Annotated in this window: 52 protein-coding genes (2 of these 52 running past the window's edge); 24 read left to right on the top strand and 28 right to left on the bottom strand. The window is 56.2% G+C overall.

The features are described 5' to 3' along the window. The 5 genes from MWU64_RS06375 to MWU64_RS06355 all read right to left on the bottom strand — a co-directional run. Positions 1–1,850, bottom strand: the 5' portion of a protein-coding gene (locus MWU64_RS06375) for a TonB-dependent receptor (RefSeq protein WP_247062647.1). It extends 121 nt beyond the left edge of the window; the window shows 1,850 of its 1,971 coding nt (coding positions 1–1,850); the start codon lies at positions 1,848–1,850; its stop codon lies off the left edge, out of view. A 122-nt stretch (positions 1,851–1,972) separates the two neighbouring features. Next, on the bottom strand, positions 1,973–2,677 hold the full coding sequence (locus MWU64_RS06370; protein ID WP_247062646.1) for a response regulator transcription factor: 705 nt from the start codon (positions 2,675–2,677) through the stop codon (positions 1,973–1,975). Between the two features lie 70 nt (positions 2,678–2,747). Further along, a complete protein-coding gene (locus MWU64_RS06365; protein WP_247062645.1) occupies positions 2,748–3,362 on the bottom strand; it encodes a DUF4202 domain-containing protein in 615 nt (204 codons plus the stop codon). Between the two features lie 39 nt (positions 3,363–3,401). Further along, positions 3,402–4,019 (bottom strand): glutathione S-transferase family protein, encoded by a 618-nt coding sequence (locus MWU64_RS06360; protein WP_199005834.1) that lies wholly within the window; start codon positions 4,017–4,019, stop codon positions 3,402–3,404. An 18-nt stretch (positions 4,020–4,037) separates the two neighbouring features. Then, complete coding sequence (locus MWU64_RS06355) at positions 4,038–5,015, bottom strand: META domain-containing protein (protein WP_199005833.1); 978 nt, start codon at positions 5,013–5,015, stop codon at positions 4,038–4,040. Positions 5,016–5,188: 173 nt separating this feature from the next. On the opposite strand from MWU64_RS06355, the gene MWU64_RS06350 reads away from it, so the two are divergent. The 6 genes from MWU64_RS06350 to modC all read left to right on the top strand — a co-directional run bounded on the left by MWU64_RS06350 (position 5,189) and on the right by modC (position 10,419). Beyond that, positions 5,189–5,926: a glutathione S-transferase family protein gene (locus tag MWU64_RS06350; protein WP_247062644.1), complete on the top strand. Its 738-nt coding sequence runs from the start codon at positions 5,189–5,191 to the stop codon at positions 5,924–5,926. Between the two features lie 108 nt (positions 5,927–6,034). Then, entirely contained in the window at positions 6,035–7,009 is a 975-nt protein-coding gene (locus MWU64_RS06345; protein WP_247062642.1) for a sterol desaturase family protein, read from the top strand. After that, positions 6,975–7,907, top strand: coding sequence for an alpha/beta hydrolase (locus tag MWU64_RS06340; RefSeq protein WP_247062640.1), 933 nt, complete (start codon positions 6,975–6,977; stop codon positions 7,905–7,907). The genes MWU64_RS06345 and MWU64_RS06340 overlap by 35 nt, the downstream gene beginning before the upstream one ends. Continuing rightward, the gene (modA, locus tag MWU64_RS06335; protein WP_247062636.1) at positions 7,841–8,647 is read left to right on the top strand and encodes a molybdate ABC transporter substrate-binding protein; all 807 of its coding nucleotides are present in this window, start codon (positions 7,841–7,843) and stop codon (positions 8,645–8,647) included. The genes MWU64_RS06340 and modA overlap by 67 nt, the downstream gene beginning before the upstream one ends. 15 nt (positions 8,648–8,662) lie before the next feature. Further along, the gene (gene modB, locus MWU64_RS06330) at positions 8,663–9,340 is read left to right on the top strand and encodes a molybdate ABC transporter permease subunit (protein ID WP_247062635.1); all 678 of its coding nucleotides are present in this window, start codon (positions 8,663–8,665) and stop codon (positions 9,338–9,340) included. Next, complete coding sequence (gene modC, locus MWU64_RS06325; protein WP_247062631.1) at positions 9,337–10,419, top strand: molybdenum ABC transporter ATP-binding protein; 1,083 nt, start codon at positions 9,337–9,339, stop codon at positions 10,417–10,419. The genes modB and modC overlap by 4 nt, the downstream gene beginning before the upstream one ends. Positions 10,420–10,474: 55 nt before the next feature. On the opposite strand, the gene crp is transcribed toward modC, so the two are convergent. Then, positions 10,475–11,116 carry a cAMP-activated global transcriptional regulator CRP gene (crp, locus tag MWU64_RS06320; RefSeq protein WP_114335439.1) on the bottom strand — a complete coding sequence of 214 codons (642 nt, stop codon included), beginning with the start codon at positions 11,114–11,116 and terminating at the stop codon, positions 10,475–10,477. 207 nt (positions 11,117–11,323) lie between these two features. Between crp and MWU64_RS06315 the strand changes: the two genes are divergently transcribed. Both MWU64_RS06315 and speD read left to right on the top strand, forming a co-directional pair. Next, positions 11,324–11,746 (top strand): OsmC family protein, encoded by a 423-nt coding sequence (locus tag MWU64_RS06315; RefSeq protein ID WP_247062629.1) that lies wholly within the window; start codon positions 11,324–11,326, stop codon positions 11,744–11,746. A gap of 35 nt (positions 11,747–11,781) precedes the next feature. Further along, entirely contained in the window at positions 11,782–12,573 is a 792-nt protein-coding gene (speD, locus tag MWU64_RS06310; protein ID WP_247062627.1) for an adenosylmethionine decarboxylase, read from the top strand. A 33-nt stretch (positions 12,574–12,606) separates the two neighbouring features. Here the strand turns inward: speD and MWU64_RS06305 are convergent, their stop codons facing one another. After that, positions 12,607–13,473, bottom strand: a complete 867-nt coding sequence (locus MWU64_RS06305) for a phosphoribulokinase (RefSeq protein ID WP_247062625.1) — start codon at positions 13,471–13,473, stop codon at positions 12,607–12,609. A gap of 21 nt (positions 13,474–13,494) precedes the next feature. Next, positions 13,495–17,235: a DUF1631 family protein gene (locus MWU64_RS06300; RefSeq protein ID WP_247062623.1), complete on the bottom strand. Its 3,741-nt coding sequence runs from the start codon at positions 17,233–17,235 to the stop codon at positions 13,495–13,497. 256 nt (positions 17,236–17,491) lie between these two features. Here MWU64_RS06300 and MWU64_RS06295 point away from each other — a divergent pair, with 256 nt between their 5' ends. Beyond that, the gene (locus MWU64_RS06295; protein ID WP_348645549.1) at positions 17,492–18,496 is read left to right on the top strand and encodes an aminopeptidase; all 1,005 of its coding nucleotides are present in this window, start codon (positions 17,492–17,494) and stop codon (positions 18,494–18,496) included. Here the strand turns inward: MWU64_RS06295 and argA are convergent. The 7 genes from argA to coaBC form a co-directional block, all read right to left on the bottom strand. Further along, positions 18,470–19,777, bottom strand: a complete 1,308-nt coding sequence (gene argA / locus MWU64_RS06290) for an amino-acid N-acetyltransferase (protein WP_247062621.1) — start codon at positions 19,775–19,777, stop codon at positions 18,470–18,472. The genes MWU64_RS06295 and argA overlap by 27 nt on opposite strands. A 49-nt stretch (positions 19,778–19,826) precedes the next feature. After that, a complete protein-coding gene (argE, locus tag MWU64_RS06285) occupies positions 19,827–20,999 on the bottom strand; it encodes an acetylornithine deacetylase (RefSeq protein WP_247062620.1) in 1,173 nt (390 codons plus the stop codon). A 20-nt stretch (positions 21,000–21,019) separates the two neighbouring features. Beyond that, positions 21,020–22,264, bottom strand: a complete 1,245-nt coding sequence (locus MWU64_RS06280) for an acetylornithine deacetylase (protein ID WP_247062619.1) — start codon at positions 22,262–22,264, stop codon at positions 21,020–21,022. A 23-nt stretch (positions 22,265–22,287) separates the two neighbouring features. Beyond that, entirely contained in the window at positions 22,288–23,184 is an 897-nt protein-coding gene (argB, locus tag MWU64_RS06275) for an acetylglutamate kinase (RefSeq protein ID WP_199005820.1), read from the bottom strand. A 39-nt stretch (positions 23,185–23,223) separates the two neighbouring features. Continuing rightward, positions 23,224–25,857 carry a phosphomannomutase/phosphoglucomutase gene (locus MWU64_RS15415; protein WP_281496269.1) on the bottom strand — a complete coding sequence of 878 codons (2,634 nt, stop codon included), beginning with the start codon at positions 25,855–25,857 and terminating at the stop codon, positions 23,224–23,226. Positions 25,858–25,955: 98 nt separating this feature from the next. After that, entirely contained in the window at positions 25,956–26,417 is a 462-nt protein-coding gene (gene dut / locus MWU64_RS06265) for a dUTP diphosphatase (RefSeq protein WP_247062617.1), read from the bottom strand. Continuing rightward, positions 26,417–27,628 carry a bifunctional phosphopantothenoylcysteine decarboxylase/phosphopantothenate--cysteine ligase CoaBC gene (gene coaBC / locus MWU64_RS06260; RefSeq protein ID WP_247062616.1) on the bottom strand — a complete coding sequence of 404 codons (1,212 nt, stop codon included), beginning with the start codon at positions 27,626–27,628 and terminating at the stop codon, positions 26,417–26,419. Before coaBC ends, dut begins: the two co-directional genes overlap by 1 nt. Positions 27,629–27,803: 175 nt before the next feature. Between coaBC and radC the strand changes: the two genes are divergently transcribed. The 3 genes from radC (at position 27,804) to rpmG (ending at position 29,100) form a co-directional block, all read left to right on the top strand. Then, the gene (radC, locus tag MWU64_RS06255; RefSeq protein WP_247062615.1) at positions 27,804–28,478 is read left to right on the top strand and encodes a DNA repair protein RadC; all 675 of its coding nucleotides are present in this window, start codon (positions 27,804–27,806) and stop codon (positions 28,476–28,478) included. A gap of 218 nt (positions 28,479–28,696) precedes the next feature. Then, a complete protein-coding gene (rpmB, locus tag MWU64_RS06250; protein WP_114335425.1) occupies positions 28,697–28,933 on the top strand; it encodes a 50S ribosomal protein L28 in 237 nt (78 codons plus the stop codon). An 11-nt stretch (positions 28,934–28,944) separates the two neighbouring features. After that, entirely contained in the window at positions 28,945–29,100 is a 156-nt protein-coding gene (gene rpmG, locus MWU64_RS06245; protein WP_114335424.1) for a 50S ribosomal protein L33, read from the top strand. Positions 29,101–29,169: 69 nt separating this feature from the next. Here rpmG and MWU64_RS06240 read toward each other — a convergent pair whose 3' ends face one another. From MWU64_RS06240 to MWU64_RS06215, 6 genes are all read right to left on the bottom strand, one after another. Beyond that, positions 29,170–30,216, bottom strand: a complete 1,047-nt coding sequence (locus tag MWU64_RS06240) for a betaine/proline/choline family ABC transporter ATP-binding protein (RefSeq protein WP_247062614.1) — start codon at positions 30,214–30,216, stop codon at positions 29,170–29,172. Between the two features lie 9 nt (positions 30,217–30,225). After that, complete coding sequence (locus tag MWU64_RS06235; RefSeq protein ID WP_247062613.1) at positions 30,226–31,260, bottom strand: ABC transporter permease subunit; 1,035 nt, start codon at positions 31,258–31,260, stop codon at positions 30,226–30,228. Positions 31,261–31,357: 97 nt separating this feature from the next. Then, entirely contained in the window at positions 31,358–32,326 is a 969-nt protein-coding gene (locus MWU64_RS06230; RefSeq protein ID WP_247062612.1) for an ABC transporter substrate-binding protein, read from the bottom strand. Between the two features lie 241 nt (positions 32,327–32,567). Continuing rightward, positions 32,568–33,431, bottom strand: a complete 864-nt coding sequence (locus MWU64_RS06225; RefSeq protein ID WP_247062610.1) for an endonuclease/exonuclease/phosphatase family protein — start codon at positions 33,429–33,431, stop codon at positions 32,568–32,570. A 56-nt stretch (positions 33,432–33,487) separates the two neighbouring features. Further along, the gene (locus tag MWU64_RS06220) at positions 33,488–34,123 is read right to left on the bottom strand and encodes a thiol:disulfide interchange protein DsbA/DsbL (RefSeq protein ID WP_247062606.1); all 636 of its coding nucleotides are present in this window, start codon (positions 34,121–34,123) and stop codon (positions 33,488–33,490) included. Between the two features lie 183 nt (positions 34,124–34,306). Continuing rightward, a complete protein-coding gene (locus tag MWU64_RS06215) occupies positions 34,307–34,921 on the bottom strand; it encodes a c-type cytochrome (protein WP_247062604.1) in 615 nt (204 codons plus the stop codon). 179 nt (positions 34,922–35,100) lie between these two features. Here MWU64_RS06215 and yihA point away from each other — a divergent pair, with 179 nt between their 5' ends. After that, entirely contained in the window at positions 35,101–35,739 is a 639-nt protein-coding gene (yihA, locus tag MWU64_RS06210; RefSeq protein ID WP_247062602.1) for a ribosome biogenesis GTP-binding protein YihA/YsxC, read from the top strand. Between the two features lie 178 nt (positions 35,740–35,917). On the opposite strand, the gene MWU64_RS06205 is transcribed toward yihA, so the two are convergent. Next, positions 35,918–36,589 carry a TetR/AcrR family transcriptional regulator gene (locus MWU64_RS06205; protein WP_247062599.1) on the bottom strand — a complete coding sequence of 224 codons (672 nt, stop codon included), beginning with the start codon at positions 36,587–36,589 and terminating at the stop codon, positions 35,918–35,920. A 175-nt stretch (positions 36,590–36,764) separates the two neighbouring features. On the opposite strand from MWU64_RS06205, the gene MWU64_RS06200 reads away from it, so the two are divergent. The 4 genes from MWU64_RS06200 to coaD all read left to right on the top strand — a co-directional run bounded on the left by MWU64_RS06200 (position 36,765) and on the right by coaD (position 41,322). Next, positions 36,765–38,210: a coniferyl aldehyde dehydrogenase gene (locus MWU64_RS06200; RefSeq protein WP_247062597.1), complete on the top strand. Its 1,446-nt coding sequence runs from the start codon at positions 36,765–36,767 to the stop codon at positions 38,208–38,210. A gap of 100 nt (positions 38,211–38,310) precedes the next feature. After that, positions 38,311–38,943: a hypothetical protein gene (locus MWU64_RS06195; protein WP_247062596.1), complete on the top strand. Its 633-nt coding sequence runs from the start codon at positions 38,311–38,313 to the stop codon at positions 38,941–38,943. 24 nt (positions 38,944–38,967) lie between these two features. Then, entirely contained in the window at positions 38,968–40,566 is a 1,599-nt protein-coding gene (locus tag MWU64_RS06190) for a GMC family oxidoreductase (RefSeq protein ID WP_247062595.1), read from the top strand. 273 nt (positions 40,567–40,839) lie between these two features. Beyond that, entirely contained in the window at positions 40,840–41,322 is a 483-nt protein-coding gene (coaD, locus tag MWU64_RS06185; RefSeq protein WP_247062594.1) for a pantetheine-phosphate adenylyltransferase, read from the top strand. A 57-nt stretch (positions 41,323–41,379) separates the two neighbouring features. Here the strand turns inward: coaD and MWU64_RS06180 are convergent, their stop codons facing one another. From MWU64_RS06180 to MWU64_RS06165, 4 genes are all read right to left on the bottom strand, one after another. Then, a complete protein-coding gene (locus tag MWU64_RS06180) occupies positions 41,380–42,672 on the bottom strand; it encodes a DUF945 family protein (RefSeq protein WP_247062593.1) in 1,293 nt (430 codons plus the stop codon). A gap of 55 nt (positions 42,673–42,727) precedes the next feature. Continuing rightward, entirely contained in the window at positions 42,728–44,878 is a 2,151-nt protein-coding gene (gene ppk1 / locus MWU64_RS06175) for a polyphosphate kinase 1 (RefSeq protein ID WP_247062592.1), read from the bottom strand. Positions 44,879–44,921: 43 nt separating this feature from the next. Beyond that, entirely contained in the window at positions 44,922–45,971 is a 1,050-nt protein-coding gene (gene hemB / locus MWU64_RS06170) for a porphobilinogen synthase (RefSeq protein ID WP_247062591.1), read from the bottom strand. A 135-nt stretch (positions 45,972–46,106) separates the two neighbouring features. Beyond that, positions 46,107–46,328, bottom strand: a complete 222-nt coding sequence (locus MWU64_RS06165; RefSeq protein WP_247062589.1) for a hypothetical protein — start codon at positions 46,326–46,328, stop codon at positions 46,107–46,109. 270 nt (positions 46,329–46,598) lie between these two features. Here MWU64_RS06165 and MWU64_RS06160 point away from each other — a divergent pair, with 270 nt between their 5' ends. From MWU64_RS06160 to panP, 4 genes are all read left to right on the top strand, one after another. Further along, positions 46,599–47,228 carry a TetR/AcrR family transcriptional regulator gene (locus MWU64_RS06160; protein ID WP_247062587.1) on the top strand — a complete coding sequence of 210 codons (630 nt, stop codon included), beginning with the start codon at positions 46,599–46,601 and terminating at the stop codon, positions 47,226–47,228. Positions 47,229–47,230: 2 nt separating this feature from the next. Further along, complete coding sequence (locus MWU64_RS06155) at positions 47,231–48,937, top strand: isovaleryl-CoA dehydrogenase (RefSeq protein WP_247062585.1); 1,707 nt, start codon at positions 47,231–47,233, stop codon at positions 48,935–48,937. 208 nt (positions 48,938–49,145) lie between these two features. After that, on the top strand, positions 49,146–49,496 hold the full coding sequence (locus MWU64_RS06150) for a DUF503 domain-containing protein (RefSeq protein ID WP_247062583.1): 351 nt from the start codon (positions 49,146–49,148) through the stop codon (positions 49,494–49,496). Positions 49,497–49,694: 198 nt separating this feature from the next. Then, on the top strand, positions 49,695–51,365 hold the full coding sequence (gene panP, locus MWU64_RS06145) for a pyridoxal-dependent aspartate 1-decarboxylase PanP (RefSeq protein WP_247062581.1): 1,671 nt from the start codon (positions 49,695–49,697) through the stop codon (positions 51,363–51,365). Positions 51,366–51,433: 68 nt separating this feature from the next. Here panP and MWU64_RS06140 read toward each other — a convergent pair whose 3' ends face one another. Together MWU64_RS06140 and MWU64_RS06135 are read right to left on the bottom strand one after the other, a co-directional pair. Next, the gene (locus MWU64_RS06140; protein ID WP_247062576.1) at positions 51,434–51,700 is read right to left on the bottom strand and encodes a hypothetical protein; all 267 of its coding nucleotides are present in this window, start codon (positions 51,698–51,700) and stop codon (positions 51,434–51,436) included. A gap of 102 nt (positions 51,701–51,802) precedes the next feature. Further along, complete coding sequence (locus MWU64_RS06135; RefSeq protein ID WP_247062566.1) at positions 51,803–53,368, bottom strand: inorganic phosphate transporter; 1,566 nt, start codon at positions 53,366–53,368, stop codon at positions 51,803–51,805. A 187-nt stretch (positions 53,369–53,555) separates the two neighbouring features. Here MWU64_RS06135 and MWU64_RS06130 point away from each other — a divergent pair, with 187 nt between their 5' ends. From MWU64_RS06130 to MWU64_RS06120, 3 genes are all read left to right on the top strand, one after another. Continuing rightward, positions 53,556–54,653, top strand: a complete 1,098-nt coding sequence (locus MWU64_RS06130) for a sensor domain-containing diguanylate cyclase (protein ID WP_247062564.1) — start codon at positions 53,556–53,558, stop codon at positions 54,651–54,653. Between the two features lie 68 nt (positions 54,654–54,721). Further along, a complete protein-coding gene (locus MWU64_RS06125; protein ID WP_247062562.1) occupies positions 54,722–55,168 on the top strand; it encodes a flavodoxin in 447 nt (148 codons plus the stop codon). 104 nt (positions 55,169–55,272) lie between these two features. Continuing rightward, positions 55,273–57,671, top strand: partial view of an EAL domain-containing protein gene (locus MWU64_RS06120; RefSeq protein WP_348645548.1) — the 5' portion only. The gene runs 157 nt beyond the window's last position; only the first 2,399 of its 2,556 coding nucleotides appear in the window; the start codon lies at positions 55,273–55,275; the stop codon falls past the right edge of the window.

Raw genomic sequence — 57,671 nt, 5'->3', positions numbered from 1 at the left:
TCGCCCACGTTTTTAACCGCCAGGGTCAGACGCAGATCTTCGTTGCCGGTGGGCAACCAGTTTACGAACAGGTCGTGCACGCCGTAGCCGGGCTTTTCGATCGTGCCCACTGAGGTTTCCAGTTTGTCGATGCCCTGAACGAACTGCCCCTGCCAGCCAAACTCCAGATTGCGGTTCAAGCGGTACGCAAGGTCGGCCACCCAGGTGTCACCGATGGTGTTACCCAGCAGGTTATGCTCATACACGGTGAGGGGCTGGCCATCCACTTCGGCATCGTTGCTGTGGAAGCTCAAGCCTGCGCTCAGGGCGTTCCACTGATAGCCTGCAGAAATTCGGTAGCCGTCGGATTCCAGATCGCCGATGTTCTCGTAGATAACCGGGCGTGGGTCCAACGGATCAGAAATCGCATCTTTGATTTCAGACCGGTACACCTCTGCCGACAGGCTGAAGTTCTGGTACACGTAATCGAAGCCGACTTCCGTGTTCTTCGCCTTTTCGCCTTTCAGGTCCGGATCGTTCTGGCCACGGTCAATCTTGAAGGCATCGTGCGGCATAGGTCCGCGAAACGCTTCTGCGTAGCCTGCCTTCAAGGTCAGGCCTTCCAGTACGTGCCAGGCCAAACTGGCGTTCGGGCTCACTGCGTCTTCGCTGAATTTCTGGTCGTTGTTGTCACGAAGGTTGTAATCATCGTAACGAGCCCCCGTGCTGAGCAGCAATTGCTCCGTGAGCCACAGATCCGCCTGCAAATACACGCCAAGCACATCGCCGGTTTCTTCTTCGGCACGCTTGTCGGTTTCGCCACCGGCGTTGATTTTATCTTCCCGGTAGTCAACGCCGTAAGTCAGGCTGTGATCGCCGAGCTGGCTGGTGTTGCGCAAATCACCACCAATGCTGCGGCTGAAACCGTAGTAGCGCCCCCAGCGGTCTTCTACGTTCTGCTCGATGTCCGATTCGCTCTGGTACAGGGTGAATTCAGCATCCAACCAGGGATTACCTTCCGGCGCGACAGCGTAGTTCAGGGTGGTGGTGTCGCGGCGGCCGTCCAGGTCGTAGAGTTTGTTGAAGCCACTTACAACCCACTGAGGGCGCTGCGGGCGCTCGCCTTCATCGGTACGCACTTCGTGGCTGAGGCGCAGGGTTTGGCCGTTGCCAAAATGCCCCACCAATTTCGCCATGCCCATTTGCTGGCGCGCATCGGTGCCCGGCACTTCGTCGCCGTTGCCATCTTTATAGCGCTCGTGGTCGCTCTGGCTCACGGATACCAAAGTGCTCCACTGGTCGTTCAGGCGGCCAAATATCGTGGAGTTCACGCTGTATCCTTTGGTGTTCGAGAAGGAGCCCAGTTTCACCAGCGCACCTACGTTCTCACCCTCACGCAACAGATCTTCCGGATCTTTGGTCACGAAGCGGATGGCACCGCCCAGCGCGCCCGCACCCGCCGTGGCTTTGCCGGCACCGGTTTCGACTTCGACACGCTTCAGCAAATCCGGGTCAACCGCAATCCGACCGGTGTGGTGGAACAACACGCCGGCCTGAGTAGCCCCGTCCACGCTGACGTTCAACAGCGGGTCTTCAAACCCGCGCACGTAAACTTTTTGGGCCACACCCACGGAACCGCCCACACTCACTTCCGGCTCACCGGCAAAGACATCCTCAAGATCGTCGGCTTGGTACCGCTCAAGAGCTTGAGCGTCTACCACTGCGTCTGAATCGGCCACGCGCTCGGCGGTTACCTGAATGGGGTCCAGGGTGACGGGTTCAGCGTGGGCCATTGGAGCGGCTAAAAGCGCCAGCGAGAGCGCGCTGCGGCGAAAGTGTATAGGTTGTGCGACCGGGGATGAAACTGCCATAACGACCATACTCCATTATGATAACCATTCGTATTTGGAATGCATTCTCGATAACTTGTGTCGCTAAGGGAACCGGTTTTACATTTGTTACATTTTGTCGTGAACCAATGCCGCAATCCGGCTTACAAGAAGCAATAGCCTTTGCCGTGCACTGTTTGCAGCCGATCGCCCGCCACGCCCGCCTCCATCAACTTGCGGCGAATGCGGCTCAGGTGCATATCCAGACTGCGGTCGTATCGGCTGAACTCTTTTTCAAGCACAACTTGGTAGAGGTAGGGTTTGCTCAGGGGCTCTCGTTGATGCAGCACCAGAATCCAGAGCAATCGAAACTGAATGGGAGTCAGGCTGACCGGGCGCTCCTGGTAGAAAACCTGCAGGGTTTGGCGGTCCAACGTCAGTTCACCCACCGAGAGGGTCGGTGGTTCGGCGCGGTGGTCCAGGGCACCCCGGGTGCGCCGCAGCAAGGCTTCAATTCTTAGAAACAATTCCGTGAAGTTAAACGGTTTGGGCAAACAGTCGTCCGCGCCCTGTTGATAACCCAGAATACGCTCATCTTCGGAACCATCGCTGGTCAGCATCATGACCGGTGTCTGGCAGGTTTTTCGAAGTCTCTTCAGCACTTCAAAACCGTTCATGGTGGGCAGAAGCACGCCCAGAAGAATCATATCCAACCGCTGCGCCAGTGCCGCCACCAACGCCTGATCTCCTTGATGGCTTTGCAACACCCGATACCCGCGGGACACCAGCTGGCTGGCCAGCTGTTCACTCAGGTACGGGTCGTCTTCAGCAATGAGAATTTTCGGGGTGTTGCTGGCAGGCTCGGCCATTTATTGACATCCAATATCAAATGATAATGAATATCATACTCAGCACTAATACCTGCCTCAAGTGTCGTAATTATTCGCCCGTTTCAGACAGCGCTTCCTGCAGCAGGGCCAGCAGATGGGGCGGCAGATTGCCCGCCAGCTGCAGCGCAGCCTCGTGGCCTCTCGGGGTCATTTTGGCCCAGGTACGGCGAACAATGGTGAGCCACTTGTCTTTGTCGTAATCCGGATTTTCTTCGTAGAACTGAGCGAAGTAGCGCTCCAAAAACACCATGCAGGCCACGTCTTCCAGCAACTGGGTGTCCGGATCGTTGCGCAACTCCCGCTTGGTGAGGATGGTTTCTACCCGCGCGCACTCTTCCTGCGGATAACCACACTCGGCCATGATTTCAGCCGCGCGCCGACCGTGCATGCGACCGCAGGCCTGCCGCCACTGGTAGTAATTCTTCCGGCCTTCGCCGAAATCGCTTCTGGGAATGGCCCAGCGCTCGATGTGCTGAGCGCGGCAGGCGATCTGCATCCGCTCGGACGGCTCTGCTTCCAGAGCAAACAACCAACGCGTCATGTGCAGGCTGTAGGCGTATTCCTTGGGCAGGCTTTCGCCCTCAACCTGTTCCCTGTTGGGATCGGCCCGGTTCGCGCGATCAATGGCTTCGAGGGCCAGCGTCAGTTTGGTGCTTTGCGTCATTTCAAATCCTTATAACAAGCGGATGCAGCCGCTGATCACTTATGCCTGGGAAGACGGCCGTGCCTTGATGCGGTCGTACCAGGCTTGCAGGTTGGTTTGCTCCGGTGTGGGGCGAATGTTGACCACTCGGGCGAAGGCCACGGTGGTGAAGGCATTAATGTCGGCGGCGGTAAATTTGTCGCAGCAAACATATTCCTTGCCTTCAAGGTGCTTGTTCAGGAAGTGCAAAAACTTTTCCACACCCTGCCCGCACTCTTCACCCCATTCCTTGATCGGGTTCATACGATCTTTGAAGTACCCGGTGGTGTGCTGGAAACACATGCCGGTAGGCATAAAGAAGTAGAAGTCGATCCAGCGCAGCCATTGCTCGATCTGGGCTTTCTCCAATGCGTTATCACCCAGCAACTTCGGCGCATCGGGGTAGTTCTCTTCAAAGAACCGGCAAATCGCCATGGTTTCTGCGATGCATGTGCCGTCGTCCAGCTCCATCACCGGGACTTTTTTCATCGGGTTGCGGGCTTTAAATTCCGGGGTCAGGTTTTCACCCTTTTCGATGTCTACCTGCACAAACTCGGCTTCATCCAGCAAGCCTTTCTCGGCCATGAAGATGCGGACGCGGCGCGGATTCGGTGCACTTTTCGTTTCGAAGATTTTCATATTGTTGTTACCTTCGGTTTAGGGGTTTTCGATATCCGATTTGAAGGCCTTGATGGTGTCTCCGGACTGCGTTTTCAGTAACAGTTCTCCGTGACGGCCAATCTGGCCGGAAACCACTTCAGACATCAGGGTCAGGAACTTGCGCTCCTGGTTCATCAAAGAATCGTGGCACGCCATCATGGTGCTGCCCATCTGGTCGAACGTCAGGTTCTCACCGGTCAGAGAATAGCTGCCCATGTAGCGGTTACAAGAAGCGCGGCCACTGATTCGGTTTTCATCATGGAAACGGATGGTCATCATGGAACGGTCAATGATGCCGTCGCCGGCCAGATCGTCCACAACCCATTCGGCGCCTTGAAACAGCCGTTCACGATCACCCCCGCACCCTTCGAAGGTATTGCCATCCACCGTCAGGCGTACCTGCGCCGGATACTGGGCGCCGGACATGGGGTTCTCACACAACTGGTGAGCGACCGACACTTCGATTTCGCGCTCTTCGACCTTGCCTTCGTAAACTCGACCGTGGCGGTTGGCAACGGTTTCACGCAGCCATACGCCTTCGAGAACTTCGCCATCGTAAGGCAGAGTCAAATCCATTCGGTTGTTTTCGATTTCAGCCGACCAGTTGGGCTCTGTGCCCATGGCCTTAAAGGTAGATTCGATCGCACCGGGCTCGAGGCATTCCGGCAGGGCATTGCCTTTCAGAGTCAGAGTTGCGCGCTCACCCTTGGCCCAGAATCGGGTCTGGGTGTCGCCCGGCGCAACATAGAGTGCGCCTTCGTCGGTCGGAGACGGCTTCAGCAGTACACGCCGGTTCAGGTATTCGATGCCCAGAAGCCCGCTTTCTTCAACTCCGGCAACCTTCAAATCCAGCTGACCACACTGGTATACCCCGTAGTCTGACAAGCTTTTTACTTCGGGTTTGGTGGCACAGGCTGATACCGCTAGACCTGCCGCGATGACAGCAGAAACAGAAAGGGCGCGACGTAACAACATAAAGACATCCTCTGGCATGACAGACTGTAGCAAGCTAGTTTAGTGATTCCCACGGATTTTCACCATGACCAACCAGGCAATTGGCTGGCCGGGCTCGGCGGTTGCCTTTGTGGCCATGGGAATTGGCTAAAAGTACGGGTAATCTTGGCCAAACATTTTACGGAAACCTTCTCATGGCCATTAAACTCTATCAGTTTTGCATTTCACATTACGCAGAAAAGATACGCTGGGCACTGGATTACAAGGGCATCAACTATCAGACGGTGAATTTGCTGCCCGGCCAACACGTTAAAACCATCAAACAGCTGACCAAAGCCGAGTCGTCGGTGCCGGTACTGGACCACAACGGGCGCATTGTTCAAGGCTCGTCCGCTATTCTGGACTATCTTGATGAAACCTTCCCCGAACAGCCCCTGACCCCCGAAGCCCCGGAAGCCCGCGAAGAAGCTCTGGCGTGGGAAAAAAAACTGGACGACCTGGCCGGCCCGGCGATCCGCACCTGGGTTTACCATTATTTCCTGCAGCGCCCGAAAGTGGTGGTTCCGCTGCTGGCCGCGGGCACTCCGTTTTACAACAAGATCCTGCTGAGCCTGGCTTTCAGCCGGGTTGATGACATCATGCGCAAGTGGATGAAGATCAACCAGGCCACGGCCGATGCCGCTCAGCAAACGCTCGAGGCGGTGCTCACCGAGTTGGCCGAGGTGTACGGCCCGCAGTCTTATCTTGCCGGCGACCAGTTCTCACGAGCGGATCTGACTGCGGGTGCCTTGCTGGCACCGCTGTTCCAGCCCGAGCAATACCCGGTGCCCTGGCCCAAGCCTGCGAAAATTCCGAGACCGGTTCAAGCGGTACTGGGGGAGTGGCACGACATAATCGCGCCGGTTGAGGCCATGTATCGCAAGCACCGATAACACAAAGCACTGTCGCAAAACGCCACTCACAATGACGCGATAGGACATTGGAGAAAACCGCGCACGTGCCATGATATAGCCTGAATAATAACCAACATGGGTTTTGTCATGGCTCTGATCGATATGATGCACTCGGTGCTTGAAAACAGCGGCCTGCTTGCACTTTGGGAGACGCTGGCCCCTTGGTTGGCATTGGATGAGCGGCAGCTGATTTTCGTTGTCGCCACACCGGTCTTTATTGCCGTGGCGGTTTGGGAATACCTGAAAATCCGCCACGATCCGAAGCTGATGGACGTGCCTGAGGCGATCCGCAACTTCATGTTAGGCGCGGGCTATCAAACCACCGAGCTGCTGTTTGCCGGGATTATTGCCTTTCCGGTGTATGCACTGTGTTACCACTACCGTCTGTTCGACATCGAGCTGAATGCCTTTACGGCGATACTGACCTTCATCGGTGTGGATTTCTGCTATTACTGGATGCACCGCTCCAGCCATCGAATTCGCTGGTTCTGGGCCGCTCATGTGGTACACCATTCTTCCGAGCGCCTGAACTTTTCCACCGCCATGCGCCAGAGTGCAACCAACATTTTCAACGGCAACTGGGCGTTCTATTTGCCCATGGCGTTGCTGGGCTTCAATCCGGTATGGATTGGCGTGGCCTACGCGCTGTCGCTGGTGTATCAGTTCTTCATTCACACCACGCTGATCCATCGCCTGCCGGCAGCCGTGGAATTTGTGTTTAATACTCCGAGCCATCATCGTGCCCACCACGGGCGCAACAAACGGTACATCGATCGCAACTACGGCGGGGTGTTGATCATCTGGGATCGTCTGTTTAACAGTTTCGTGCCGGAAACTGACGATCTGCCACCGACTTACGGCATTCCCCGCCAAGTACATTCGAACAATCTGCTGGTACTGTGGACCCACGAATATGTGGATATGTTCCGCGACATGGGTAAACCCGGCAGTCTAAGCTCTCGTTTAAAACATTTGTGGAAACCGCCGGAGTGGCAACGCCCGGTTACACAGGAACCGGCTAACGTTTATGAACCAGCACCCTCTGAACCTGACCGCCGCTGACGGCCACCAAATTACCGGCACGCTGTTCCAGCCTGAAGTGCCCCGCGCCTGCCTGATCATCAGCCATGGCATGGCCGAGCACGGCAACCGCTATGGCGAGCTTGTGCGGTGGCTGGGGCAACATCAGATTGCCGTGATCAGCTACCATCACCGGGGCCACGGCCCCGATTGCGAGCCGGATGATCTGGGCCACTATGCCGACTCTCAGGGTTGGGCCAAGGTGGTCGGTGATCTGGAGCTGGTGGTGGCTCATGCCCGAGCTACCTTTCCTGAGCTGCCGCTGAGCTTGCTGGGCCACAGCATGGGCTCGTTTATTGCCCAGAGTTATGCACAGCAGCATGGGGCCGCCCTCGATGCGCTGATACTGAGTGCATCCAACCGCATCAACAAAGCAGAATTGCTTCCTTCGCGCTCGCTCATCGGGCTGATCAAGCGGGTTTGTGGCAAACGCCACCAGAGCAAACTGATTGCCAAGCTGACCTTTGGCAAGTTCAACCGCATGTTCCGGCCTAACCGCACCGAATGCGACTGGCTCAGCCGGGATGAGCGGCAAGTGGATCAATACCTGGCCGACCCATTATGCGGATTCGAATGCAGCACCGGACTGTGGCATGATTTCCTCGGCGGCATGCTCACCATCAATCCGATGCGATGGCGCAAAGATTTACCGGTGCATCTTTTTTCCGGCAGCGAAGACCCCGTGGGTGAAATGGGCAAAGGTATCCGCCAGCATTTTCAAGCAATTCGCGAAGCCGGCATTCAGAAAGTGACCTTCCGGCTTTTTGACGGCGGCCGCCACGAGATGCTGAACGAACTCAACGCCGAGGATGTATGGCAACACCTGCTGCAGTGTATTCCTACCGCTCAAAGCGCATGCGCCGAGCCTTTGTCGGCCTGATCACCGCCTGCCTGTTGTTGGCCACCGGGCAAACCCGGGCCGAACAAGCCACGGTAGCCGTGGCCGCTAACTTTACCGCCACCATGGCGAAACTGATCGCACTTTTCGAGCACGAAACCGGGCATCAGGTGCGCGCCAGCTTTGGCTCAACAGGCAAGCTGTACGCGCAAATCCGGCACGGTGCACCCTACGATGCATTCATGGCAGCCGATGCCGAACGCCCTCGACTGCTGGCCGACCAAGGCCTAGCAGTGGCCGGTTCGCAGATTCCCTATGCCGAGGGCCGGCTGGTGCTTTGGAGCCGCGACCCGAATCTGTTCCGGGACGGCCGTGAATATCTGAACAGCCAGCCTCAGCGTCTGGCAATCGGCAACCCCAAAACAGCGCCCTACGGCATTGCTGCGATCGAGGTTCTGGAGAATCTCGGGCTCGCCGGCGCTCTCTCGCCGAAGCTGGTCAGCGGCGACTCCATCGCGCAAACCTTTCAGTTTATCGCCACCGGCAATGCCCGCGCCGGCTTCGTGGCGCAAGCCCAGGTACGCGCATACAACGACGAGGAAGGCTCTGCCTGGCAGGTGCCAAAAACCCTGCACAAGCCGATCAGCCAGCATGCGGTTTTGCTTAACCGGGGCCACCGAAACGCTGCGGCCCATGACTGGATGGCATTTTTGAATGGCGCAAAAGCACAGGCGATCATCCGTGAAGACGGGTACGATATTCCGCGACAGTCCACTCACTGAACCGGCGGAGATTTCATGAGCCCGGAATGGCAGGCCGTTTGGCTGACATTAAAACTGGCGGGCATCACCACGGTGTTGCTGCTGTTGATCGGCACGCCCATCGCGTGGTGGCTGGCTCGAACGCAACACTGGCTTCGCCAACCGGTTGCCGCGATTGTGGCGCTGCCGCTGGTGTTACCGCCAACCGTACTGGGTTTTTATTTGCTGATTGTGATGGGCCCGGACGGGGCCATAGGCCAATTAACCGAAAGCCTTGGTTTGGGGCTGTTGCCGTTTACCTTTGAAGGCTTGGTGGTGGCGTCGGTGATCTACTCCCTACCCTTTACCGTGCAACCCTTACAAAATGCCTTTCTGGCTTTGAACGAGAACCTGCTGGAAGCGGCCGCCACGCTGCGCGCCTCGGCCTGGGATCGCTTTGTGTCCATCGCAATCCCGTTAGCACGGCCGGGCTTTCTGACCGCTGCGGTGCTGAGTTTCGCCCACACCATTGGCGAATTCGGCGTTATTCTGATGATCGGTGGCAGCATTCCCGGTGAAACCAAAGTGTTATCGGTGGCCATCTTCGACCATGTGGAGGCACTGGAATACACGCAGGCACACTGGCTCTCTGCAGGCATGCTGGCATTTTCGTTTGTCGTGCTCGTCACCCTGTACAGCCTGAACGGGCGCTTTCAGCCGGGAGTGGTTCGATGAGCCATTCGGACCGCATTCAGGCCCGGTTTCAGTGCCACTTCGACAAGTTTGCCCTGGATGTTGATCTCAATCTGCCCGGCTCGGGCATTACCGCCATCTTTGGCCACTCCGGCTGCGGCAAAACCACGCTGTTGCGATGCATTGCGGGTTTACAGCCCACCAAAGGGCAGCTGTCGGTATTGGGTGAACCCTGGCAAACCGCCCACAACAGCTGGCCGGTGCATCGGCGGCCTTTGGCCTATGTATTTCAGGACACCAGTCTGTTTCCACATTTGTCGGTTCGCAAAAACCTGCTGTACGGCTACCGCCGGGTGCCGGCCGAACAGCGCAAGATCAGCCCGGAACAAGTCTATGACTGGCTCGGCCTGTCGCCGCTGCTGAAGCGCATGCCAGCAGGGCTTTCCGGGGGTGAGCGCCAGCGTGTGGCTATCGGGCGAGCCCTGCTGACCAGCCCTCGCCTGCTGCTCATGGACGAGCCGCTGTCGGCGCTGGACCAGCAAAGCAAACTGGACATCTTGCCATATCTTGAGCGCATGCGAGACACGCTCGAAATTCCGGTGCTTTATGTGTCCCATTCCACCGCTGAGGTGGCGAGACTGGCCGATCATATTGTGATGATGGAACACGGACGTGTGGTGGCCCAAGGGCCGCTTCAGGAAACCTTGGCGCGAACAGACCATCCATTCCGGCTGGAAGAAGACGCTGGCGTAATCCTCAATGGTGAAGTGGCGGAAGTGGATGACCGTTGGCAACTGTGCCGAGTAGCGTTCGATGGCGGTGAGCTGTGGCTGCGTCATCACGAACATCTCCACGCTGGCATGTCGGTGCGTGTTCAGGTGTTAGCTCGGGACGTCAGTATTGCTTTGCAGGAACAGCGGAACCAAAGTATTCAGAACCTGCTGCCGGCAACGGTTGACCACATCGCCAGAGAGGTCATGCCGGGCACCAGTCTGGTTCGTCTGCTGGTTGGGGACACTCCGTTTTTAGCGCGTTTGACCTCCCGCTCGGTACACCAGCTTCAGCTTTCTCCCGGGCTGCCCGTGTGGCTGCAGATCAAGTCGGTCGCTTTGGCTGACTAGCGTTCACAAAAAAACCGCTGCCAGGCAGCGGTTTTTTACGCTCTGAGGGTGCCTGTTAGCGAGTGCCGTAGACCACCATGGTTTTCCCTTTCACCTGAACCAGCCCCTGCTCTTCCAAGGTTTTCAGTACCCGGCCCACCATCTCGCGGGAGCAACCGACAATGCGGCCGATTTCCTGACGAGTGATCTTGATCTGCATGCCATCCGGGTGGGTCATGGCATCGGGCTCTTTGCACAAATCGAGCAACGTGCGCGCAACCCGGCCGGTCACGTCCAGAAACGCCAGGTCGCCTACTTTGCGGGTGGTCTGGCGCAAACGAGAAGCCATCTGTTCGCCAATGAAATAAAGAACCCGAGGATCTTGCTGGGCAATTTCACGGAATTTGGTGTAGCTGATTTCCGCCACTTCGCATTCGGTTTTGGCTTTGACCCAGGCACTGCGCGAATCCATGTTATCGAACAGCCCCATCTCACCGAAGAAGTCACCGGTGTTCAGGTAGGCCATAATCATCTCGCGGCCATCGTCGTCTTCGATAATGACGGTTACCGACCCTTTAACGATGTAAAAGAGAGAGTCACTTTTATCGCCCGCATAAATGATGGTACTTTTGGCTGGATAACGCCGGCGATGGCATTGGGAAAGAAAGTAATCCAGATGTTTAGTTTTTTGCTCAACCGGCTTGATGATAGTAGCCATAATGCGAGACGTGCCTCCTCAGCGTAATGCCGATCCTGAACTTTGTTATATCCCCGCTTTTCCCTGCAGGTTACGGGTTTTTCTGACTAGCCACGCAACTTATAACAAGATGGCTGGCCCGGGGCAACTCGAATGCAAAAGCACGGGTTTCCGAAAGTCTGTGCTAGCATCCGTTCTCATCACTGATCGAACAATGGAGAACCCTCAATGAAAGCAACCGTAGACTGGACCGGCGATGTCAGTTTCAAAGCCACCAGCGGCACTGGCCACAGCGTGCAGATGGACGGGCCACCCGACCACGGCGGGCAGAACCTGGGGCCGCGCCCGATGGAAATGTTGCTCATGGGTGTTGGCGGTTGTTCTTCCTTTGATGTGATGTCTATTCTGCAAAAAAGCCGGCAAGACGTAACAGCCTGCCACGCCGAACTGGAAGCCGAGCGCGCCGATGCGGTACCGGCTGTGTTCACGAAGATTCATCTGCATTTCGTGGTGACTGGTCGCAACCTGAAAGAAAAGCAGGTTGAACGCGCTGTGAGCCTGTCTGCCGACAAGTATTGCTCGGCGTCGATCATGCTAGGCTCAGCGGGTGTCGAGATTAGTCATAGCTTCGAAATCCGAGAAGCCGAATAATTCACTTTTCATTTCCTATTATCAAAGGGCTGAGCATGGAACCAAAACTCCAGCTGCACGGTTTTAACAATCTGACCAAATCCCTGAGCTTCAACATCTACGACATCTGTTACGCGCAGACCAACGAGCAGCGTGAAGCGTACATTGATTACATCGACGAGATGTATAACGCCGAGCGCCTGACACAGATTCTGTCTGACGTTGTAAAAATCATTGGCGCGAACATTCTCAACATCGCCCGTCAGGATTACGAACCTCACGGTGCGTCGGTTACCATGTTGATTGCCGAGCACGACGTAGAAGACTGCGAAGAAAACTACGACGAATCGCCGGGGCCCTTGCCAGACACGATCGTGGCGCACCTCGACAAAAGCCACGTAACGGTGCACACCTATCCGGAAAGCCACCCACACGACGGCGTGAGCACCTTCCGGGCGGATATCGACGTGTCCACCTGTGGCCTGATTTCACCCCTGAAGGTGTTGAACTACCTGATTCACAGTTTCGATTCCGACGTGGTGACGGTGGATTACCGGGTACGGGGCTTTACCCGTGACATTGATGGCACCAAGCATTACATCGACCACGACATCAATTCGATTCAGAATTACCTTACCGAAGACACTCAGAACGCCTATCAGATGATCGACGTGAACGTGTATCAGGAGAACCTGTTCCACACGAAGATGATGTTGAAAGAGTTCAATCTGGATAACTACGTGTTTGGCACCAACGCAGAAGAGCTGGACCCCGCCGAGGCCAAATCCATTGAAGACCGGCTACGCCGGGAGATGCTGGAAATTTTCTATTCCCGCAACGTGGAATAATCGCCTCGAGAGGCAGCTATGCTCAGCTGCCTCTCAGGCAAACGCCTTGCCTGCCATCAGCCTCTGCACCATGGGGCGCACAATCAAGTCCATCGCCAACGGCATTTTCGGGCCGGGAACCACCAGCGTGTCGTGCCGGGACAAGCGGCTTTGGGGAATCGCCTGCAGCAACCAGCTGAAATCCACATCCGCCACTTCACGAAAGTGGATCACGATCATGCTTTCATCTTCGCTCGGCACTTCCCGGGCGATAAACGGGTTGGATGTATCCACCAGCGGCACACGCTGAAAGTTGATATGGGTGTGGGAGAACTGCGGCACTATGTCTTTCACGTAGTCGTCCATGCGGTTAATGATGGTTTCCACAACCGCTTCCTGACTGTAACCCCGCTTGTTGGTATCCCGATTGATCTTCTGAATCCATTCCAGGTTCACGATCGGCACAACACCGATCAACAAATCCACATACTGCACCAGGTTGAAGTTTTCACTGACCACTCCACCGTGCAAACCTTCGTAAAACAGTAAGTCGGTATCCGCGGGCAAAGAGCTCCACGGCGTGAAGGTGCCCGGCTTATGGCCGGCGGCAATCAGGTTAATGTCTTCGTCGTGGACATACTGGCGGCAGCGACCATTGCCCGTGTGGCTGTAGTCGTACATCAGGGCTTCAAGCCGGTCGATGTGGTTGGCGGCAAGCGCGAAATGGTTGCGTTCACCAAACTGGCCTTTCGCGGCCAGCCGCGCCATCTGTTCACGGGTATAGCGGTGAAAGCTGTCACCACTGACCATCGCGGCATTGATGTCTTCTCGGGCGAACAAACGGGCAAAAATCTGACCGGTGGTACTGGTGCCCGCTCCGGAGGAGCCGGTCACCGCGATAATCGGGTGGCGCTTAGACATAAAAAGAAAAATTCCTGAGGGTCAGATCAAACTGTTGAGCAGCTTAGGTTTTTCGATAACAAAGCCCTGAGCATAGTCCACACCCAACTGCGTCAGCTTATCCAGAACCTCACGAGTTTCAACCTGTGTCGCCACGACTTCCCTACCCATAAAATGAGCCATATCGACCATCGATTTGACCATGGCCTGATCCGTGGCGTTGGTCGCCAGCTGATGGGTAAAGGCACTGTCGATTTTGATCAGGTCGATCGGCAGTGAGCGCATGAAGTCATAAGCATTCGGCCCAGTGCCAAAGTTACCCAGACAGAAGCGGCACCCAAGCTCTTTCATTTCCCCGATAAACCGGGCCACGGCCTGCACGTCGTGAATGGCCGAGGCTTCGGTTAACTCAAACCACAAGCGTTCGATGGGGGCATCTTTCTGGCTGAGTTTCTCGTAAATAAACTCCAGCAGAGCCTGCTCGTTCAGCGAATGGCCTGACAGGTTAATACAAATACCGCCCACGTCTCGGGCATCGGGCTTTTTCTCCTGCAGCCAATCCAGCATATGGCCCACAACCCAACGGTCCACCGCCTGCATTCGGTCATAGCGTTCCGCCATGCGAACAAGGTCGCGGCCGGTAACCAACTCGCCACTGTCGTCGTACATGCTGATCAGGATTTCATACTGGGCGGCCGACATTCGGGTTTCCGAATGCAACGGGATAATCTTCTGGCACCGTAACAGCATCCGGTCATCGGCCGGGTCTCCCAGATTGGCAACACGAGCCGCAATCAGATCTTGTCGCGCCTGATCTTCGCTATCTTCACTGTAAACCGACACCTGCCCCGCGCCTCCGCGACGGGCGGCCGACAACACCTGTTCCGACGTTCTCAGCCAGCGTTCAGCTGAGGTCACTGCGGCAACCGTCGGCACAATGCCAACATTGACGCTTAATTCATACGCTTTGTCATCAAAGCGGAATTCCGCCGACTCGACGGCGCCGACCAGCGACTGGGCCAAGGCCGCTGCCATATCATCCGGCGCCAGCATGGCAAATTCGGTACCGTCAATCCGTGACACGGGCATACCTTCTTTCGCGTGTTTGCACACAATGTCAGCCACTTGTTTCAGAGCTTCATCGGCGGCTTTGTGCCCTGCTACATCGCTCAGCAGGCGGAAACCTTTCAGGTCCAGATGCAGCAACGTACAGGTGCCGTCATGGTCGGCGAGGTGCTGCTCCAGCAATCGCTCGAATTCACGACGGTTCAGCAAATGGGTCAATTCATCGTGGGTCGAAACCCAGGACAGCTGGTCGTATACATTCCGCACCATGCGATCAATGCTTTCATCCACCAACGGCTTTTCGTACTGGCTGTCCAGTATCAGGGCACCTTCTCGCATTTTTCGCGCCAATGAGGTCGCGTCTAATTCGACCACGCGCATGCCCTGATGATTCACAAACACAAAGCGCGAGAAGTTCTCTGCCACCCAAACCAGCCGGATGTAATGCGGGTCATCCGATTTACTCTGATCTTTAAACCAGTCTCCGACCTGCAGCTGGTGGGCACGGTTGATCCATCGCTGAAGGCTTTTCATTTCCCGCTCGTCCGCATCTGACTGGGCGGGTTTGTCAGGCTTGGCCCTCGGCATTTCCACCAGATCAAGAGACTCACCGGGTTGCCGGACCATCAGCTGTTTCAGCTCATCCCGTATCTGGGACGACGGTGTTCGGTTGCTGGAAATGGAGGCCAAACCGTCTTGGATCAGGCGCAGAAGTTCCGGCAAATTGCTGCTGTTGCCGGGGCTTTCGGCGTAGGCCATCAACGAATCAATAACGGCCAGATAATCCTGCCACAACTGCCCTTCTTCGCCCTGCCGTATCCAAGTCAAAGACAGAAGATCACGCCAACCGCCATCCAGCAGGCTGACAACGGCCTTCGGTACTTTTCGGCCACCCAGTTTTGCCTCCAGCGCTGCCGCCACGGCGGCTTTGGATTCGGCCACTTTCTGGGCACCCTGAGCCGCCGCCGTCACCCGCTCGACATTGCGGCGGTAGGCCAGGTTCTGCCGTTCGATCAAGGTGTCGAGTTCCTCAACCGCTTCGTCGAAAATCACGGTGTCCTGATCGAAGTCGGTGGCTATGCGCTGCACCAATTCGTCAACTTTTCGTTGCACCACGGGGTTCGGGCGAGCGCCCTTCACACCAATCTGGGCCAGCCGGTTCATCACACTGCGGACCGGGCTGGCGTGGTCATCAAAAAAACCGGGATCCCGCATCACGACTTTCAGCACCGGCACTTGCAGTTGGCGCATTTTGTCTTGAGCGAAACGGCTGAGTTTGGGGCTTTCGGTCACACTGCGAAAGAATCGGTCCACCACATCCAGTGCGTCTTCGCTGTCTTCGTTCAGGCGCGCATTTTCAATGCTGCTTTTCAACTTCGCTACAACCCGTTCCTTCAACGGAACATCGGGTTCGTTCAGATCCGCCGCCTGTATCTGCAGCTCTTGCAGCTCCTGGCTAAGCTCACGGCTGGTCAACGGGCGCGCGCTGGGCTCGAAGGATTCGGATGCCGGAACATCCTCCGCTGAGCGGCTCAGCTTCAAGGATGATAAAAGGTTTCGAACCGTTGCAAAGGCGTTCTGCGCGTACCTGGCGTACCCCCGGAACTCACCCGAGGCCTTCGATTCGACTTTGTCTTCTGGCCGCGCTGGCGAGGGCTTTGGCGCCTCGGCCTCATCTTTGCTCGTCGGAGTAAACTCTGGTGTTTTGGGCGTAGCCCGCTCGGCGGCTTGTTCACTGAGGTATTTGGTCAGATCGAGGTCTGGCAGCACTCCGTGCCGGACCAGAATGTTGTTCAGCTCACGATACAGCGGGGCCAGCTGACGAATCACAGCTTGTTCGAAGACCTTCAAGCATACCTTTTCCACATCGCGGCTCACCTTCAGCTGCACCAAAGCATGATGGAAAGCTTCGCAAACCAGCGCCGGCCCCAAGGGGTTATGGTGACCGGTCCGGTTGGAGATCCCCAAGTGGTCCAGTCGCAGCTTGAGTTCGAGCAGGTCGCCCCGGTACAAGGTATCCGCCCGGGTGACCATGACTTTAACCGCCAGCCAATCTTCAAATTCGTCCTTATCGACAACGGACAACAGCGCTCCAGGAGCGCCTTTTTGTTCCGGCTTTAAGGGCGACTCCAGGCTGCGGGCCATGTGGTGCCACAAGATGCGCTGGCGGCTTTCGATCTGCCCCGACGCATCCATGTATTCGTTGGCCAGCTGATCGCTTGACGCTTTCTGAGCGGCCGCTTTCAAAGCATCTACAGTGTTTACAAAACAGGCATCCATCAAGGGTTCAATGAACTGGGTGATGGCGCGGGCACATTGATGCAGGACAAACTGAACTCTATCGCTGGGCGCTTGCAGTGACGACCGGCTTTGATTGTCGCTACTGCCACAGAGCCGTATTAGCGCGTCGATGGCCTCCGGGTTCGAGCGGACAAAGGAAACCCCCATAGCACGTTCAATTCGGCGTGCCGGGCGCACGTGCAGCTCATGGTGAATGTTGCTGTCCAGCCCCCGAAAGCGCACAACCACGTCTTTCGGCTCCGACCGCTCAAACACACGGCCCAATTTGAGGGAGGTCTGGCCGGAATAACGTATGTACAGGCCTTCGGCGCAGAAGTCCGCGATTTGGCAAGGTAATGACTCACCGCTACCCACATCGATTTGGGCCGCGAGTTTGATTGGCTGTCTGGGGCTACTGCGACGTTCTCTCGGATCCATCAATTAATAACCGGTTGTTAAGCCGGCTCCGCCACCGGGTGTTGGCCGCCCGGTATATGTCCCTGTTCAGGTGGAACGTACCACCCACAAAAAAATCGGCTAAAGTGGTTGAGGAAATAGCCTACAACTCTGCCCGTACAATGACAAAATATCGAATGCGAGCGTCCACTTCACCGTAACACAATGATTCATGAAACAGCTTAGTCAGGTATATCTCATATTGCTACTGTTAGCGGTACTTCCGGGCTGCTCATCAATGGCTTATTACACCCAGGCTATTTCCGGCCATGTTTCGTTAATGATGCGCAGTGAACCGGTAGCGGATGTTCTCCAGCAACCCGACACCCCACCTGCGCTGTCTCGGGCTTTGTCGTCCGCACAGTCGGCACGTACCTTTGCAAAGCACACGCTCAAACTCCCTGTTGGCGGTGCGTTTTCCAACTTTGTGGCACTTGAGCACCCTTGGGTGGTGGTCAATCTGGTGGCCGTGCCCGAGTTTTCCCTGACGCCGAATCAGTGGTGTTATCCGTTTGTCGGGTGCCAGGCCTACCGGGGTTATTTCAAGCTGGCGATGGCAAAGGAGGCTCAAAAGCACTTCGACAACCAAGGCTACGATACGTTCATTGGCGCGGTCACGGCTTACTCCACGCTTGGCTGGTTTGATGATCCGCTGCATACGGGGTTCACCAACCTGTCCGAAGACCGGATGATTGCTCTGATGTTTCATGAGTTGGCCCACCGGGTGGTCTATCTGAGCGGGGATACGGCATTCAATGAAAGTTTCGCCACCGCCGTCGAGCTGGAAGGCTTGCGCTTGTGGTTAAAACGCGAAGGCCAGCCGGAGGTATTCGAACGAGCTCTGCTGCGGCTGGAACACCGCAACCGGACGCTGGAACTGGTTCGCGACACCAGTGAGACGTTACAGCGGCTGTACGAGCAGCAAAGTACTCTGAGTCACGAGCAGTTGCGGCAGCGGAAGCAACAAATACTGGATGATCTGGCAAGCCAGTATGCCGCCTTGGCAGCCCATTACCCCGGGCCCGGCCCTTTAGGTGCCGCTCCGGTACAGCTGAACAACGCCAAACTGGCCCTGTTTCAGCAATACAACCAGCATGTTCCGGCTTTTCGGCAGTTGCTGAAAGACGTCGACTTCGATTTCGAACGGTTTTACGAGGCGGTTTCGCGGCTGGCCGAGCAACCGCAAACCGCGCGTGAGGACACCCTCAAAGCGCTATCAAAGCGGTTTCACGAACACCTTTGATTTGCGAAGCGGGTTATAGGTAGCCAATTTGGGGCCGGGCAGGTTTTCAACCGCGGTTGGCTGAAATCCTCGTTCCCGGAACCAGTGTTCGGTTTGGGTGGTCAGCACGAACAGTTTTTCAATGCCCTGCCCCCGTGCCTGTTTTTCGATCATCATGAGGATGTCGTCGCCGCGCCCTGCGCGCCGGTAGGAGGGATCCACCGCGAAGCAGGACAATTCACCGGCTGCCTCTTCCGGGTAATGGTACAGGGCCGCACAGCCCACCACGGTGCCATCTCGCTCGGCGACTACAAAGCGGCCTACTTCGGTTTCCAGCATCTCACGGGAGCGTCGTACCAGGATACCCTGCTCTTCCAGCGGCTGGATCAACTCCAGAATCCCGCCGATGTCTTCTACCCGGGCCGGGCGAATCTGTTCGTAATGGTCACCACTGACCAAGGTGCCGGAACCGTCCCTCGTGAACAATTCTTCGAGCAACGCGCCGTCTTCGGCGTAGCTGATTATGTGGGCCCGGCGTACACCTTTGACACAAGCATCGCAGGCGGCTTTAAGAAGCACCGCGTCGTGACCGGTAACGTTATTGGCGTTCAGCCGCTCGGTTGCCTGATGGGCGCCCAGTTCCCGGATCAGCGAGCCGTCTTCATCCAGCAAGCCTTCGTCGTCGATAAAGACAATCAGTTTTTCAGCCTTTAACGCGGCGGCCACCTGGCTGCCTACGTCTTCGTACGACAGATTAAAAGCGTCTCCTGTGGGCGAATACCCCATGGGCGGCAACAATACGATGTGGTCTTGCTCAAGCAACCTCTCGATGCCGGGGGCGTCAATTCGGCGCACCCGGCCGGTATAGCCAAAATCGATACCATCCAGCACGCCCACCGGCTTCGCAGTGACGTAGTTGCCGCTGCTGACCCGGATTCTGGCGTTGTGCATGGGGGAATTCACCAGCCCCATCGATAACTGGCTTTCCAGATAGGCACGCAAGCCACCGATGGCTTCCATGACGAGCGGCAGGTGATCGTCCGGTGTGACACGCAGGCCTCGCTCAAAGGTGGTTTCGAGACCGGCGTCTTCGAGGCGCGACTGAATTTGCGGACGGCCACCAAATGCCACAACCAAGCGCACACCCAGGCTGCTGAGCAACGCAATGTCATGAATGATGTTGATGAAGTTCCGGTGCTCAATGGCATCCCCGGGCATGGTCAACACGACGGTACGGCCCCGATGGGCATTGATGTACGGAGATGAGTGGCGAAACCCATGCAGCCAGTCGTTTGATTTCAATCCAGTCTCCCTTTTCAATTCTTCGCAGCCGGTGTTACTGACTCGCTCTCTATGACAAACAATACCGTTTTATCAGCCCGCTCAGAACCTCTATGGTCGGCTGCAACTGCGATAACTCCAGAAACTCATCGGGCTGGTGGGCCTGATCAATGGAGCCCGGCCCCATCACCAGAGTTTCCAGCCCCAGCTTTTGCAACCAGGGTGCTTCTGTGGCGAAGGCAACGGCGTGGGCCTTATGGCCGGTCAGCGCTTCACAGGCTTTCACCAGACCGGCATCCGCCGGGGTCTCGAACGGCGGTACGCCATCGAACAGCGGTTCAAACGTCAGGCTGAGTTGGCGGCGCTCGGCCAATGGCTGAATGCGGCTCAGAATGGCTTGGCGCAGGGTTTCCATGTTCATACCCGGCAACGGGCGCAAGTCAAAGTGCAGTTCGCACTGGGCGCAGATACGGTTCGGGTTATCGCCGCCGTGGATACAACCCAGATTCAGGGTGGGCACCTGTAGCGCAAAATTCGGATTCTGGTATCGCTGCTGCCAATCGGCTCGCAAGGCCAACAACTCGGTCATGGCTTCGTGCATGCCTTCCAATGCATTGCGGCCCAGATCCGGATTGGAAGAATGGCCCGACTGCCCTTGGAATTTCAGCCGTTCCATCATGATGCCCTTGTGCATCCGCACAGGCCGCAAACCGGTGGGCTCGCCAATCACCGCATAGCGCGCTTGGGGCTTACCCGCCTCGGCCAGAGCCCGGGCACCATTCATCGAGCTTTCTTCGTCTGCTGTTGCCAGAATAATCAACGGCTGTTGCAACGGTTGGTCGATGAAACGTTTGGCGGCTTCGATGGCCAGAGCAAAGAAACCTTTCATATCGCAGGTACCCAGACCGTACCAGCGGCCATCTTTCTCGGTCAGGGTAAAGGGGTCGGTTTGCCAGCGTTTATCGTCGTAGGGCACGGTGTCGGTATGGCCCGACAACACCAAGCCACCCGGGCCACTGCCCAAAGTGGCGATCAGGTTGTACTTGCCGGGCATGCCCGGCACTTCCAGAATTTCGATCGCGAAACCCAGCGCTTCCAGCCACTCGGCCAGCGTTCGCACGACGGCTTCATTGCTGTGATCCCAATCCGGCGATGCACTGCTGATGGAAGGCAAGGATATCAGCCGTGCCAACATGTCGTGAACGCCCGGCACCCGGCTTGTCGTATCCGTACTTTGAACCATGCCTGCCTCCCGGCTTTAGATCAGTTTGCCCGGCCCCTCCGCCAGACTTCGAAGCGCGCAACGGCGCGAATCAACATAGGGTACGCCACTTCGCCGCCGGCAATCAGGTGGGCCACTTCCAACTCCCGCTCACCAACACTGACCAGCCTGCCCTCAACGGATTTACCGTTCGAAAGCGTGACCCGTACCCTTTGCCCCTGCCACGCACTGGCGTTTTCCACAGGCTCTGCAAACCACTGGGGCCGGCGCGATGTTTCCGGATGAGTGACCGGTTCATAGGCTTCGGGAACCACATCCGGTTCCGTTGGCTGTATTCGGGAGAGATATACGTCCGGCACCTGCGCACCGTTATATTTCACCTGCCAAACAGCTTCAGGCCTTTCTTCGGCCCGCACTGGTACTCCGAATGTCTCACTGCCCGGGTTGACACTGAACTGAAGCTCTCCGCCTTCGGTCAGCCACTGTCGATACAGTGCAATCAACTGTTCACTCGCCTTATAGCCCCGCGCTTCCACCCCACGCGCCAGTGCTTTAGCGGCTTTCACGCTCCACTCATTGACGGTCAGGCCAGTTTCCCGGGAGCAATACGCGGAAATGCGCCGCATCAACCCGCCATCTCGAAAGGTAGCTTCGGCCATCTGTTCCTGACCGGTTACGTCGATGCCGGTTCGGGAAACCTGCAAACGCGCACCCGGCCAGTTCAGTTCGAGACTGCCTACCGCGGAGGTATTAAGTTCAGCCGTCAGGCCGTCCCGGCTTTGTGTCAGCCGGAAATCGCCACCAATCGAATCAATGCCCATACGCTTCAGGTCTCCGCTGCCCAGATGTTGTCTGGGGTCCGGCGCACAGGCCAACGCAATCAGCGGCGGGGCGCTGACCGACTCGTTCACGTCTTCGGTGACCCAGTTACGGAACATGGTCGGTTCCAGAATCATGCGGGCCTGTTCGATCACTAAGGACCAGTCATCGGTTTCGGCTTCGGGATTCGCCAAGCCGGTCACCAATTCAATCGGTGATCGCGCGTCCAACTCCACCACGCCCATGGTTAAGGGCTGGGTCAACCGGAAATCGAGCCAGCTCGCACCTTTCAGAAGCAGGCGCCCGTCCAGAGCTGAGCTGATTTGGCCCCGCTCGAGAACACCGACGCTCGACAACTCTGTTCGCGCTTCCGCCAACCGTTGATCCGCCAGCCACCAGACACCCGCTTTGTATCCAGCAAAAGCGAGCAGACTGAATACAACCAGAACAGACAGTAGACGCTTCATCCCATGGCTCCGGATCAGTCAGATCAGTTACGGGAAATCAGAGTACCGACACCTTCGTCGGTAAAGATTTCCAGTAAGCAGGCGTTAGCGACTCGGCCATCGATAATGTGCGACGTACGCACGCCGTTTTCCACGGCACTTAAGGCACAGCGGATCTTCGGCAGCATGCCGCCATGAATGGTGCCATCTTCGATCAGTTCGCTGACCTGCTGTGCGGTAAGGCCAGTGAGGACTTTGTCGTCTTTGCTCTTCAGGCCGGCCACGTTGGTCAGCAGCATCAGCTTTTCGGCCTTCATGGCTTCGGCGACTTTACCTGCCACCAGATCCGCGTTGATGTTGTATGAGGCGCCGTCCGGCCCTACACCGATGGGAGCGATGACCGGAATTACATCACTTCGCGTCAGCATATCAATGACATTCACGTTCACACTGGCAACTTCGCCGACATGGCCAATGTCGATGATTTCGGGGCGTTCAAGCTCCGGTGACCGGTCTACCACTTCCAGCTTGCGGGCGCGGATCAGATTCGCATCTTTACCAGTCAGGCCGATGGCCGTGCCGCCCTGAGCATTAATCAGCGACACGATCTCTTTGTTGACCTGACCGCCCAATACCATTTCCACCACGTCCATGGTTTCGGCATCGGTCACCCGCATGCCGTTAACGAAACGGGATTGGATATTCAAGCGCTCAAGCAGCCCGCCAATCTGCGGCCCGCCACCATGAACAACGATCGGGTTGATACCTACCAGCTTCATCAGCACGACATCGCGGGCAAAGCTGCTTTTCAAGTCTTCATTTTCCATGGCGTTGCCGCCGTACTTGATGACCACCGTTTTGCCGGTAAACCGTTGGATATAAGGCAGGCCACGGCTCAGTACCGAAGCGACCTGCATGGCTGTTTCACGATTCAGCGCCATGATGATGAGTTGATCCTTACTGTCAGAGAATGGTTAATGTCAGAAATTTGCTCCCAGATCCGGAGCAACCTTCTGCAGCTGTTCCCGGAACACGGTCTTGATCCGCTCCAGCGCCTCTTCGGTTTCTGCTTCAAAGCGCAGCACCAGTACAGGCGTGGTATTGGAGGCCCGGCACAGGCCCCAACCGTCGGGGTAATCCACGCGGATGCCATCGATGGTGCTGACGTTGCCATCACCGAAATCACCCTGTTCGCCCAAACGCTCAATGATCGCGAATTTATCGCTTTCCGTCACTTCGACATTCAGCTCCGGGGTGCTGATGTCTTCAGGAAAATCTTCAAATACTTCGTCACTGTGGCGGTCTTCGATGCCCAGTATTTCCAGCAGCCGGGCGGCTGAATACAGGCCGTCGTCAAAGCCGTACCAACGCTCGCCAAAGAACACGTGGCCGCTGAGTTCACCGGCCAGTAATGCCCCGGTTTCCTTCATCTTGGCCTTCATCAGGGAATGACCGGTTTTCCACATAACGGGCCGGCCACCGGCTTCGGAAATCACCCCGGCCAAACGGCGGCTGCACTTCACATCGTACAACACATCGGCCCCGGGGTTGCGCGATACCACGTCTCGGGCGAATAACATCATCAGCCGGTCTGGCCAGATGATTTTGCCTTTGTTGGTGACCACGCCCAGACGGTCCCCATCGCCATCGAAGGCGATGCCGATGTCGGCACCGACTTCCTGTACTTTCGCAATCAGATGTTGCAGGTTATCAGGCTGACCGGGGTCCGGGTGGTGGTTCGGGAAATCACCATCAATGTCACAGAACAGAGGCACCACTTCACAACCCAACTCTTCAACCAGAATAGGCGCAAGCTCACCCGCAATCCCGTTGCCGGCATCCACCACGACTTTAAGGGGAGCGGCCACGGCAATATCACCGACAATGCGATCCAGGTATGCCCGGCGGACATCTTCCTCGGCCTGCTCACCCTGCCCGGAGGTGAAATCCCCGGTCTGGATACGCTGATACAGCTTCTGAATGGCATCGCCGGAGAGGGTTTCACCCCCCAACATGATTTTCAGTCCATTATAGTTGGCCGGGTTATGGCTCCCGGTCACCATGACACCCGACCCTGTATTCAGGTGGTGAGTGGCGAAGTACAGCACCGGAGTGGGCACAGCCCCCACGCGAATCACGTTACAACCGGCCGACATGACACCTTTTGCCAGGGCATCCGCCAATTCCGGGCTGGAATGGCGACCGTCGTAGCCAATGCACAGCGACGCCACACCCCGCTCGGTTGCCTCCGAGCCGATCGCCTGGCCGATAATTTCCACAATGCCTGCTGACAAAGTTTCGCCAACGATGCCGCGAATATCGTAGGCCCGGAAGATCTCGGCTTCGACCTGAATGTCCGGCACGGTGTTTTCAAGCACGTCCGGAATGTCTTCATCAAACAAGGGCGCATCGGAACTGCCCAGCCCCAACACATCATCGTCGCCGTCGAGCATGTCCATGCCCAGGGTACTGTCGCTGTCGAACAAAGGTTCGTCTTTCTCGCCCTTCGTCGATGCGGGCGCAGCAGCGGCTTTCGGAGCTGCCGTGTTTTTCGCCTGTGATACCCGCTTTTCGACCACCTGCGACACCCGGGACAACACTTCGCCGGTCGATGCGACCATGTCCCACTGCGTACCGGGAAGTTTGTGGCGTTCGCCACTGAACACTTTATAAGCCCACTGGGTCATGGCACTGACATCTTCGCGTACGCTTCGCTGCGCTTTACCCAGCAATAGCCACACGACGGCCGCTGCCACCAGAACAGGAATAAGGACCAAGAGCGCTAACAGCACGGTGCTTACGGGAGGCGCCGGGGTTTTACCGGGCTGATACACCACATCCCAGTCCGGGTTCATCAGGCTGCGTGACACTTCCGCTCCATTGCCACTGCCGACACTGATTACCGGGCGTTTGCTGCCAGCCGCCGTCTGCACCAGTGCCAGACGACCGCCAATCGTTTCGTTTGTCACTTGCAGCAGAGGCGCCAAATGGTCCGCCTTGAACACCACCAAAACTGTGCCTATGACCGCCTTGCTGACAGAGCTTCTGACCGGTGCTGCAAATTGCAGATACCACTGGTTGTCCCGGGGAAACGCGTCGGGCAACATGGGCTGGCCGTTCTCAGCCCGCTGAGCCAACTCCAGCCCGGCAAACCCAAGCAGGCTATCGCTATTTCCGGTTCGGGGAATGCCCCGCCGCGGGAAGACAAACACCTCAGCAGCGCCGTTTACCGCCGACAACAATTGGCGAGACAGGGGTCGTAGATCAGACTCGCCAGACACTCGATCAATCACATACTGCTGGTTTGCCACGGCCTGAACCTGCCCCTGCAAAGCCTTCAAATAATGATTCAGACGGTGTTGCGCGCTGTTCGCTTCAACGTTTACTGCGCGTTCGAAATCTTTCGTGGCAACCGGGGTCGACACCAGAAAATGCAGTAAGGCCGCAGAGATCACACCGGCAAGAACTACCACCAAGGCCTGAGAAGCCGCAACTGAGCTGAGCTTTTTCAGACCGTTACTCGCTCGGCTGCGGTTTACTTTGGCTTTCGGGGCGTCCGTTACCGGCTGCTCTTTTGCGGCATCGTCGTTGGCCTTTTTCTTACCGAATTTCATAGCGCATCCCATCGTTATTTTCTTGTTCCGGACAAACACTTACCTTCGCAGTATAGTCGTCAGACTTGCTGCATGTCGCCCATCAGGCGGTTACCGAATCAGCGGCTTCCTGTCGAGCCAAAACCGCCTTCTCCGCGGTCGCTGGTGTCGAATTCCGACACCACTTCAAAATCCGCCTGAACCACCGGCACCAACACCATCTGCGCAAGACGCTCGCCAATCTCGATGGTGAACGACGTCTGACCACGATTCCAGCACGACACCATCAACTCACCCTGGTAATCCGAGTCGATCAGGCCAACCAGATTGCCCAACACAATGCCGTGTTTATGGCCCAAACCGCTGCGTGGCAGAATCATAGCCGCGAGCGCAGGGTCGGCTATATGGACCGACAAACCCGTTGGAATCAGGTGGGTTTCACCGGGAGCCACGGTAAGGGGTTCTTTCAGGCAAGCGCGCAAATCCAGACCGGCAGACCCTTCAGTTGCATATTCAGGAAACGGAATCTCTGAACCGATACGATCATCCAGAATTCTTACCTGCAGTTTTTTTCGAGTCATTACTTTTCGGCCTTTTTGCTGTGTTCTTCAATTAACGCCACCAGTCGAGTGGCAATGCTCTGTTTACTGTCGGGCCCGATGGATTCCTGGCCGTCTGGCCAGAAAACAGTGATCGCGTTCTGATCGCTGTTAAAGCCCAACCCGGGGGCCGATACATCATTAGCAACAATCATCTGCAGCTTCTTGCGCTGCATTTTGTCCATCGCATAACGGGCGACATCGGTGGTTTCGGCGGCAAACCCCACGGTAAATGGCGCATCGGGTCTGGCGGCGATGGTGGCCAGAGTGTCGGGGTTACGCACCAGGGAAAGACTCATCTCATCGTTGGTTTTCTTGATTTTGTCGCCAGCGCAGGTTTCAGGCCGATAATCCGCCACCGCAGCGGTGGCAATAAACACATCGCAACCCTCACTGACCGCCTGTTGCGACGCCTGCAGCATTTCTTCGGCAGTAACCACAGGGCGCACTTCCACGCCCTCGGGGGCCGACAAGGTAACCGGACCACTGACCAAGGTAACCTGCGCACCCGCAGCCACGGCCGCCCGGGCAATGGCGTATCCCATTTTGCCGGAGCTGTGATTGGAGATGTAACGTACCGGATCGATTGGCTCCCGCGTGGGGCCGGCGGTAATCACGAAGCGCTTACCGGCGAGCGGTCCGGCTGGCTGTGGCACCTGTTCGGTGAGAATCAGCGTGGCGAGCGCAGAAGGTTCCAGCATTCGTCCAGGGCCGGTGTCGCCGCACGCTTGTTCGCCCTGATCCGGGCCCCAAATCGCTATTTGCGGGTCTTCTGACAATAAACGGAGGTTGCGCTGGGTACGGTGATTTTTCCACATGGCCTGATTCATCGCAGGAGCCACCGCAATTGGCGCTTCGGTGGCGCAACACACGGTGGTGAGCAGGTCATCGGCCATGCCCTGCGCCAATCGCGCCAGAAAATCAGCAGAGGCTGGCGCGATTACCACCTGATCGGCCCATTTTGCCAGTTCGATGTGACCCATACCGGCCTCGGCCTCCGGGTCTAACAAGGAGGTACGCACCGGCTCGCCACTCAAGGCCTGAAATGTCATCGGGGTGACAAAAGCTTCGGCGCCCTGCGTCATGATCACACGAACAGCCAGCCCGGCTTTTTTCAGCTGCCGAACCAGTTCGGCGCTCTTGTAGGCGGCGATGCCACCGGTGATTCCCAGCAGTATTCGTCTGGCGACCATGAGGGCTCCGTAATCCCGTAAAATGAAAGACTTGTAAGATAGCATGCAAGCCCTGACAGCGCAGCCAGCACGCACGATAGTTCCGTTTACCAAATGTTACCTTTTCGAGTACCCTTTGTAACTTTGAGAACCACGTGCAGGACGCACGGGTTAATGACGCTTGCAAGGACGCACTATGAACGAACCCCACTGGCCCACCGACGAGCGGCCACGTGAACGACTGCTGGCCCACGGTGCCGAGTCTTTATCGGATGCCGAGCTTCTGGCCATCTTTCTGCGCACTGGTACCGCCGGCATGCCGGTCATGGCCATGGCACGCCACCTGATCGAGGAATTCTCGAGCCTGCGCGGGCTGATGACTGCCTCCCGCCGCCAGTTTTGCCAAGTAAAAGGTTTGGGCACCGCAAAGTACGCGCAGGTGCAGGCCGCCATGGAGATGGCAAGACGGGTGATGGATGAACCTCTGCGGCAAGGCGACCCCCTGCGTTCGCCCGCCGATACCCGGCGTTTTCTGACCAGCCGGCTGGCGACTTACCCGCACGAAGTTTTTGCCGGCTTGTTTCTCGATAACCGCCATCGCGTTATTCAGTATCGGGAACTGTTTCGCGGCACCATCGATGGTGCCGCCGTATACCCGCGGGAGGTTGTTCGTCAGGCTCTGGAAGATAATGCAGCGGCGGTGATTTTCGCGCATAATCACCCGTCCGGAGTGGCGGAACCGAGTCAGGCAGACATCTCTCTGACCCGCCGTCTGAAAGAAGCTCTGGGGTTGGTCGATATCAGGGTTCTTGACCATATGGTTATCGGTCACGGTGAGGTAATATCCCTCGCTGAAAGAGGGTTGATGTAACCGCCATGAAGTCGTCACCGAAAAACTGGCCAAAATCCCAACAATTTTTTGCGTTGGGCCCCCGGTTCTGGTATAAAAGCGTCCCTTTCTGGCGGTATCTGGCGTGTTGCGCCCAGTTTACAGGCGCGAACCGGTAGCAAAGTTAGCTCCGGAGCAACCAGAGACGCGTTAAATAACGAATTCGCATTGATAGACCAGTGCTCAGGTCGGAGGCATGTATGTCCAGAGTTTGTCAGGTTACCGGTAAGCGTCCGGTTACCGGTAACAACGTATCCCACGCGATGAATCACACTCGTCGTCGTTTTCTGCCGAATCTGCAGAACCACCGTTTCTGGGTTGAGTCCGAGAAGCGTTTTGTGAAGCTGCGCGTATCCACTAAGGGCATGCGCATCATCGATAAAAAAGGTATTGACGCTGTACTGGCCGATCTTCGTGCCCGCGGCGAGAAATTCTAAGGAGCTGCATCATGCGCGAAAAAATTAAGCTGGTTTCGTCAGCAAACACCGGTCACTTCTACACGACCATGAAGAACAAGCGTAACACTCCGGAAAAAATCGAGATCAAAAAGTACGATCCGGTTGTCCGTAAGCACGTTGCGTACAAGGAAGCCAAGATCAAGTAATTGGTCCTGCCTCCACGAAAAACCCGGCTCTCGAGCCGGGTTTTTTATTGCCTGAACTACCTGACGCACCTATGACACTCGGGCCTCACTTCCTGCTGTCGGCACCAAGGCCTTGGTCAGCTCCGTCATCGCAAGACGACCAACAGGCTGGCCGTTACGCACAACCCGGAATACCTGACTTACATCGCCGCCCGATTTCGCGAGCACCGTTTCCAGGTTATCGGTTTCCAGTACATCGCCCGCAAACGACTCGCCATCCTTTACCGGCTCCATGACCGAGCGCACCCGCAGCACCCGGGCGCGATTGATGTCACTGATGAAGTCGACGATGTACGGATCGTTGGGCTGCAGCAATATGCTTTGAGGGTCGCCCTGTTGCACCACTTCGCCGTCTTTGAGAATGACCAGATGGTCTGCCAGCTTTAATGCTTCATCCAGGTCGTGGGTGATGAAGACAATGGTTTTATGCAGCTCCCCCTGCAATTCCAGCAACAGATCCTGCATGTCTGATCGGATCAGAGGGTCTAACGCCGAGAAGGCTTCGTCCATCAGCATCACTGGCGAATTGGACACCAGGGCTCGGGCAATTCCAACCCGCTGCTGCATCCCGCCAGACAACTGATGAGGATATTGCTCCTCACTGCCTTCCAGGCCGACGCGAGCCAACCACTTGCGTGCCTCTTCTTCATAGGCCTCACGGCCCTGTCCGGAAATCTCCCAGGACATACCGGCATTTTCCAACACGGTTTTGTGGGGCAACAACGCGAACTTCTGAAACACCATGGACATTTTCTGGCGGCGAAGCGCCCGCAAGCCGTCTTCGCCCAACGCCAAAACGTCTTCACCATCGAACAGGATTTCACCGGTGGTGGGCTCGATCAGGCGATTGAGGTGGCGAATCAAGGTCGATTTCCCGGAACCGGACAGCCCCATGATGACGGTCACTTCGCCTTCGTGCACATCGACATTGATGTCTTTCAGGCCGAGCACGTGCCCATGTTCGTCTTGCAGTCCGGCCTTTGATGCCCCTTGCTTCACATGCTCAAGCGCAGCGTCCGGTTCCGGCCCGAAGATTTTATACAAATTGCGAATCGCGATTTTGACGTTCTTTGCCACGATACTGCCTCACTGTTTCTGTGCGGAATTAACCCGGGCCAGAGAGGCCTTGGTGACACGATCAAGAATAACGGCCAGCAACACAATGCCCAGACCAGATACCAGGCCAACTCCTAATTCCAGATTTCGAATACCACGCAGTACCAATACCCCGAGGCCCGGCGCCGACACCAGAGACGCAATGACCACCATCGCCAGACTCATCATAATGGTCTGGTTCACACCGGCCATAATGTTGGGCAACGCCAGGGGAATCTGCACCTTGAACAGTTTTTGCCGGGGCGTCATGCCAAATGCATCGGCCGCTTCAATTACCTCTTTATCTACCAGACGAATACCCAGATCCGTCAAACGCACCACCGGTACGATGGCGTAGAGAATAATGGCGATGCCGTACAACTTGGACTCGGTGACACTGAACAGGAAAATCAGCGGGATCAGATACACGAACGGAGGCAAAGTCTGCAGCATATCCAAAACCGGAATGGTGCTACGCTGCAACCAATCGTTCCTCGCCATGGCGATGCCAATCGGAACTCCGAGCAACACACACAGAAAGGCACAGACAAAAATAATCGCCAGCGTCTGCATCGCGTATTCGTAGTAATCAATAAACGCTAACAAGCCGATGGAAAAGGCCACAAACGCCACCAGCTTCCAGGACTTGCTGACCAAAAACACCACCGCGAGCATTACCGGGATCACAATCCACCAAGGCGTGTTGAGCATGACGTAGAGCGAACCGTCCAGAAACCAGCTCAAAGGCTGGGTAAGCGGGTCCAGAACCAGACTCAGGCTGTCTTTAACTTCCAAAAAGCCCTGTTCAAGCCCCTTGGTAAGATCCCGGGATTGCGGAAACGCGTCGCACGATTCGTTCAGCGCATCCATAGAGGGAAACGGTAAATCCCAAAGCGATTGGGGTTCGGCATCCTGCCCTTTGCTCTTGGCCAACAAATCCGCCATGGATAAGGGGCCAGAGTCTTTATTTTGGCCACACCACTCCTTCAGACCCAAGGTTGAGAATAACCAGTCGTATGTTGCCATCAGGTAAGCCTATTGTGTAAAACCGTCGATCAGAATGGGAACGTCAGAACATTCCCGGCCCACTTGACGGCGGTGAGCCGGGCTTAAGATTGGCGTATCAGTTGCCTAGCAGGCGGCTCAGACGCTTCCGGGCATCGTCGTTCAGCCACGACGACCACTCGTCACCATAATTGCTCAGGTAGTAAACCGCAGCTTCCTCAGCGGTGGCGTTGTTGGCGTCCATCCAGGCAAGCAACGAACTCATAGTTTCGGTTTCAAAGCTTAGCTGAGCCAGCATCTCTGCGACTTCCGGCTCACGATCTTCGAAGTCCGGCGTTACGGTCGTCAGCACCGTCGCTGCCGGAAACTCGGATACCTTGGGGTTGTCGGCATCCGGCGATTGGTTCTTCGCATGCACTTTTGCTTTGTATTCGCCCAGTTTGACCCGGGTCATGTCGAACTTACCGAGAGGAACCGTTGGCCCCCAGTAATAACCAAACCAGGGCTCTTGTTTCTGTACAGCGGATGCCATCGATGAGGCCAGAGTTTCACCCGAACCGTGGTTAAATACATCGATGCCTGACGCTTCCAGATCGAGCGCACGCACCAGATTGTCGTTAGCCACACGGCAGCCCCAGCCGTCAGGACAGTTGTTGAACCGGCCGCCCACCAATTCCGGGTTTGCCATGATTCCTTCGATCGTAGTCAGCTCGGGATGCTTTTCCGCCAGATAAGTCGGAATCCACCAGCCTTCAATGCCACCGGGCCGCAGCACTTTGGTCAGTGGCTTGATTTTCCCCGCGGCTTCCAAACGCTCGTAGGCCTCACCGGCCGAGTTTTTCCAGAGCTCAGTCACGATATCCGGCTCGCCATTTTCGGCAACCGAAGTCACGGCGGGCACGGTGTCTGAGGGCACAACCGTCACATCGCACCCATAGCCCTGCTCCATGATGAATTTGGCAACGCTGGTCACCACTGTGTTAGACGCCCAGTTCATCTCCGTGATTGAAACCTCGCCACAGTCGGCGCTCGCCACGGACGGTATCGTTAGGGCACAAAGTATTACTGAATAGGTAAGCTTTCTCATGACTCACTCCCGGTTTTTTATAATGTATCGGGCCGCTTAGATTAGGGACAACAATAGTCAATACGAACAACAAGATAACTTAGACTACCTAAGCAACCTGAGCTTGTATGGCCGCCGCCAGAAATGCTTTTCAAGCACCCGGACTGAATACAACCCATAGACTTCTAAGCATAAGACCTCAGCTCGAAGTTACAAGATTTTTACCAAAATCGGTAGCCTGAGAAGACACAGCCAAGGCTGATTAAAAGGTTTCCAGGTAACCCTTGGGCAAGGCAATATCGAGGGCGATAGGCAGATGATCGGAGACGGGATAGCTCACGACACCAGATTGGCGAATTTCCAAGGATGGGCTCACCAGGATGTGGTCGAGCGCTTTTTCCGGACGCCAGCTTGGAAAGCTGTGAGCAGTGGCAGGCAGTGGCACCAGATCGGTTTCACGGAGCGGGGTTTGGGTCAGCAACTGTTCGGCGTGGGCGTTCATGTCACCCATCAACACCACATGCTGATATTTACTGATCAGATCACGAACGAAGCCTAGCTGACGCTGCTGCGCTGACTTACTCAACGACAAATGCATCTGCACCAGCACCAGCGGGTCCTCTTCCAGACCGTAACGCGCGACGATGGCACCTCGACCCGGAATCAACCCCGGTAGTTTGTGCTCCGTCACGTCCAGAGGCCGGTAGCGACTCAAAAAACCGTTACTGTGCTGAGCAAGCTGACCCAGATTCCGGTTTAACTGCTGGTACCAATAAGGAATACCTGCGGCTTCGGCCAGATATTGGACCTGATTGACATAACCACTGCGCAAACTGCCGCCGTCGCATTCCTGCAAGGCAACAACATCGTACTGTTTCAACAGCGTTGCGATACGATCCAGGTTTTCAAAACGGCGGCGATTAGGCAGGAAATGCTGCCAGCTACGGGTCACATAGTGGCGATACGAAGAGGTGTTGATACCAACCTGTATATTAAAGGTCAGCAGGCGGATATGCCGATGGGGCTCGAACTCTGGCACGTGCTCGCTCCCCGAACACGCACCACGCGGGGCGGCTTCCTGTGATTTCAAAATCCCGTTGATCTGGCTACGAATCCGCTTATACATAATCACCCGGAGTCTTGGTCCAAACCCTGCTAGCCACGCCCATCAGCCTTCTCCTTTTACTTAGAAACTCCCTGCTCTTTACTGACCAGATAATCAACAACCTTCAGTACGTTTTCGTGACCTCGGGCCATGGTTGCTGTTACCACGTACTTCCCGTTAACCAGCATAGTCGGAGTCCCGGTAACTTGCGCACCCATAATTTTGGTTTGGGCCTGACGTACCCGAGAGCGAACCGCGAAGCTGTTGTAGGCTTCCACAAAGGCTTCAGCATCAACGCCGTGGTCCGCGACAAAATCAGCGAGCGCTTCCGCCGAGTTCAGTGGACGACGCTCAACGGCCAAGGCTTCGAACAACGCATCGTGCACTTTATCCAGCTCACCCATGGATTCCAGCGCATAGAACGCGAAAGCGTGTGGCGCCCAGCTCTCGCCAAGCACAGCCGGCAGGCGAACATAGTTCACGTAATCTGGTGCTTTTTCTGCCCACGCTTCTGACAATGGCTTGAAGTTGTAACAGTGCGGACAGCCATACCAGAACACTTCAGCCACCTCGACGCCGCTGTCGGCCGCGGTGCTGACCGGTGTACTCAAAGTGCGATAATGCACACCGTTTTTCCATGTATCGGCACTGGCGACGCCACTGACAGCCAGCGCTGCAGCCATGGTTACTATCAGGCTAAGGGTTCTGATCATGAAACTCTCCGAGCATTAAGGTTTTGAGTGGTTCTATTCAGGACGTTTGATTATGACCTAGCAACGCTAAAAAGTTCCACCGAGCGTCGCCGCAAATAATTACAGAAGGTTAAGGGCTTTCCCTACCCTAAAAACAAAAACCCCGCCGGAGCGGGGTTTTCTGATCTGACGGCGCTGATGAAATCAGTGCAAACCAGATACGTAGTTGGCAACCGCTTCGATTTCAGCGTCGGTCAACTTGGACGCTACATCCGCCATGATGCCGGCGTTTGACGTGGTGGCACGCGTGCCACCGCGGTACGCCTTAAGCTGCTTGGCAATGTACTCGGCATTTTGACCACCCAAAGCCGGGTAACCCGCAGGCTCATTACCTTTACCACTTGGGTTGTGACACCCTGCGCAGGCCGGTACGCCAGAAGCCATGTTGCCGCCACGGAAGATGGCTTGCCCTTGAGCGATGAGCTCTTCGTCATCGTTGGCCTGGTTAACCACCAGTTCCTGCTTATTGAAGTAGGCAGCCAGATCTTTCAGATCTTGATCTGACATAGCCGTCAGCAAGCCGGTCATCTCAGGGATCGAGCGGTCACCCGATTTGATATCCACAAGCTGGGTGTACAGATACTTCTCACCCAACCCCGTCAGCTTCGGGTAGCTCGCCATCATCGGCTTACCGCCACCCTGGCCGTGACAGGCAGCACACACTGCTGCTTTTTGTTCACCCGCTGCCGGATCTCCTGCCCCGTGAGCCATGGTTGTCAAGCTAACTCCGAGAACCACTCCTGCGATCAGTCTTTTCATGCCCGCTCCGCTTCTCTCATCTTAGAATCTTGAAAGTATTCTGGTTATTCGCCGGATGGCCCTTTTGGATCAGGCTCAAAACCGGGACTGACAGCGGAACGCGCAGCGTGCCGCCGGAATTTGGTGTAGCATTATACATTAATCGTCGATAACTGAAATCCAAAGGAACAGCAACCGTCGTGGACCCTGACCTGACTCAAAAAAGCGTCTCATTCAACAGCGCCCGATTTTTAATCAGCGCTTCCAAACTGGACGAGTGCCCGCCCGATTATGGTGCCGAGGTTGCCTTTGCTGGCCGTTCCAATGCCGGCAAATCCAGCGCCCTCAATGCCATCACCGTCAACGGCAAACTGGCCCGGACCAGTAAAACTCCGGGACGTACCCGGCTGATCAACTTTTTCAGCCTGAACAAAGAAAACATGCACCTGGTGGATTTGCCTGGCTACGGCTACGCCAAAGTCTCCCGAGACATGAAAGATGACTGGCAAAAACACCTCGGACATTACCTGAATGAGCGTCGCTGCCTGCGCGGCCTGGTATTGGTTATGGACATTCGCCACCCGCTGACTGAATTTGACCAGATGATGATCGAATGGTGCGAGCACAATAAGCTGCCACTGATGATCCTCGCCACCAAAGCTGACAAACTAAAGTTTGGTCAGGCCAAAACGGCGATGCTGGGCATTGCGAACAAACTGAAGAAATACGAATACGTGGAACATCTGGTGATGTTCTCCGCCACGTCAAAGTTGGGCCTTGATGAATGCCGGGCGGCACTGACCAATTGGCTGGAAGCGCCTGACGAAACCGAAGCCTGATGGCTACAAAAAAAAGCCGGCCCACGATGAGTAGGCCGGTAAAACGTCAGGGTTTGCGACGTGCTTGCCCCTCATAAGGGGCAGCCTGAGAACTCACTCAGGAACAACAGAAAAGTCCGGTTTTCTGCTGTAATACGTTCGACCGGCGCAGCTCTCAGAAGTTCAATTTCCGCTCAACCTACGCAACATCCGAATCGCGCTGCTCGGGTAAAACCGGTCGATATCTCTCTCTTAACGACATTACCTCATCGCGGTACTCTGGCATCAGGTACGGCATTTCAAGCGTCAACACCTGATAAATACCCTGCTTGAGCGCTGTCAGACTCAGACCCTCATCGCCGGTGCTGGCATGGGCCGTTTTCAGAAATGCCATCCAGTTTGTGACCACCAGCCAGATATTCAACGCCATAACTTCACGCAACTCTTCCGGCTGTTTTTGCACGATGCCCGCTTCCGCCAACTTTTCGAAAATGGTTTTCATGGCGGCCAGACACCGGTTGGTGAAGTCGCGATAATCGCTCCGCAACCGCGGATCGCAATCCAGCAAGTACTCAAGATCCCGATGGAAAAACCGGTAGCTCCACAGGCCGTCAAACACGGACTCGAGATAAAAGGTCATGTCCGCCACGGTCAGTGGCCGGTCCTCTGGAATATCCAGGTAGTAATCCACCAGCTTTTCATATTCCTGGAAGATTTCATAAATGATGTCCGACTTGTTCCGGAAGTGGTAATACAGATTTCCCGGAGATATCGCCAAATGTGCGGCGATATGGTTCGTCGTGGTGTTTCGCTCCCCTCGTTCGTTGAATAGCTCGAGGCTTGCCAACAGGATTTTGTCTCTGGTTTTCATGCTCACGCCGCAGTTTGTTGTTATGTCATAAACGATGGCCCGTTAGGCCACCCAGCATTTCTTGACTGAGTAGAGTATATACTCTAATAATAGCCGTTAGCGCAAATTTCATACACCGAGCGCCAACAACAACCGCTTCCAGCATCTTGACTGGATAGCTCAGGGAGATTGCACCATGGTAGCCACTGTCGTTCAGATGACCGAAAGCAACACGCAGATCCAACACACCCACCGTGTTTTCGATATTCAGAAAAAAGCGTTTCGGAAAAACCCGATGCCCTCTTCGTCTGAGCGCAAAGAGAACCTGAAACGCCTCAAGCGCGCACTGCTGGCTAATCAGGATCGCTTGCTGGAAGCCATAGACCGCGATTTCAGCTGCCGCTCGAAAGACGAATCGCTGATTGCCGAGGTCATGCCGTCCATTCAGGGTATCAACTACACCCTAAAGAATCTCGACAACTGGATGAAGCCTTCCAAGCGCCACGTCTCTGTGCTGTTTCAACCAGCCAGCAATAAAGTACATTACCAACCAAAGGGTGTGGTAGGCGTTATCGTGCCCTGGAACTATCCGCTGTATCTTGCCGTGGGCCCGCTGGTTGCGTCATTGGCCGCAGGAAACCGGACCATGGTCAAAATGTCCGAATTCACTCCGCACACCTCGTCATTGTTTAAAGAAATCATCGAGAGCATGTTCCCGGAGGATTTGGTCGCGGTGGTTACCGGTGAAGCGGATGTTGCCGCCGATTTCTCCCAGCGCCCGTTTGATCACCTGCTGTTCACTGGCTCTACCTCGGTGGGCAAGCTGGTAATGCGTGCCGCGGCCGAAAATCTGACCCCGGTCACTCTGGAACTCGGCGGCAAATCCCCGGCGGTGGTATCACCCGACGTACCCCTGTCCGATGCGACTCAACGCATCGCATTCGGTAAGGCGATAAACGCAGGCCAAACCTGTGTAGCCCCGGATTACGTGCTGTGCCCCGAAGACCGGGTGCAGGCGTTCGTGGACGAGTTCCGCACTCAGGCTTCAACCATGTACCCGAGCCTGCGCGACAACGACGATTACACAGCAATCATTAACGAACGCCAGTACGACCGGTTGCAGAGCTATCTCGAGGACGCTCGCGCAAAAGGCGCCGAGATCATCGAGATCAACCCGGCCAACGAGAACATGAAAGATGGCACCCGCAAGATTCCGCTGACCTTGGTGCTCAACCCCACCGAAGACATGAAGGTCATGCAGGATGAAATCTTCGGGCCGATCCTGCCTATCGTCACCTACTCGGACTTGGACGATGCCATTCACTACATCAACGAGCGCCCTAGCCCACTGGCCCTGTACTTCTTTGGCTACGATAAAGACGAGCAAGCGCACATCATCGATCAGACCCACTCCGGGGGCATGTGCATTAACGACGCCCTGATGCACGTTGCCCAAGATGACTTGCCCTTCGGCGGCGTCGGGGATTCCGGCATGGGCCATTACCACGGCAAGGAAGGCTTCATGACCTTCTCCCATCACCGGGCTATCTTCAGCAAACAGAAATTCAACAGCGGCAAATTCGTTTACGCACCTCACGGCACTGCCGCGCACCGGATGATCTACAAACTGTTCATTCGCTAATAAAGAGCCCAACTGGCACAAGTGCCCGGGACAAATACCCGGCTGCTGTGCCGACTCTGTAAGCCCGACCAATCTCCTCCATCTCCAGCAAAGGTGCCACATGCTCGATCAGCCAATCCACACTGCCGAGAATCCACCTCAACTGAGTCGTCGAAGCTTCCTGAAAACCGGCGTGGGCGGCGCTTTGTTCCTGGGAACCGTCAGTATGACCGCAGGCCTGACGGGCTGCGCCACTGCACCCGCAGGCCGGATCAGCCCAGTCAAAAGCCGGATGGATGCCAGCTACCAATTCCAGTTTTTAAGCAAAGACGATATCGCTCTGTTCGAAGCCTTGTTACCCGCCCTGTTTGCCGGAGCCTTGCCCGAAGAACCCAACAAACGCCAGTTCGAGATTGCCGCCACCATCGAGCGAATTGATCAGGGCATCGTCCAGTTCGGCGCACCTAATCAAAAAGAGCTACGCAAGCTCTTCGACCTGCTGAACTTCGCTCCTACGCGCATCACACTGGCCAGAGTCTGGTCCGACTGGCCATCCGTCAGCACCAAAGAAGCCGATGCCTTCCTGAAACGCTGGCGCAATAGCCGACTCGGCTTGCTGAACAACGGCTACATCGCGTTGAGCAAAATCGCCAACGTTGCTTTCTACGGCCACCAAAATCAGTGGCATCTGACCGGTTACCCCGGGCCACCCGCCTGGATGGTTGAAGCCTTACCGCAATTCAAAAACGCCTGATGACCCCGGAAAACGGAGAGCACTATGTCCATGAATGATCCCATCGCCCGGGGCCTGGCTTCCGGCTGGAACGTTGTCGATGCCAGCAAGCTGACGGAAAACCAAACTGCAGAAGCTGACGTTGTCGTGATCGGCACTGGCGCGGGTGGCGGCACCACCGCCGAAATCCTGTCCAAGCAAGGCTTTTCGGTAATATTGGTCGAAGAGGGGGGCCTGTATTACCAGAAAGACTTCAAGATGGACGAACAAACCGCCTACGCCACGCTCTACCAGGAAGGCATGAGCCGCACCACCGCCGACGGCGCCATATCCATTCTGCAAGGCCGCTGCGTGGGAGGCTCGACCACCGTGAACTGGACCAGCAGTTTCCGCACACCCGAGCAAACGCTGAACTACTGGAGCGAAACCTTCGGGCTGGAAGGACTGGCCCCGGATGTCATGGCGCCTTGGTTCGACGGGCGAGAAGAACGCCACACTATGGCCCCCTGGCTAACACAGCCCAACCAGAACAACAGCATCTTACGGGACGGTTGCGAAGCACTCGGGTACTCCTGGCAAACCATCCCCCGCAACGTCAACGGCTGCTGGAATTCGGGCTACTGCGGGGTAGGCTGCCCGACCAATGCCAAACAAGGCGCCCTGATGACCACCATTCCGGGCGCACTCGACAACCAAGCCCAAATGTTCCACGGCTTGCGTGCCGAACGACTGGTCATGAAACAAGACCGCATCGACCACCTGCAAGCCACCGCCATGGGCTCAGACGGCGTCACACCCTCGGGCGTGACCGTTACCCTGAAGGCCAAACACTTCGTGGTAGCCGCCAGCGCCATTGGCTCGCCCGGACTCCTGCTGCGCTCAGAGCTGCCCGACCCCTACGACCGCGTGGGCAAACGCTCATTCATCCACCCGGTCAGCGCCACCGTCGCCCGCATGCCGGCCAAAGTAGACCCGTTCTACGGCGCACCGCAGTCTATTTACTCCGATGAATTCAACTTCAAAAATGGCCACGACGGCCCGGTAGGCTACAAACTCGAAGTGCCACCACTGCACCCAGGCATGGCCGCCGGCGTTGTCCCTGGCCACGGCCAACAACAGCGCGACAACCTCGGCCAACTGCCTTGGCTGCAATCGGTCATTGCCCTGCTCCGGGACGGCTTCCACCCCGAAAGCCCCGGCGGCACCGTCAGCCTGCGTGACGACGGCAGCCCCGTACTCGATTACCCCATCACCGACTACTTATGGGATGGCATCCGCCAGTCCTACCTGGACATGGCCGAAATCCAATTCGCCGCGGGCGCAGAAGCCGTGCAAGCCATCCACATGGATGCAGCCTGGCACACCACTTGGAAAGAAACCAAAACCGCCATCAAAGAACTCCCGATGAAACCACACCGTGCCCGTATCTTCACCGCGCACCAAATGGGCGGCTGCGGTATGGGCAGCAACCCGGAGGAATCGGTAGTCAACGGCTTCGGTGAACACCACCACGTGGCCAACCTGAGCATCCACGATGCCTCCATCTTCCCCACTAGCATCGGCGCAAACCCGCAACTGTCGGTTTACGCATTGGCGGCAAGAAACAGCGTCAGACTGGCGCAGAAGCTGGCAGCGAAAAGCTGAGATCAAAAAAACATTGGATTGTGATCGGGGAGACGAGCACCCAAGCTGGGAGCGCCGGCCTGAAGAACCTTCCCGGGAATGTTGAGGGCCAAGGACGGCCCGAAACAAGCGCACATGGATGTGCTCGTAGCGGTTCCCGGGAAGGTTCTTCTGGTTGGCGCATGCTCCGCAGGCAGGTTCCCCCTCTCCTTCCGGTGCGGATCAAAAGCACAGGACTACAGCCCGAAAACCAATACTGATATGCTACCAAGCATAAAAACCAAGGAGCTGTGCATGCCAAAAGTAATCTACCCAGGCACCTTTGACCCCATCACTAACGGCCACACCGACCTCATTGAACGGGCCGGCCGCATGTTTGATGAAATCGTCGTCGCCGTCGCCTACAACCCCAAAAAACAGCCTCTGCTAAACCTGGACGAGCGCTGCGAACTGGTCAGAAAAGCCACTGCACACGTTCCCAACGTCACCGTCACCGGCTTCAGCAACCTACTGGCAGAATTCGTACGGGAACAAAACGCCAGCGTTATCCTGCGTGGCCTGCGGGCCGTATCCGACTTCGAGTACGAATTTCAGCTTGCTGACATGAACCGCCGACTGGCACCGGAAGTTGAAAGCGTATTCCTGACGCCATCCAACCACCTGTCCTACATCTCCTCCACCCTGATTCGGGAAATTGCCTCCCTGGGCGGCGATGTATCAGAGTTCGTGGATCCTGCGGTTGCGGAAGCACTGAAGCAGAAATTCAGCCAAGCCTGATTCTGCAAAGAAAAGAAAGGAAAAGCACCACCGGCCAGCGGTGGTGCCAAAACCGACTTAAAGCAGCGGCGGCAGCGGAATCTGAACGCCGTTAATATCCAGCACCAAATCTTCCATCTGGCCCTTCATCACCAACTCATCACCGTCGCGAACCAACAACCCCTGCTTGATCAATGGCGACAACTGCATGCGCACCGCCGGGTATTGCTCAGCCAGCGCCAACGGCACTGTCACATCCACCGAACCGACCAAACGCTGCATCACCATCAGCATATTGGCCCGCTCATCTTCCGACAGTTCAGGGTGTGAAACATCCAGAGAACCCTGAATCTCGCCCTCTGGCGTAGCCAGACTCAACTCCCGAACACCGACGGAAAAGCCGTTGGCCGCCAACCCTCGCACGGCTTCGTTGAACCGCTGCATTACTGCCATTTGCTGCTGATACGTCGAACGCGGATCGGCCCCCGCATTCATTGCCAGCAACTGCATATCCGTCATGGCCGAACTGAACTCGTTCCAGCTCGCAACATCCAAATGATCAACCGACACCGCCACCCGATGCGGGCCATATTCGGCATCCTCGATGCTGACAGAGTCCACCGCCAACACCGCCTCTGAATCAAGCGTCTGACCGCTGTTGCTGGCTTCACTACGGGTTTCAAAAGAAACATTGCTGACCGATACCGCGGGAAGTTCCGCGCTATCAACCACCAGAGCCCCCAGCGACATCGTGCCCGTACCGGTCCAGACATCACCGCTCAGCAGCGCCATGCTCTGTTCGACGTGCAGATCCTGAAGTTTTACTTCAGCCCGGGGGCCCAGCATGCTCAACTCCGGCCACACCACCAACACCTCAGCCTGCTCACCCATACGGCAAACTTCGACCCGGGCAAAGCCGCCACTGGCACTGACCGATTCGGGCCTGTCAGGTTGTTCAAACGACACCGGCGGAGCCTGAAACTCGACAACGGCGGCCCCCCAAAGCCGGGTTTCCAAAGTCAGGCTTGGCTCTTCATCTTCCAACCATCGGGTACCCTCATGCTGCCAGCCACCCTTCGGACTGAAAGCCAACAAACTTCCGGTTACGCCATGGGAAATGGCTACTTTGAACCCGATCTGGTCCGTTTCGCCGGTTTTCGGATCCATCAACGCCAGTGTGCCGCTGGCCTCGGCACTGAACACGCCCCGCTCGTAGCGATCGGTTTCTAATCGAACAAACGGCTGCGACTGGTTCACCTCCTCGGTTGCCTCCAGCCATTGCTGCTCCGTCACGTAACCCACGGCCCAAGGTGCCACACCCGCAACCAGCAATACGGCTGAGCCAATCATCGTCCATTTATTCAATTTCAATGTATCTTCCCTTTGTCGCACAAGGCGTTGTGAGTTACTGTTCGTTGCCTGAACGCTATGAGCCGGGTTTGCCCGTCAGCCGCTCCAGCAACACCAGCTGCGCTGCCACTCGCGGTTCGCCTTCGGCAGGCTGGTTCTGGATGTAACTGCCGTCGGGCTGCAACATCCATGACTGGCAATTGTCGGCAAGGTAAGCGTCCAGATCTTCCTGCAAGCGCGCGATCAACGCGGGCTCTTCAATCGGAAACGCCACTTCGATGCGGCTCAGCATGTTACGTTCCATACCATCGGCACTGGCACAATAGACATCCGGCTTGCCCTGATTCTCGAAGTAGTAAATACGCGTGTGTTCCAGAAAACGCCCGACAATAGAGCGCACCCGAATGTTATCCGACAGCCCCGGCACCCCGGGACGCAGACAGCAAATGCCGCGGATAATCAGATCAATCTGCACCCCCGCTTGCGAGGCTCGATAGAGAGCTTTGATCAGTTGCGCGTCGGTCAGCGCATTAAACTTGAAAATAATGCGGCCATTTTTACCGTAACCGGCTTCCCGCTCAATGAGGCTGATCAGACGTTTGTGCATGGAAAACGGCGCATGGAACAGCTTTTTGATCTTCAGCGCCTTGCCCATACCGGTCAATTGCTGAAACAGCTTATTCACATCATCCCCGATGGATTCATCACAGGTCATGAAGCTGTAATCGGTGTATAAACGCGCGTTTCCGGCATGATAGTTGCCCGTACCGAGATGCACATAGCGGGACAACTTGCCCTCTTCCCGGCGTACAATCAGCAACATCTTGGCGTGGGTTTTGTAACCCACCACCCCGTACACCACGATAACACCCGCCTCCTGCAACCGGCTGGCCAGCTCAAGGTTTTCCGCTTCACTGAAGCGCGCCCGCAGTTCAATCACCGCGGTCACTTCTTTGCCGCGACGGGCTGCATCAGCCAGCGCTTCGACAATTTCCGAACCCGTACCGGCCCGGTAGAGCGTCTGCCGGATAGCCAATACCTGAGGGTCTTTCGCCGCCTGGCGCAACAAATCCACAACCGAACTGAAGTTCTCGAACGGATGCGATAACAGAATCGGACGTTTGCGAATCGCATCGAACATCGATTCCTTACTGCGTATCTGCCGGGGAATGGCCGGGGAAAAACTGGAATAGGTCAGGTCCGGGCGCTCAACCAAACCGCTCACGGCCAACAGCCGGGTCAGGTTCACCGGCCCATTTACGCGGTAGAGGTCTCTTTCGCCGAGGCCAAACTCTCGCAGCAGGAAGTGCACCAGCTCTTCCGGACAGTTATCGGCCACCTCCAAACGCACACCGTCACCAAATCGGCGGCTCAGCAATTCACCCCGAAGTGCAGAGGCCAGATCTTCCAGATCGTCTTCCAGTTCCAGATCTGCGTTGCGGGTCAGGCGGAACTGGTAGCAGCCTTTCACTTCCATGCCTGGGAACAGCTCGTCGGCGTGGGCGTGAATCATCGATGACAAGAACACCAAGTTCTCGCCACCCTCACAAACCTCGTCTGGCAGGCGCACCAAACGCGGCAACGAGCGGGGGGCCGGCAAAATTGCCATTCCGGTTTCACGACCAAATGCGTCTTTGCCATCCAGCTCGACAATAAAGTTCAGGCTCTTGTTAACCAGGCGTGGAAACGGGTGCGAAGGGTCCAACCCGATCGGGCTGACCACCGGCAGGATTTCATCATCGAAGTAGTTTCGGACCCACTCAGCTTGCGCCGGTGTCCATTCCCGACGACGAATAAAGTGGATGTTTTCCTTTTCCAGCTCCGGAAACAGCACGTTATTGAGAATGTCGTACTGCTCTTCAATATACTCATGAGCGACACGACTGATTTCGGCCAACGCCTGCTCGGGCTGAATGCCATCAGCACCAACGGTTTCCCGCCCATACTTTAATTGTTCACGCAGGCCGGCAACCCGGATTTCGAAAAACTCATCCAGGTTGCTACTGAAAATACAGCAAAAAATCAGCCGGTTAATCAGCGGATGCGCCGGGTCCATGGCTTGCTTTAGCACCCGGTAATTAAACTGGAGCTGGCTCAACTCCCGGTTAAACCAGTTCTCACTAGCGTCCAGATTGACCTGTTCACCAACCGGCGGAACCTCAACCGGAGCGGGCACACTCAAGTCATCGCTTGTGACTGATTTTGCTTTTGTTATTTCAGTTGTCATCGCTCTTTGCTTCCCTATCAGACGCGAACGGCCTGCTTGTGCGTTACGATCGCTGACGATCTCTCATCAATCTGGCGGCACGCACAGCGAAATAGGTGAGAATGCCATCAGCACCTGCACGGCGCATCGCCATCAGGCTTTCCATCATCACCGCGTCGCCATCAAGCCAGCCATTTTGCGCAGCGGCCATGTGCATGGCGTACTCACCACTCACCTGATACACGAACGTCGGCACCTGAAGCTCGGTTTTGACCCGATGCACGATATCCAGATACGGCATGCCCGGCTTGATCATCACCATGTCGGCACCTTCCGCCAGATCCATAGCCACCTCGTGAATGGCTTCGTCGCTGTTTGCGGGGTCCATCTGGTAAGTCGATTTATTGCTTTTACCGAGATTGCCCGCAGAACCGACGGCGTCCCGGAACGGCCCGTAATAACTGGACGCGTACTTGGCAGAATAGGCCAGGATGCGGGTATTTACGCAGCCTTCAGACTCCAGCGCGTCGCGAATCGCCGCGACCCGGCCGTCCATCATGTCTGACGGAGCCACCACATCAGCACCGGCATCCGCATGGGATAGAGCCTGATTAACCAAGGCTTCAACGGTCACGTCGTTCAGCACATAGCCGTCGTTATCAATGATGCCGTCCTGGCCGTGGGTGGTGAATGGGTCCAGTGCCACATCGGTAATAACACCCAACTCAGGATGCACCGCTTTCAGAGCCCGTACCGCGCGCTGCGCCAACCCATCGGAATCCCAAGCGCCGGACCCGGACAGGTTTTTAAACTCGGCGGGCACCACCGGGAACAAGGCGATCGCCGGAATCCCCAGCTCCACCAGTTCGGCGGCCTGCTCAACCAGCAAATCGATGCTCAGACGCTCGACACCCGGCATGGATGGCACGGCTTCCCGCTGGTTCTCGCCCTCCAATACAAACACCGGATAGATAAGATTGTCCGGTGTCAGCTGGTTTTCGCGGACCATACGGCGGGAGAAATCACTGGCGCGATTACGACGTAGACGGGTAAAGGGAAAGCTTCGACCGGAAAGCGGCTGGTGCGGCTTTGACACAGGTAACCTCCTGAACATGAACCGTGGGAAGAGCCCCCATCATACACCTCAGAGGCGCTTTGGTGCAGGCCCGCGGTCATGTGCGTCATTGCGGGGGAGACAACGAAATGGGAATTCGGGCGGCTAGCCGAACACCGCCCGAATCGAAGCGCTTTAGAGCGTACGATTGTTGAAGCCCGCATCCACCTTGCGAGAAGCATTCGACTTCAATGTCGAATCAACCTCTTCAATTTTGCCTCCACATTGCAAAAAGGCTTCGATGTCCGCCTGCAACTGTGCCCGTACCCGAGCCCGGCTCGCCACCGAATGATTGTCATCGCCTTCCCCGACCCAACTTCCGGATTGATCCAAACTGCCTTCGTCGAATTCACTCATGCTTTTTCTCCATCAACGAAAACTCCGCCAACCGCGCTCTGAAGGCGCGCTGGCAGGCAAAACTACCTCGACGAACGCCCCATTAAGACCTCGTCTTGGCGTCTTTATAATCCGCTTTTATTAAACGCGCTATTTGCGTCTTCATTCTTTTTTGTAACATTTTGTAATTTATATTAACTTATTGATTTTATAGCCCATAATTAAGAACCATCTAAGCTGTCATTGATTGACACAAAGAATGAACAGTGATTCACTACTTAGGAAGGCAGCATGGCCTATCGTGAAACCGACAAAATGCGCCAGCGAAAAGCCGAGGCACGCCAAAACATTCTTAAATGTACGGCTCAATGCGTCGCCGAGAACGGCTTTCGCAGCGCTCGAATCACAACGATTGCCAGTTTGGCGGGCGTCGCAACCGGCACCATCTACCGCCATTTCGAGTCTCGGGAAGAGTTGTTTGCCGAAATTTTTCGGCTGGCTACACAACGTGAAGTCGACAAAGTGGCCGAAGCATTGGCCGTAGAAGGCAATGCCGTTCAGCGTCTGAACCACGCCCTGCATCACTTCGCCAGACGCGCGCTGAAAGGGCCGACGCAAGCCTGGGCATTGATTGCTGAACCCGTCGATCCAAAGGTTGAAGAGGAACGGCTGTTATACAGAAAGGCTTACGCCAACCTATTCGAGAAAATCATTCAGGAAGGCATAGCAGACGGCTCCATACCCGACCAAGATGCCCGAGTAACAAGCACTTGTCTGGTAGGTGCCATATCGGAATCACTTGTCGGACCGCTGTCACCGGCACAGACAGCCTCTTTGCCAACAACAAAAACTGATCAAGAAGCGCTGATCAACACCATCGTTCGCTACTGCGTAAGGGGGTTGACCGGCACCAGGAGCTAACTATGAGCAAGCCGCTAGACACCGCCCGCGATCACAACACCGACGCGCCTCAAACCGATCGCTATCTGGCCGCAACCCACGAGGTGATCAACCAGCCGAAAGCGCTGGCGGATTACAACCTGTTCGAACAAGACATTGCCCTGCGTGAAGCCGTATTACGCGAAGGGGCCGGCCACGCCAGCGAAAGCCTGACCCACTTTGGCGCCTGGGCCGGAAAAGCCGACACCATCGAACTGGGCCATCAGGCCAACCACAACAAACCCAGCTTCCGCACCCATGACCGCTACGGTCACCGAATCGACGAAGTCACCTTTCACCCGGCTTATCACCAATTGATGACCGCCGCGCTGGAAAACGGGCTACACAGCTCCCCATGGGCAAACCCGGGACAGGGCGCCCACGTAGCCCGGGCCGCTAAATACTACATGCACTCCCAGGTAGAAGCCGCCCATTGCTGCCCAATCACCATGACCTTCGCCGCTATCCCGTCGATCCGCAAACAACCGGAACTGGCGAAGCTTTGGGAACAAAAAATCCTGACCAACGCCTACGACGGCCGCAACCTGCCAGACAGCGAAAAAACAGCCGTCACCATCGGCATGGCGATGACCGAAAAACAAGGCGGCAGCGACGTACGCGCCAACACCACCCGCGCCTATCCAATCGGTGCCGAAGGCCCCGGCCAAGCCTACGAACTGGTGGGCCACAAATGGTTCGTCTCCGCCCCCATGTGCGACGCCTTCCTGGTACTGGCGCAAACCACCAACGGTTTGTCCTGCTTCCTGATGCCCCGCTGGCGCCCCGACCGCAGCAAAAACCCGTGGCAGATCCAGCAACTGAAAAACAAAATGGGCAACGTCGCCAACGCCTCCAGCGAAGTTGAACTGCGCGGCGCCATGGCCTGGATGGTCGGCGAAGAAGGCCGCGGCGTACCCACCATCATCGAAATGGTCGCCATGACCCGCTTCGACTGCATGATCGGAAGCTCCGCCGGCATGCGCCAGGCCGTCGCCCAAGCCGCGCACCACTGCCACAACCGCAGCGCCTTCGGTGCCCGCCTGAGCGACCAGCCCTTAATGCAAAACGTACTGGCCGACCTGACCATCGAAAACGAAGCCGCCCTCGCCTACACCATGCGAGTCGCACGGGCCTTGGACAACCAGAACAACGAACACGAACGCCTACTGGCCCGCCTGGCCACCCCCGTCGGCAAATACTGGATCTGCAAGCGCACCCCCAACCACGCCTACGAAGCCATGGAATGCATCGGCGGCAGCGGCGTGATGGAAGACTGCATCATGCCCCGACTGTTCCGGGAATCCCCCGTCAACGCCATCTGGGAAGGCAGCGGCAACGTCCAATGCCTGGACACCCTGCGCGCCATCCAAAAAGAACCCGAAACCCTCGACGTCTTCTTCAAAGAAGCCGCCGAAGCCAAAGGCACCGACCGCCGCTTCGACCAATTCCTGGCCCAACTGCAAGCCGACTTCTCCGACATCAGCGACTTCCAGTACCGCGCCAGAAACCTCGTCGACCGCCTTGCCCTAGCCATGCAGGCATCCGTACTGCTGCGTTTCGGCAACCAACACGTAGCCGACGCCTTCTGCGCCTCCCGCCTGCAAAACAACGGCGGCATGAACTACGGCAACCTGCCTTCCGGCACCAACGCCGCGGCTATTATCAAACGAGCAACGCCTATAGTAGGCTAGGGGGAAATTAGAGGAGTTTTCGTCCGGCCTCATAAATTCTGCTTGCCACGAGGACTCCCCCTCAAAGTTTGAGAACCGACGGGGAAGAGCTTTCCAAAAATGTGCGGAGCCAAGGATGGCGTAGCAGAAGCGCCACATGGATGTGCCGCAGGAGCGGTTTTTGGAAAGCTCTTCCCCGGCGGTTCCTGCACCGCAGAACGGAATAAGCATGCCTGACTCCCTAAGAAAACTACTCAAAGAAGGCAAAACGCCACAACAACAGCCACACACCATCACCCCCCATGTAGGCCTGCTAACCCTGCACTTCCAGCTGTACGGCTGCGAAGACCTGAAAGCCAAACGCAAAGCCTTCACCCCCATGAAAGCCATCTGGGGCAAAGAGCCCGATCTCGCGGTCAGCGAAACCGCCGACCACGACGCCATCGACTGCGCCACCTGGACCATCGCCGCCCTAGGCGACTCCGCGCAACAAATCACCCAACGCCTCGACCAAGTCGAAAAAGACATCCAGGACCGCATAGACGCCGCCATACTCGACATCCACCGAGAAATACTCTGAACCCAAACCAACAAGGCTAAAGTCCAACCCCCCAAGGCATGGCATCAACGCAAATCAAGCCTTATACTACGGCTCCTCAGGGACATATGACCTAGTACCAGACAGGTCTGCAGTACATGTTGCCAGGCCACGCCTGGCCCCTCATCCGCAGGGTTTCCGGAACCAACCCTCGGATAATCACTGAAAGTGTGTGGCTCTATGACCGGAAACAAAAAATCCGCCCAAGCCTCAGTAGAGGCCATGTATCGCGTATTTACGGTGCCAGAAGCGCCGGAATCCACGCTGAGCCGCATAGACCAAAACATCTCCCGAAACCTCGCCGGCTTCCTTCAAGAACACATTGTCGCCGTCGAACGGGACCTGTCTGACGTCGAAAAGAACTTCGCCGATTCGGCCATCCCGGAAAAACCCGTATTCGTTTCCGAGCAAGCCCAATTCCTGCTCGACAAACTGGTTGCCAACTCCGTACACACCGCATCCCCGGCCTTCATTGGACACATGACCTCGGCACTGCCCTACTTCATGCTGCCGCTGTCCAAAATCATGATTGCCCTGAACCAGAACCTGGTCAAAACCGAAACCTCCAAAGCGTTCACACCCATGGAGCGCCAGGTACTGGGAATGATCCACCGGCTGGTGTACGACCAGGACGGCTCCTTCTACCGGAAATGGATGCACAGCCCCCGGCACTCTCTGGGTGCCATGTGCTCTGGCGGCACCGTCGCCAACCTGACCGCCCTCTGGGTTGCCCGCAACCGCGCCTTCCCGGCCGAAGGCAGCTTCCGGGGCCTACACGAAGAAGGGCTGTTCAGAGCACTGAAATACTACGGCTACGAAGGCGCGGCTATCGTCGTGTCAAAGCGCGGGCACTACTCCCTGCGCAAAGCCGCCGATGTCCTGGGCCTGGGCCGCGATGCACTGGTTGCTGTCGAAACCGACGAAAACAACCGCATCCAGACCGACGCCCTGCGCGACAAATGCCTTGAACTGCAAAGGCAGAAAATCAAAGTCATGGCAATCTGTGGCGTTGCCGGCACCACCGAAACCGGCAGTGTTGACCCCCTCGACGCCATGTCGGATATCGCCCGCGAGTTCGGTGCACACTTTCACGTGGATGCCGCCTGGGGCGGGCCTACTCTATTCTCCCGCACCTACCGCGGCCTATTACGCGGCATCGAAAAAGCCGACTCGGTCACCTTCGATGCCCACAAACAGCTATACGTACCGATGGGCGTGGGCCTGGTGGTATTCAAAGACCCCAGCCTCGCCAGCGCGGTCGAGCATCACGCGCAATACATTATTCGAAAAGGTTCCCGCGACCTGGGCAGCACGACGCTCGAAGGCTCACGCCCGGGCATGTCCATGCTGATCCATTCCGGCCTGAAGATTCTGGCCCGCGAAGGCTATGAAATCCTGATCGATCAGGGCATCGAAAAAGCCAAGCTGTTCGCAAACATGATCACCAACGAACCGGACTTCGAACTGGTCACCGAGCCCGAACTGAACATCCTGACCTATCGTTATTGCCCGGATATCGTGCAGGAGGCTCTGGCAGTAGCCGACGAGCTGCAGGCCGAAAAAATGAACAGCTGCCTGAACCGCATCACCAAGTTCATCCAGAAAACTCAACGGGAACACGGTAAAGCCTTCGTATCCCGGACCCGACTGGAACCCGCGCGCTACTACCATTTTCCCTGCATAGTGTTCCGGGTAGTACTGGCCAACCCATTGACCACACCCGAAATTTTGGAAGACATTCTCAAAGAACAAAAGGAACTGTCGAGCTCAGAAGGTATTGCCGACGAGATCGACATTCTGCACCAAATGGCAAATGCCGTGCTGAAGCCGGCTCAAGCTCAAATCAGATGAAGCATTAAAACGAAAAGCTGTCAGGAACGGTACCTGACAGCCTTTTCCGGGCGAACCGGGGCGGGGAATCAGTACAGCGCGTCTTCGTCATCCAGCACTTCGTGCAGGATCTCCAGAAACATCTTATCCGCATCGCTCCAGGCTTCCGGTATACGGATGGTCGTATTGGCGCTGATCTCGCGCGCGATCAGGTCATCAGCATCGGCCTGACCTTTGTATTTGCGGGCGATATCGACCGACTTAACCGCAATCGTCGGATCGCTCAGAACCTTCTTGATGAAAACTCTCAGCTCTCCAATCATCTTCGCCTGATGACTTTCAACAGATGAACTCATTCCTAACTCCCGAAAGTAGATGGCTGCGGAGTAAACCGTCCCCACAAACGTACCGCCTATAGTATGGCTAAAGCGCGGGGCACTAACCAGCCCCGCAGGCCATCAGATCATCATGCCCCGCAGCGCAAAAAACAGGAAGGCGGCCATCAGCGCAGAAGCCGGCACCGTAATGATCCACGCCGCCGCAATGCGGGTTAGATGAGAACGCTTGACCATTTCTTCTTTGTAGATCTTCTTCAGGCGCTTACGCTCGGACTTGGACAAGGGCACCTGCTGTTTTTTCTTTTTCGCGCGCTTCAGCAAGCTCTCCATCTCTTCGAGCGTGGCATTGCGGAAGTCGTCCAAAAAGGGCTTCAAACGCTCTTGGTCCTCAGGCTCATGGGCTTCAATGATTTTGTGCAGCTGGGTCGCGTAATTGGATTTCAAATACTCCCGAAGGAAGCCCACCCCAAAGACACCACCAATGGCGATGTGTGTCGAGCTAACGGGCAGCCCCAGCTGGGAGGCCAGAATTACCGTCAAAGCAGCAGACAAAGCGATACAGAAGGCACGGGTCTTATCCAGCTCGGTAATCTCGCTACCCACGGTTTTGATCAGGCGCGGGCCAAACAACATCAAACCGACCGCAAGCCCGAGGGCGCCGACCAACATAACCCAAAGCGGGATACTCGCCGAGGTGACCACTCCGCCACCGGCCTGGATGGCATCGTTAATGGCCGCCAGCGGGCCAATCGCATTGGCCACGTCGTTGGCCCCGTGGGCAAAGCTGAGCAAGGCAGCCGCGCAAATCAGCGGCCAGGTGAACAAGGTGTTCACACCATCGGTGCTGTTTTCCATGGTCGCAGCACGGCGGCTCACCAGATTACGCATGGCGAAGAAGACCGCAGCGGCCACCGCCAAGCCGATCAAGGACGCATCAACAATGTCGACCTTGACGATTTTCTTAACGCCTTTGACCATCAGATAGGTGGTGAAGGCCCACGCCATAATCGATACCAGCCAGGGCACGAAGGTGCGCGCTGATGACACCAGATTCTGACGATATAGAACGGTTTTATTAATGGCGTACAAGAACAGCGCTGCCAGCAGACCGCCCAAGACCGGCGAAATAACCCAGCTCGCGGCAATTTTGCCCATCACCGCCCAATCCGCGATCTGCCAGCCGCCCGCCGCAATGCCCGCACCCAGCACGCCACCAACAATCGAATGAGTGGTGGATACCGGTGCGCCCATCCAGGTGGCCAGATTCAACCAAAGAGCGCCCGCCAGCAGCGCCGCGGTCATCAGCCAAACGAAAGCGCGGGGGTCGTCCAGGGTTGTCGGATCAATGATGCCGCCTTTGATCGTTGAAACCACATCACCGCCGGCGATGAGGGCACCCGCTGCTTCGAACAACGCCGCCAGAATAACGGCTGCGCCTAATGACAACGCCCCGGAGCCAACTGCGGGCCCCACATTGTTTGCCACATCGTTGGCACCAATATTGATGGCCATGTAGCCACCGATCACGGCTGCGGCCATCAATAACATGCCATTAGGAAGGTCGTGGGCGAACGAGCCAACCACCAACCAAACACCAAGCAGAAAGAGCAAACTCAAGCCCACGCGATACCGTTCGGTCGTCGGGCTGCTAAGAAGGGTATCCAGATAACCGCTGGAACGTGCCATAAGCGCTATGCTCTCTTTAACCATTATGGGTTTGACAGATCACCGGGCGCGCACTATAAAATTTTTGCTGCAAAAATGAAACAAAAGTGCGATTCCGGTCATCCTTCACATTGTAGTCAAGTTACACTCCAATCTTCAGTTCTTTTGGCGCATACTGGCCGAAAATGTGTCAATAAGTACAACACAAATGTATGAAGATCTAACACTTAGCCAAGCGCTCTCGACAGAACATGAAGAGCAACAGGTTTCTCGCCTACTGACCGGTGTGTCAGTGATGGCTTTGTTGTTTTTATTCGGCATCGGCGCCAAAGCCTGGTACTCCGACAACACCACCCATGGCGTTATACTCTGGCTTTTCAGCGTACCCATTGTCCTGAACATGATTTGGTTCGCTCGCACCGGCAACCGCGACACCCAAAAAGCAGGCCTGCTCACCTTTGTTGCCATTTTAATGTCGTATCTCATTGCCACCGGCGGTGAAAGCAGTACCGGTCCGCTCTGGTTTTATGCCTTGCCACCGTTACTGTTTTTTCTAACCAGCCTTAAAGCCGGTACCGCCATCCTGTTGTTCTGCTATCTCGCCGCGCTGATCGTCTTCCAGTTTCCGGACCTCCCCGGCATCACCGCAAGGTACAACACAGACTTCAAAATTCGCTTTTTCGCTACCCTCACCTTTGAATCCATTTTTTGTTTTGTCCTTGAAGCAACACGCCAGTCCGCGCGAAATAAACTGGTCAGATACGCACAGGCTCACGAGCATGCCGCCCGTACCGATGAGTTGACCGGTTTAGCCAACCGGCGGGAAATGCTGAACCGGCTTGCCGTCGAATTTTCACGTTACCAAAGAGCCGGGCATCATTTTTCCATCGTTCTGATTGATCTGGATTTTTTCAAACAGGTCAACGACAACCACGGCCACGACGCCGGTGACAAAGTACTCCAGCGTTTTTCAGAAGTGACCCAAAGCGTCATTCGGCAAACCGATGTGGCGGCCCGTTGGGGCGGCGAGGAGTTCATGCTGCTATTGCCGGACACCACCCTGCTGCAAGCGCTTGCTTTGGCCGAACGACTGAGATCCAAGATAGCAAGCACCGCGTTTACCCATAACGAAACCACGGTGCCGGTCACTCTCAGCGCTGGTGTGTGTTCGATTTCCAACGCAGCCTCCATCAACGAACTGCTCAAGCAGGCCGACGTGCACCTTTATTCTGCCAAGAAGGGTGGCAGAAACAGAATATCGCCTCGCGTTCGTAGCCAAGAGAGCGTGCAAGCCTCCACGACTTGAGTGCATTCTTCACCACCGCTATGATCTCGCCTCGCATCAAGCTCCTACTCGCAAATAAAGGCAGGATCATGGCAGCAATTCGCATCTTAACCGGTAGCGTCTACGGCGGCGCACTCCAAACGGCCAAAGCCATTAAAGAAACGCTGGAGCCCGAAGGCCATCAGGTGGCTGTGCTGGAAACGCCCAATCTTGAAGACATCACGTCCAACGACGATGCCCTCTTGGTTTGCACATCGACCACCGGCCAAGGCGAACTGCCCCCCAACCTTCTGCCGTTCTACATCGACCTCAAAGACCAGTTACCGCAACAACCCGGGCGGCCGTTTGGCATTATTGTGCTTGGCGACAGCTCTTACGGCGACACCTTTTGCGGTGCCGGTGACCTGATGGAAGAAGCGCTGTACGAAACTTGCGCTCGCAAAGTCGGCGATACACTGAAAATCGATGCCCTTGAAACGCTGGACCCCGAAGTCGAGGCTTTGGAATGGGCCAAACACTGGGCAAGCGGGCTCTAAACGCAGCTCTAAAGCAGCAAATCGCTACATATTCCGGCTTGAGCCGCCACCCTCTTGCGTCCATACTCGATGCAGTGTGACAAGAATGATAAGAGCGGCAGCGCGTGAAATTACTGAACTCGGCACAATGGTTGGCAATTCTGTTGTTAATGCTGGTGAGCATATCGTCAGCATTCGCAAGCAAGTCGCCTTATATTCCGGATATGGACTACGTGCGCCTGGCACCGGATGCCGACGTTTCAGCCTCAGACATTCTTGCAACGGGTCGCTGGCAGCGACTGCCTGAAAAAACCGCCAATTTTGGCTACACTCAAGATCAAATCTGGCTGCGGTTCACGGTGTCCAACCCCACAAGCGACCAGATGGTTGAGATCAGCTACCCTGCCCTCGATTACATCGACCTTTACGTCTTTGAAAATGGCCAATTGATTCAGCAGGAAAGCACCGGCGATCAAAAGCTGTTCGCTGAGAGAGCCGTGCAGCACCCGCTTTTCCTGTTCCCGCTTCGCCTGCAAAGCGATGGCCAATACGACGTCCTGATTCGATCGCAAACCCAAGGCGCTCTGCAGATCCCCCTCAAGTTGTGGGATCGTCAGCAATACTTCGAGCACGCATCGATTGAAACCCAGTTGCACGCAGGCTATTACGGCATTCTGTTAACCGTCATCTGCTTCAACCTGTTTGTCTTCCTAGCGCTGCGGGAATCGGTTTACCTGCTGTATGTGCTCTCGACATTGGGCTACCTGATCCTGATCGCCAGCCTGAATGGCAGCACCTATCAACTCCTGTGGCCCCGCAGCCCCGACATTCAGAGTGTGGCCATGGCGGTGGTGGTGCCTCTGGCCGTCGCCTTTTCTTCGATGTTTTCCGCGGTCTTTCTGCGGCTGAAGCAATCGAGCCCGTTTCTGAACAGGATTCTGATGCTGGTTATCGGGCTGAATCTCGGGCTGGCCGGTTTCAGTTTATTTGGTGACTACAGCACGGCAATCCGGCTGTGTGTGGCGTTCGCGATCCCCAGCTGTCTGTTCCTGACCATTCTTGGGCCTATCCAGTGGTACAAAGGCAATCCGCAAGCGTCTTACTACACCTTGGCCTGGGGCGCTTTGACGCTGGGCAGCGCGATCACCGGCGCAAACAAAATGGGTTTTATCCCCAACAGTTTCATCACCGCTTACGGCATGCAGATCGGTTCCGTTTTGGAAGCTTTATTGCTGAATCTGGCGCTGGCCTCGCGGCTGTATCAGGAGCGGCAAGACAAACTCAGCGCCCGAGATGCTGAAATTAACGCGCTGGAAGCCCGGCGTACCGCAGAACTGAAGCTGATGGAGCAGGCCCTGCATTATCCGCTTACCGGACTGCCCAATCGCAGCAGCTTCGAGATGCTGCTCAACGAACTGATTCAGCAAAACCCGGCCAAACGCTACGGCGTGGTGCTGCTGCACCTGAACAACCTCGATCCGGTCACCAAAACACTGGGTCACCGCAACACCGATGCCATTCTTGTCAGAGCAGCCAAACACTACAACGCCGTTGCCCGCGACGTACCGGGCGCCCAGCTGCTTGAAACCAACAGCAACGCCAATTTTTTCATGGCGCATTTTGATCCGCAGACGTTTGCCTGCATCGTCGATGCCAACCAATCGGCCGCGGCACAACGCAAACTGATCCAAAGTCTGGACGAGATTCGCTGTCCGATTGAATTTCTCGGTATGGAAGTTCCCCTGCAACCCCGCGTCGGCATCGCGGTGCATCCGGAAAACGGCAATGACGCCAACACCCTGATCCGCCGGGCGGCCATTGCCGAAGGCTCTGGCCGCGCCACCGAGCGTGGTCTGGCCTTTTATAAGCCTTCACGGGACTCCTACAGCGCCGACCGGCTCACCTTGGTTTCAGAGCTGCGCCATGCCATTAACAACGACGAGCTGACGCTTTACTTGCAGCCAAAACTTGCTCTGAAAACTCGTGAGATCATTGGCTTTGAAGCGTTGCTGCGATGGAGCGGGCGGGAGCAAAGTGTATTCGCGGATGAAATCATTGCGGTCGCGGAGCAGAGCGGCCTGATCAAACCGCTGACGCGCTGGGTGATCTCTGAAGCACTAAAGATGAGAGAACGGCTTGTCGAGCTCGATATTACCGCGAGCATCGCTGTGAACATTTCACCAAACAACTTGCGGGAGTCGGACTTTGCGCTGTTTGTTCGCCAGCAAATGAAACACTACCCGTCTCATCTCGGCGCGATCATTTTCGAAGTTACCGAAACCTCGATGATGCAAGATCCGGCCAACTCCCTGAAAGCCCTGAACTCCCTTAACCAGGCCGGCATTCCGCTGTCTATTGACGACTTTGGGTCCGGCTATTCATCACTGTCGTACATCAAGCAATTGCCGGCAAAAGAAATCAAGATTGACCGGTCCCTCATCACCGACCTATCCGATCGCAAAGAAGACCGGGTGATCGTGCAAACCACCATCAACATGTGCCACAGTCTGGGGTACAAGGTTGT

The organism is Marinobacter sp. S0848L (genome assembly GCF_023016065.1).
In the GTDB taxonomy this organism is placed as follows: domain Bacteria; phylum Pseudomonadota; class Gammaproteobacteria; order Pseudomonadales; family Oleiphilaceae; genus Marinobacter.
This window is presented reverse-complemented; position numbering and strand designations above follow the sequence as displayed.

Coding starts and splice junctions, on each gene's coding strand:
- MWU64_RS06370 (WP_247062646.1), bottom strand. CDS start 2,677: ATGGCCGAGCCTGCCAGCAACACCCCGAAAATTCTCATTGCTGAAGAC.
- MWU64_RS06365 (WP_247062645.1), bottom strand. CDS start 3,362: ATGACGCAAAGCACCAAACTGACGCTGGCCCTCGAAGCCATTGATCGC.
- MWU64_RS06360 (WP_199005834.1), bottom strand. CDS start 4,019: ATGAAAATCTTCGAAACGAAAAGTGCACCGAATCCGCGCCGCGTCCGC.
- MWU64_RS06355 (WP_199005833.1), bottom strand. CDS start 5,015: ATGTTGTTACGTCGCGCCCTTTCTGTTTCTGCTGTCATCGCGGCAGGT.
- MWU64_RS06350 (WP_247062644.1), top strand. CDS start 5,189: ATGGCCATTAAACTCTATCAGTTTTGCATTTCACATTACGCAGAAAAG.
- MWU64_RS06345 (WP_247062642.1), top strand. CDS start 6,035: ATGGCTCTGATCGATATGATGCACTCGGTGCTTGAAAACAGCGGCCTG.
- MWU64_RS06340 (WP_247062640.1), top strand. CDS start 6,975: ATGAACCAGCACCCTCTGAACCTGACCGCCGCTGACGGCCACCAAATT.
- modA (WP_247062636.1), top strand. CDS start 7,841: ATGGCAACACCTGCTGCAGTGTATTCCTACCGCTCAAAGCGCATGCGC.
- modB (WP_247062635.1), top strand. CDS start 8,663: ATGAGCCCGGAATGGCAGGCCGTTTGGCTGACATTAAAACTGGCGGGC.
- modC (WP_247062631.1), top strand. CDS start 9,337: ATGAGCCATTCGGACCGCATTCAGGCCCGGTTTCAGTGCCACTTCGAC.
- crp (WP_114335439.1), bottom strand. CDS start 11,116: ATGGCTACTATCATCAAGCCGGTTGAGCAAAAAACTAAACATCTGGAT.
- MWU64_RS06315 (WP_247062629.1), top strand. CDS start 11,324: ATGAAAGCAACCGTAGACTGGACCGGCGATGTCAGTTTCAAAGCCACC.
- speD (WP_247062627.1), top strand. CDS start 11,782: ATGGAACCAAAACTCCAGCTGCACGGTTTTAACAATCTGACCAAATCC.
- MWU64_RS06305 (WP_247062625.1), bottom strand. CDS start 13,473: ATGTCTAAGCGCCACCCGATTATCGCGGTGACCGGCTCCTCCGGAGCG.
- MWU64_RS06300 (WP_247062623.1), bottom strand. CDS start 17,235: ATGGATCCGAGAGAACGTCGCAGTAGCCCCAGACAGCCAATCAAACTC.
- MWU64_RS06295 (WP_348645549.1), top strand. CDS start 17,492: ATGGCTTATTACACCCAGGCTATTTCCGGCCATGTTTCGTTAATGATG.
- argE (WP_247062620.1), bottom strand. CDS start 20,999: ATGGTTCAAAGTACGGATACGACAAGCCGGGTGCCGGGCGTTCACGAC.
- MWU64_RS06280 (WP_247062619.1), bottom strand. CDS start 22,264: ATGAAGCGTCTACTGTCTGTTCTGGTTGTATTCAGTCTGCTCGCTTTT.
- argB (WP_199005820.1), bottom strand. CDS start 23,184: ATGGCGCTGAATCGTGAAACAGCCATGCAGGTCGCTTCGGTACTGAGC.
- MWU64_RS15415 (WP_281496269.1), bottom strand. CDS start 25,857: ATGAAATTCGGTAAGAAAAAGGCCAACGACGATGCCGCAAAAGAGCAG.
- dut (WP_247062617.1), bottom strand. CDS start 26,417: ATGACTCGAAAAAAACTGCAGGTAAGAATTCTGGATGATCGTATCGGT.
- coaBC (WP_247062616.1), bottom strand. CDS start 27,628: ATGGTCGCCAGACGAATACTGCTGGGAATCACCGGTGGCATCGCCGCC.
- radC (WP_247062615.1), top strand. CDS start 27,804: ATGAACGAACCCCACTGGCCCACCGACGAGCGGCCACGTGAACGACTG.
- rpmB (WP_114335425.1), top strand. CDS start 28,697: ATGTCCAGAGTTTGTCAGGTTACCGGTAAGCGTCCGGTTACCGGTAAC.
- rpmG (WP_114335424.1), top strand. CDS start 28,945: ATGCGCGAAAAAATTAAGCTGGTTTCGTCAGCAAACACCGGTCACTTC.
- MWU64_RS06235 (WP_247062613.1), bottom strand. CDS start 31,260: ATGGCAACATACGACTGGTTATTCTCAACCTTGGGTCTGAAGGAGTGG.
- MWU64_RS06230 (WP_247062612.1), bottom strand. CDS start 32,326: ATGAGAAAGCTTACCTATTCAGTAATACTTTGTGCCCTAACGATACCG.
- MWU64_RS06225 (WP_247062610.1), bottom strand. CDS start 33,431: ATGTATAAGCGGATTCGTAGCCAGATCAACGGGATTTTGAAATCACAG.
- MWU64_RS06220 (WP_247062606.1), bottom strand. CDS start 34,123: ATGATCAGAACCCTTAGCCTGATAGTAACCATGGCTGCAGCGCTGGCT.
- MWU64_RS06215 (WP_247062604.1), bottom strand. CDS start 34,921: ATGAAAAGACTGATCGCAGGAGTGGTTCTCGGAGTTAGCTTGACAACC.
- MWU64_RS06205 (WP_247062599.1), bottom strand. CDS start 36,589: ATGAAAACCAGAGACAAAATCCTGTTGGCAAGCCTCGAGCTATTCAAC.
- MWU64_RS06200 (WP_247062597.1), top strand. CDS start 36,765: ATGGTAGCCACTGTCGTTCAGATGACCGAAAGCAACACGCAGATCCAA.
- MWU64_RS06195 (WP_247062596.1), top strand. CDS start 38,311: ATGCTCGATCAGCCAATCCACACTGCCGAGAATCCACCTCAACTGAGT.
- MWU64_RS06190 (WP_247062595.1), top strand. CDS start 38,968: ATGTCCATGAATGATCCCATCGCCCGGGGCCTGGCTTCCGGCTGGAAC.
- coaD (WP_247062594.1), top strand. CDS start 40,840: ATGCCAAAAGTAATCTACCCAGGCACCTTTGACCCCATCACTAACGGC.
- ppk1 (WP_247062592.1), bottom strand. CDS start 44,878: ATGACAACTGAAATAACAAAAGCAAAATCAGTCACAAGCGATGACTTG.
- hemB (WP_247062591.1), bottom strand. CDS start 45,971: ATGTTCAGGAGGTTACCTGTGTCAAAGCCGCACCAGCCGCTTTCCGGT.
- MWU64_RS06165 (WP_247062589.1), bottom strand. CDS start 46,328: ATGAGTGAATTCGACGAAGGCAGTTTGGATCAATCCGGAAGTTGGGTC.
- MWU64_RS06160 (WP_247062587.1), top strand. CDS start 46,599: ATGGCCTATCGTGAAACCGACAAAATGCGCCAGCGAAAAGCCGAGGCA.
- MWU64_RS06155 (WP_247062585.1), top strand. CDS start 47,231: ATGAGCAAGCCGCTAGACACCGCCCGCGATCACAACACCGACGCGCCT.
- MWU64_RS06150 (WP_247062583.1), top strand. CDS start 49,146: ATGCCTGACTCCCTAAGAAAACTACTCAAAGAAGGCAAAACGCCACAA.
- panP (WP_247062581.1), top strand. CDS start 49,695: ATGACCGGAAACAAAAAATCCGCCCAAGCCTCAGTAGAGGCCATGTAT.
- MWU64_RS06140 (WP_247062576.1), bottom strand. CDS start 51,700: ATGAGTTCATCTGTTGAAAGTCATCAGGCGAAGATGATTGGAGAGCTG.
- MWU64_RS06135 (WP_247062566.1), bottom strand. CDS start 53,368: ATGGCACGTTCCAGCGGTTATCTGGATACCCTTCTTAGCAGCCCGACG.
- MWU64_RS06130 (WP_247062564.1), top strand. CDS start 53,556: ATGTATGAAGATCTAACACTTAGCCAAGCGCTCTCGACAGAACATGAA.
- MWU64_RS06125 (WP_247062562.1), top strand. CDS start 54,722: ATGGCAGCAATTCGCATCTTAACCGGTAGCGTCTACGGCGGCGCACTC.